This window comes from Corynebacterium sp. SA-MJD20WY100 (assembly GCF_039822565.1).
Classification (GTDB): domain Bacteria; phylum Actinomycetota; class Actinomycetes; order Mycobacteriales; family Mycobacteriaceae; genus Corynebacterium; species Corynebacterium phoceense_A.
Genome location: NZ_JBCJKS010000007.1, coordinates 1 through 57,671, shown reverse-complemented (window position 1 = coordinate 57,671; position 57,671 = coordinate 1). Strand labels below are relative to the sequence as shown.

Sequence of the window (57,671 nt, the reverse complement as noted above, 5' to 3'; positions counted from 1 at the left end):
CCACGCCCCAGCCTGCCTATGCCCCCACCCCGCCCCTCTTCCTCCTCGCCGGCTTCCGCTCCGCTTTGACGGCCGCCCGCTTCGGCCTTGGTGTCATCCTGGGCGGGCCCGTCCACACCCAGGAGGCCGCGGCGAAGGCCTACCGCGAGAACTTCGCGCCCGGCGTTCTCGACGCGCCGCACGTGATCTCCTCGCTCAATATCGCGGTGGCTGATACGGAAGACGATGCCCGCGCGCTTCTCCTTCCTGAGGCCGTCGCGAAATCCCTCTCTCTATCTACAGGTGAGTTCCCGCCCCTCGACCCGCGCCCCGATCTCAACGCGCTCACAGCCCAGCAACGCCGCCGCGTCACCGAAGCCCAAGCCCACGACGTCTTCGGCACCCCACGCGTCGTCCGCGACCGCCTCCATGCCATTGCACAGACCCTCGGCGTCGACGAATTCCTCGTCACCGGCGACATGCCTGACCGTCTCGCCCGCGCCCGCAGTGAGGAACTCCTCGCACAGCTCTAACCCCGCATAGACCAGCCTCGGGCACGTCTTTTCTTGTCCCGTTTGCTCTCCCCGTGAACCTCATTCAGGACATAGGGACAAGGAAACTCCACAGGCAGGCGTTTGCATCCTGCGGAGGTCCGGCGTTCTCCAGCGACTGTCTTTTCTTGTCCCGTCTGTCCGCCCCGCGCCCCTCATGCCGGAAGCACGGACGAGAAAACTTCTGCCCTGCGCGAGGTGGGATTGTCCGCTACTCTGTGGGCAACAAGGAATGAAGGGGGAGAGTTCCATGGGGGATCTCATTGCGACCGGTGCGAGTCCGCGGGAATTGAGAGCGGCAGCGCGGAAGAATCACGTCATCAAAATCTGTCACGGCTTGTACGTCACCAGGCGGCCGACGGCACACGAGCTCTGGGCTATCGTGAGCACTCGGTGGCCGAGGGCGGCGCTGACCGGAGAGACTGCGGTGCAGGTCTTCTTGGGTGAAGAGCTCACCTTTCCGCTGGAGATCGCTGTGCCTAGTTCCATGCCGCGGTCTATGTGGTGGAACGTTCGTCGGCGCAAAGGTGCAGCCGTGGTGGACGTGAACGGCCTGAGCGTCGTGTGCCCTGCGCAGGTCATTGAACACCTTGCCGACGATGAGCGGGCGGTGCAGCTCCTTGAACACAGGTATTCGGGTAGGAACGGCAAAGAATTCCTCGATACCGAGCTTCAGGACGTCCCCAAACTTCCGCACCGTACGCGAAGGTTGCTTGTGCAGGCTGCGATCGGGGCTGATTCCGTACCCGAACGCACCGTGGCTCGGGCATTGAAAGCGAAAGGATTCCATGTCGAGTCTAATTTCATCATCGGGCCCTACCGTTGGGACATTGTCCTCCCGAAGGAGAGGATTGCGGTGGAGATTGACGGCTATGAGTTTCATATCGACAAGAAGCCTTTTGTGCGCGACCGGTGGAAGAACAATGACGCCGTTCTACGTGGCTGGCTTACGCTGCGCTACAGCGGGATGTGCGTTACTCACCATCCGAGTTATGTCATTGAGCAGATAGCCACTGCCCGTAAACCGAATCTATCCTCGGCTTGGCATTCGTTTGTGGGGCGTTGGCACCGGCTCTGGAACACAATTACGCATTTCGATCCATGGGATGCGCCGCCGGTTCATTAGCTAGGCGGACGACAAAAGCTCCGAACCCTGAGGTTCGGAGCTTTTAGACTTTGGGGTGGCTGACGGGGCTCGAACCCGCGACACCCAGGATCACAACCTGGTGCTCTACCAGCTGAACTACAGCCACCATCGCTACTCAAAAGCAGCAATGAGTAGCCTAACCCACAGACGCTAAATTACAAAAACGCCTGGTAAGCGGCTACAGACTCTTCCTGCGCGGCGAGCGCCTCATCGGAATCCGGGCCCTCGTCCGGAACGAAGACGCTGCGGCGGTAGTAGTCGAGCTCGCGGATGGACTCGATGATGTCGGCCAGTGCGCGGTGGGCCATGCCCTTCTCCGGCTGGTGGTAGTACGCCTTAGGGAACCAGCGGCGGGAGAGCTCCTTGATAGTGGAGACATCGATCATGCGGTAGTGCAGCGCCGCGTCGAGGCGCGGCATGTACGCGCGAATGAAGGAACGGTCTGTGGCGATGGAGTTGCCGGCCAGGGGAGCGGGGTGCTCTGGATCGCAGTGCTCTGCGATGAGCGCCAGCACGGCATCCTCCGCCTCGCGCACCGTCACCTGCGAGGCGCGAATCTCGTCGAGCAGCCCATTGGAGGAGTGCATATTGGTGACGAAGTCATCCATCTCGGCCAGTTCTTCCTCGGTGGCGTGGACGACGAGGTCCAAGCCTTCGCCCACCACGTTGAGGTTGCCGTCGGTGATGATGGCGGCGACTTCCACGATGACGTGGCGCGAGGTATCCAGGCCAGTCATCTCGAGGTCAATCCACACGAGGCGGTCATGCTTGGGGGCGATGTCAGCTTGAGTCATGGCAACCATTGTAGCCCCCGTGTCTTACCCCCAAAGCGGGGCGTTGTGTTCAACGTTTTCGACGCAGCCTGAGTCCAAACGTGCTGCATATCACAACTAATCGCATATTGCGGAGTGAAACATGTAAGAGAAAATTCGTTATCTAGCTCAGTTTTTCTTAACTGTTGGTGCATTATCGTTATCAACTCATCGCCCTTCTCTGGATGAGGACTCACTTGAATAGGAGCCCGCAATGTCAGCGTTTTTAGACTCACTCAATTCAATTATTTGGTCGCCAGCACTCGTCTTCCTTTGCTTGGGGGCTGGCATTTACTTCACCCTCGTCACGAAATTCCTGCAGATCCGGTGTATCCCGGACATGCTGCGCCAGCTCGTCCACGGCGAGAAATCCGAAAACGGTGTCTCATCATTCCAGTCGTTGATGATCTCGCTGGCTGGGCGCGTCGGCGTGGGCAATATCGCGGGCGTGGCCACGGCTATCGCCTTCGGCGGCCCAGGCGCGGTGTTTTGGATGTGGGCGGTGGCGCTGCTCGGCTCGGCGACGTCCTTCGTGGAATGTACGCTCGCGCAGATTTATAAGGAACAGGACCGCGATACTGGCGAGTACCGCGGTGGTCCGGCGTACTACATCGAAAAGGCGTACAGCCACACCAAGGCTGCTCCATTCATGCTCATCTATGGCGTCGTGTTCGCGATCTCGATGATTCTCGCCACCAGCTACTTCCTGCCGGGAATCCAGGCCAACGGCGTGGCGGCAGCGGTCAACAATGCGTGGGGCATCGACTTCACGTGGTCTGCGGTGGTCCTTGCCAGCATCCTCGCCATCATCATCATCGGTGGCGTGAAGCGCATTGCCAACTTCGCCTCCGTTGTCGTGCCGTTTATGGCGGCGGCGTACATTATCATCGCCGTGGTCATCCTGTTCATGAACTTCTCCGACATCCCGCACGTCTTCGGGCTGATCTTCCGCTCCGCATTCAACATGGAAGCTGGCTTCTCCGGCATGCTCGGCGTGGCGATTATGTGGGGTGTTAAGCGCGGTATTTACTCCAACGAAGCCGGCCAGGGCACCGGCCCGCAGTCCGCCGCCGCAGCTGAGGTTTCCCACCCGGCGAAGCAAGGTTTCGTCCAGGCCTTTGCGGTCTACATCGACACGCTCTTCGTGTGCTCCGCGACCGCGTTCATCATCATCTCGACCGACATGTACAAGGTCTTCGAGGGCGAATCCGAGGACGGCCCGGTGCGCTACGCAGGCTCGTTGGCAGAGGGCATTCCCGTCGGCCCTGGCTTCGTGCAGGAGGGCATGAGCTCTGCCTTCCACGGCGTGGGCCCGACCTTCGTCGCCATCGCTATCGCATTCTTCGCCTTTACAACGGTGCTTGCGTACTACTACATGGCAGAGACCAACCTGACCTACTTCAATCGCTGGGTGAAGAACCGCACCGCCCGCCGCGCGCTCGTGTGGCTGTTGCGCGTGCTCATCATCGTCTCGGTGGTCATCGGTGCATCCACGACGCCGGGCGCGGCCTGGGCGCTGGGCGACATCGGAGTCGGCGCTACCGCGTGGCTGAACATCGTGGCCATTCTCTTCCTGCAGGTCCCGGCCCTCAAGGCTCTCAAGGACTACAGCGCGCAGAAGAAGCAGGGGCTCGATCCGCAGTTCGATCCGGAGGCGCTGGGCATCAAGAATGCGGGCTTCTGGACCGAGCGCAAGGCCGCGCGCGAAGGGTTCGCAGCGGACGTGCGCGCCACCGAGCGCACGGCCCCCGAAAACGTCTAGCTTGCCGATGCCCCCGTTCTACTCCCCGCCGCGCCCCCAGCGCCGCGGGGAGTAGTCGTCCTTAAGCCATTTTCGCGTAGAAACTGCCGATGACCGGCGCGGCGATAGGCGTGGGCACGACCTGGCCGGCCAGGTTCATGAGCTTCGACAACGGGCCGGGGACCACGCGGCGCTGGTTGCGCGCCATGGCCTTCAACGTTTCGGCCGAGCAGGACTCGTACGTGGTCCACAGGAAGTCCGGCACGACCTTGTCCACGATGGACTGCTCTTCCTCGGGAACGACGGCGTCGCGCACGGGTCCCGGCGCCAGCAGCGTGCAGGTCACGCCGGTGTCCTTGAGCTCGTAGTGCAGTGCTTCTGTAAACGCGTTGACGCCGGCCTTGGTAAACACGTACGTCGCGTTGTTGGGAATGGAGACGTTGCCGGCCGCCGAGCCGACGTTGCAGATGGCACCGCGGCGGCGCGGCAGCATCTGCTCGAGCGCTGCGCGGGTGAGCCGGTGGACGGCTGTGCCGTTGAGCGCGAACTGCTTGGTCTCGTAGTCCCAGTCCTGGTCCATGAACTTGCCGAAGCTCGCGATGCCCGCGGAGTTGATAAGGATGGTGACCTCGAGCTCGCCCATGCGGGCAATGAGGCGGTCGACATCGGCGGCATCGGAAAGATCGGCGGCAAACGCCTCAGACTCCACACCGAAGCCGCGCAGCTCGGCTGCGATGGATTCCAGTACGGCCTCGCGGCGCGCGACGAGGATCGTGTTGTAGCCCATCGAGGCCAGGTCCGTGGCCATTGCCTTGCCGATGCCCTGGGAGGCGCCGGTTACCACCGCGTACGAGGTGGGGGAAGGGGCAGGCAGGCCGTGTGCGCGGGTCATGAGGGTCCTTTCAACAGATCAATTACGTTGGGCACCAGCGTAGCGTGTCGCCCGGACACGAGGCGGCAAGTGCGGCGAGTAAAGTTCAGGGTGGAAATCAGGGTAAATCCGGATGTGCACGGCTTCTACTTCGAGTTGAATAAAAAGTGTCAGACAACACTAGGCAGGACAGCTAGCAAGGAGACCACCATGAACAACCGGCTTACTCGTTCGATGACCGACCGCTATGTCGCAGGCGTTTGCGGCGGCATCGCGGAGACCTACAACGTTGACCCCGCTGTGGTTCGCATCATCTTCATCGTGCTGACCCTCATGGGGTTCTCCGGAGTGTTGGCCTACGCCCTCATGTGGTGGGTAATCCCCGAGGGCCCGGCCATCTAGTTACTGCTCTCTCGCTACTGCAGCGGTCCGAACCCCATAAAGCCGCGCCAGGTGTCCCATTCGTCCTGGAGCGCCGCGCGCAGGCTTTCGGGGTGGGCCTCGCCGTCGATGAGAGAGGCGTCGATGGTGCGGATGCCGTTGTCAAAGAACAGGGCCGCGTGTCCCGCCGCGCCGTAGCGCAGGACGGGCACGAGATTGAGTCCGTCGAAGGACAGGCGCGCGTTAGGGCGCACGTCGAGTCCGGCGATGGCCGCGAGCGTCGGTGCCAGATCAAGGGGCGAGACGAGCTCGGCGCAGTCGCCATCCTCGGCAACGCCAGGCCAGTGCAACGACATCGTCGTGTGGTCGCCTGTGAGCGTCACGGCTGCCAGCACGCACTGTGGGTTCGTGTCGAGCAGGTCTATGAGAATCGCGGGGTCGGGTTCTTCCAACAAGAGGAATGTGGGCCCAGCGTGTTGCGCGGTGGGATCCTCGGTGACGGTCCAGCCAGCCTCGGCGAATACGTCGGTGATTCGCTTCGTCGCTTCTCGCTGCGGATATTGCCCGGTCAGTGCGGCTCGGCGGTTAGCCGGATACGCCGGGGCGGGGTTGTAGCAACGGCTAAAGGCTTGGCCGGGGGCATCGGTAAGTGGGGCGGCGAAGGTGGCGAGGACAATAAGGCTAGGCGAGGGCATATACCCATGTTGCCACTGGGCCGTGCTCCGTGCGGGCGGTGACCTCGACGCGGGAGCACGCCCAGATGTGGTTGGTGCTCGACCACATCGATGGGGAGCTTGGCGGTGCACAAGATGCAGTCACGCTGCAGGGGCTGGGCTCGGAGTTGGCCGAGCAACTGCGCAAACACAACGACAAAGAGGAAGAGAACCTCTTCACGCAGGCAGACAAGATTGTGAACTCGGGCCAAGCCGGTGTGGTCGAGTCGTTGCTCGACACGCACGTGATGCCCACGGGTTGGACGGCGCAGGGGCTGGGCTAGACGCAGAAGGCCACAAGCGGCTCTGCGGCAGCTCCCCTAAGCGGGGTAAAACTAAGGCAGTACTTTATCGTTCAAGCAGGTGTGAGCTTCTACTATGAAGCATATGACCATGCCCGTTTTGGATAAGTCCCTGCCCGCCGAGGATGTTCGCACGCAGCTCGTAGAGCGCGTGAAGTACGCTTCGGACGCTTCTCACTACTACAACATGCCGGAGGTCGTCGTCGTCGCGAAAGACGCGGCCGAGGTCGCCGCGGTGTTCAAAGCCGCCGCGCGCGATGCTAAGCCGGTGACGCTGCGCTCCGGCGGCACATCCCTGGCCGGTCAGGCCTCGGGTGACGGCATTCTGGTCGATACCCGCCGCCACTTCAAAGACATCGAGGTCCTCGACCAAGGCAAGCGCGTGCGCGTGCAGCCGGGCGCGACAGTCCGCCAAGTCAATGCGCGCCTGCAGCTGTGGGGCTACAAGCTTGGACCGGACCCGGCCTCGAGCTCGGCTGCGACCATCGGCGGCGTCGTCGCGAATAACTCGTCCGGCATGGCGTGTGGCACCGAATTCAACACGTACCGCACGCTCGAATCCATGACGTTCATATTGCCGTCCGGCACGATGATCAACACTGCGGACAAGGACGCCAACGCGCAGTTCAAGGCCCAGGAGCCGGAGCTCGTGGAGACTCTGGAGCGCCTGCGCCGCCGGGTCAACGACAACCCGGAGTCCGTGGACATCATCCGCCGCCACTTCGGGCTGAAGAACACGATGGGCTACGGCCTGAACTCCTTCCTCGACTTCGACGAGCCGGTCAAGCTCTTCGAGCACCTGCTCATCGGCTCCGAGGGAACCCTCGCCTTCGTCGCGGAGGCTGTCTTCCGCACCGTGCCGATTTCGAAGTTCGCCACCACCACGGTTGCGGTCTTCGACGACCTGGATTCCGCGACGCGCGCACTGCCGGATCTGCTGGATTCTGGCGCTGCGACGCTGGAGCTCATGGACTCCTCGTCCATCCGCGTGGGCCAGGAATTGAAGGGCGTGCCTGCGGCAATCACGGGCTTCGACGTGGACAAGCAGGCCGCGCTGCTCATCGAGTATCACGCCAACGAGGAAGAGGAACTACGCTGCCTCCAGGACAAGGGCTCGGCGCTCCTGCGTGAGCTGCCGCTGCGCGCACCAGCGGAGTTCTCCCAGGACCGCGTGGACCGCGCGGTGGCGTGGGCCTTCCGCAACGGCCTCTATGCCTCCGTCGCCGGCGCTCGTAAGTCCGGCACCACCGCACTCCTCGAGGACGTCGTGGTGCCAGTTCCGGATCTTGCGCCGACGTGTGAGTCCCTCCAGGAGCTGTTCAAAAAGTACGGCTACGACGACGCCGTCATCTTCGGCCACGCCAAGGACGGCAATATCCACTTCCTGCTCACGGACCGTTTCGAAGGCGACGAGGCACTGGGCCGCTACAACAACTTCAACGAGGGCATGGTCGACCTCATCCTCGCCGCCGGCGGCAACCTCAAGGCCGAGCACGGCACCGGCCGCGCCATGGCGCCCTATGTGCGCCGCCAGTACGGCGACGAGCTCTACGACGTACACCTGGAGCTCAAGCGCGCCGCCGACCCGCGCGGCACCATGAACCCGGGCGTCATCATCGACGATGACCCGGAGGCCCATATCCGCAACATCAAGCTCAACCACGAAGTCGAAATCGACATCGACCGCTGTGTCGAGTGCGGCTACTGCGAGCCGGTCTGTCCGTCGCGCAACCTCACCATGACTCCGCGCCAGCGCATCGTCGTGCGCCGCGCCATGGCCAAGGCCCGCGCCGAAGGCCGCGAAGAGGATGCCAACGAGCTCGCCGAGGCCTACGAGTACCAGGGCATCGACACCTGTGCGGTCGACTCCATGTGCGTTACCGCCTGCCCCGTGGGCATCGACACCGGCAAGTTCGTGAAGAAGCTGCGCTCCCAGCGCACCGGCGCCAAGCAAGAAGTTACCCGTGCCGCGTGGGCTGGGGCGGCGAAGGCGTGGCCGGCGGTGCCCACGGTGGCATCGGCGGCTTTGACCGGCGTCAACGTCCTGCCTACTGGCCTGGTACAAAAGGTCACCGATGTCGCACGTGCCTTGGTGGGCGAGGACATCATGCCCGAGTACCAGCCGGAGCTGGGCAAGGGCGGCAAGCTGCGCTCGCGTCTGGGTGAGCACGTCGGCGCGCCGGGCGAGCCTATCGCCGTCTACGTCCCAGCCTGCGTCAACACCATGTTCGGCCCGTCTGGCTCGGGCGTCGGCGCTACTGATGCCTTCGTGGCCCTCGCCGAGCGCGCCGGCGTGAGCCTCCGCGTGCCCAAGGACATCGACGCGCTCTGCTGTGGCACTCCGTGGACCTCGAAGGGCATGAAGAAGGGCCACGAGATCATGGAAAAGCGCGTCCAAGCCTCCCTCATGGCCGCCACGGATCACGGCCGCCTGCCCGTGCTTTCCGATGCCTCCTCCTGCTCCGAAGGCTTCAAGGCCATGGCCGAAGCCGCGGGCCTGACCGTCATCGATGCCGTGGCTTTCACGGTGGAACACATCCTGCCCACCCTTGAGGTCAAGCACAAGGTCTCCTCGATTACGCTGCACCCGACGTGCTCCTCGAAGCACCTCGACATCATCGGTGATCTCGAGACCGTCGCCAAGGCCGCCGCCCGCGAGGTCCACATCCCCGCGGATTGGAACTGCTGTGGCTACGCCGGCGACCGCGGCATGCTCCACCCGGAGCTCACCGCCTCGGCGACGCGCGAGGAGGCGAAGGAGGTCGCGGAGATCGACTCCGCGCACCACGCCTCGCTCAACCGCACCTGCGAGCTCGGTCTGTCGCGTGCGACTGGACACGAGTACCAGCATGTGCTGGAGCTGCTGGAAGTCGCGAGCCGGTAGTTCCTAGTCGCTACTTGGCCCATTGAGGTTGGCCATAGCCGCAGGTTGCGCTTTTCTCCGCGAAGAGCGCGACCTGCGGCTATGGCCTTCTTGGAAGGGCCATTTACCGTGCGATGTGTAGTCATGCCGTACGTGCTGCGCATTGTCCACGTCACGGATGCCTCTCCCCGCTGGGGCACACCTTTCGCCCAGACTATCTATCGGGATGGGGAGTTTCCCGATGCCCGCGCCGCCGCCCGCGATGATCGCGACCTTAGCCTTGGTGTCCCACTGAAATGTCATTGCGTACTTCTTCTACTGAAGGGTTCTCCTTCCAATGTGGAACTCCTGACGTGCGGGCGGGGAGGAGTGGGCGATGTGATGGGGGAGAGAACTTCGCAGAATTCGCACACTTCGGCGCGATGTCGGTTATAGTCATGCACATAGTTAGTAATTTGCATCACATTGAAAGAAGTTCGTCTCTACCGTCACGTCATTGACTCTGAATGTAAGGAGCCAGCCATGGCAACACCGACATCCGAAGGCACGCCGCGCGCCGAGGACCGTTCCCAGAAGAAGGCCGCGCAACGACAATCGGGCGGCTGGCTCGATAAGTTCCTCAACGGCGTGGAGGCAGTGGGCAACAAGCTGCCCGAGCCGTTTACTATCTTCCTCATTCTCTACGTCATCACGGCGGTAGCCTCGTCTATCCTCGCGTGGAACGGCACGAAGGTCATGGTGCCGGGCAGCGATGAGGAACTGGCCATCAAGGGCCTGTTTACGGGCGAAGGCATGGCGTGGTTCACCACGACGCTGGGCGAGAACTACATTGGTTTCCCGCCGCTGCTCACGGTGCTGCCCATCCTGCTGGCGGTCGGCGTGGCGGAGCGCTCCGGAATGCTCTCCGCGCTCATTCGCAAGCTCTTCGGCTCGGCGCATCCCACGCTGCTGCCGTACGCGGTCGGCGTCATCGGTGTTACTGCGTCCGTCATGGCGGATGCCGCGTTCGTCGTCGTGCCGCCGCTCGCCGCGATGGTCTTTAAGGCGGCGGGCCGCCACCCGGTCGCGGGGCTCATCGGCGGCTTCGCGGCCGTCGGCGCGGGCTACTCCACGGCACTCGTGCCCACGAGTTTGGATGCCCTCTTCGCCGGAATCACCAACGCCGTCATGCAGACGCTGCCGAATTTTGAGTTCGCGGACGTCAATGCGGTGAGTAACTACTTCTTCAACATCACGAGCTCGATTGTCCTCGGTATCGTGGCCGGCTTCATCATCGACAAGGTCATTGAGAAGCGCATGTGGCAGCAGGAGGTCCCTACCGAGGAGCACATCAACCCGGAGGAGGCCGCCAAGCGCGGCGACCGCGACGAAAACGGCGAAGAGCTCAGTGCCGAACTGTCCAAGCAGGAAATGCGTGGCCTCATCTTCTCGGTCCTCGCGGCCGTCGTCATCACCGCGGTTATCCTCTTCGCTGCGCTCATCCCGGACTCCCCGTGGCGCAACGAGACGGGCGGTTACTTGCCCAAGTCGCCGCTTCTGAGCTCCATTGTCTTCATCGTCTTCCTCTGCTTCCTTGTCATGGGCATCGTCTACGGCCGCATCGTGGGCACGGTGAAGAACGTCAAGGACGTCGTGGACATGATGATTGGCTCGCTCAAGGACATGCTGTCCTTCCTCGTCCTCGCGTTCATCCTTGGCCAGTTCGTCGCACTCTTCGCATGGACCGGCATCGGTACCTTCACGGCGGTCCATGGCGCGGCCTTCCTCGAATCCATCGGGCTCACCGGCTTCCCGGCGGTCCTCGCGTTCATTGTGCTGGCCTCGCTGCTCAACCTGCTTATCATCTCAGGTTCGTCCATGTGGACGCTCATGGCCTCCGTCTTCGTCCCGATGTTCGCGCTGCTGGGCTATGAGCCAGCGTTCATTCAGGCCGCGTTCCGCGTGGGTGACTCCGCGACGCAGATCATCACCCCGCTTAACCCGTACATGATTGTTATGCTGGGCCTTCTCCAGCGCTACGAACCGAAGGCGGGCCTGGGCACGCTGATGTCGCGTCTTATTCCTTTCGTCATCCCGTTCTTCACGGCATGGGCCATCCTGCTCGCCATCTGGTTCTACGCGGACCTGCCGCTGGGGCCGGGCAACGGAATTATGATCGAGGGATAATGCATGGCTGATTCACCTGAAGAACATCCCACCCCGCCGTCGACGGCGTACCTCGACGCGATGCATCGTCAGCTCGAGGGCGATATCGAGCGCGTCATTGAGGCCGCCGTCGCCCCCACCGCACCCACTGCAGCGTGGGAGCTCATTGCGAGCTGCGCAGACGAACTCACGGACACCCTCAACCACATCGTGGCGGATCTTCACGCACATCCGGAGACCGCCTTCGAGGAATACCGCAGCTGCGCCTTGCTCGCGGACATTATCGAAGAACGCGGCTTCACCGTCACGCGCGGTGCCTACGGCGTGGAGACCGCCTTTGAGGCGTCCTGGCAAAGCCCCGATTTCGACGAAAGTAAGCACCCCACCGTCGCTATCCTCGCCGAGTACGACGCCTTGCCTGGCATCGGTCATGCGTGCGGCCACAACATCATTGCGGCCGCGGGCGTGGGCGCGTTCCTCGCGCTCACCGCGGCGCTGCAGCGGATGGAGACGGTGCCCGCGGGGCGCATCGTCGTGCTGGGGACCCCGGCCGAAGAGGGCCATACGGGCAAGGAATACATGATTCGCGGCGGCGCCTTTGACGGCGTCGATTGCGCGATGATGGTCCACGGCTTCGGCTACGACATCGCCTCACACGTGTGGCTGGGACGTCGCAGCGCCACCATCACGTTTGAGGGCGTGCCCGCGCACGCCTCCGCAAGCCCATTCATGGGGCGCAACGCGCTCGATGCTGCAACACTCGCATACCAGGGCCTCGGACTTTTGCGCCAACAGATGCCGCCGGGGGATAGGCTCCACGCGATTATCGAGGACGGCGGCGATTCACCCAACGTCATCCCGCGGCATGCCTCGCTCAACCTCTACGTGCGCTCGGGTGAGGTGGAAACCCTCCTCGATTTGTCCCGCCGCGTCGACGACATCATGCAGGGTGCCGCACTCATGTCCGGCTGCGGCTACCGCGTCGAGTGGGACCTCAATCCCATGTCACTGCCGGTGCGCAACAACGAGGCCCTCGCACAGCGGTGGGCGCGCACGCAGTCCCTGCGCGGCCGTGTTGCCTTGCCTGCCGGCGTCGTTCCGGAGACCCTCGCTGCGTCCACGGACTTTGGCAACGTCTCGCACCTTGTGCCCGGTATCCACCCCGTTATCAAGGTCTCGCCCGACGATGTCGCCCTGCATACCGAAGCCTTCCGCGAATGGGCTATCAGCGACAACGCCCGCACCGCCGCTGCCGATGCCGCCGTGGGGCTCGCCCAGACTGCCTTCGACGTTCTCGCCGATCCCGAGCTTCTCGATGCCACCCGCGCCGAGTTCGCCGCCGCCGGTGGCGCTAAGTCGGTGGAGCAATTGTTGAGTGGGGAGCATCAGATTTAGTCGTTGTTGCACGTGCCGCCTCTTTGAGGCGGCTTTCGTGTTTTTCGTGGTGGCCACATGCCCGCCTTGGGCCCTTGGCCTGCATTTTGAATGAAAAGACCTAGTTTCTATTGACCTATAGAAAGCTCCACTCTAGAGTACCTGTCATGCGATAGAAATAAATATATCGCAAACCGGATATGAAAGAAGGGCACGTACATGACGACGACGATTGCAGCTCCCATCCCCGCCTCGGCGTTTTCTGTAGATTCTGCGGCGCATATCGGGACATTGTTCCTCAGCGAGCAGGACATGGTGGCCGCGGGTGTGACGGATATGGCGGCCTGTGTGGAGACGATGGAAGAAGTCTTCCGCTGCCTCGGCGAAGGTGATTTCCGCATGGCGGGAGCCAACGGTGCCTCGCACGGCGCGATGGTCTCCTTTCCCGAAGCACCGGTGCACGAGGGGATGCCCGCAGACGGCCCGGATCGCCGCTTTATGGCGATGCCGGCGTACATTGGCGGTCGCTTTCGCGCGACGGGCGTGAAGTGGTATGGCTCGAACGTGGAGAACCGCGTGGTGGGTCTGCCGCGCTCCATCCACACGTTCATTCTCAACGACACGGTGACCGGCGCGCCCAAGGCGATGATGAGCGCAAACCTAATTTCCGCGTATCGCACAGGTGCGGTGCCGGGTGTGGGCGCCAAGTATTTTGCGCGACCGGACGCGAAGGTCGCCGGCGTGGTCGGCCCGGGCGTGATGGGCAAGACTGCCGTGGCATCCTTTGCGGCGGTATGCCCGCTTCTCGATACGGTGAAGATCAAGGGCCGCGGTCAGGCATCGCTTGAAAGCTTTGTGGAGTGGGTACGTCGCGAGGTGCCGCAGATTAAGAACATTGTCATCGTTGATACCGAAGAACAAGCAGTGCGAGGTTCGGATCTCGTCACCGTGACGACCACAGCGCCAGCAGGCTCGGAGAACTACCCGTTCCTCAAACACGAATGGCTCAAGCCCGGGGCTTTTGTGGCGCTGCCAGCGATGACGAACATGGACGATGAGTTCTTGGCCAGCGACGGCGTGCGCTTGCTTGTCGATTACCGCGGCCTCTACGAAGCATGGCAGGAAGAATACGCCCCCGATGCTTTCGAGACCGTCGGCATTATCGGCAATAAGTTCCTACAGATGGAAAAGTCCGGTGCATTGCCGGACGGTAAGGTGGAGGACATCGCAGACGTCGTGCGCGAGGTCGCCGCGGGAAAGTCCGTGGGTCGGACTCACGACGAAGATATCATCATCATGTCCGTGGGCGGAATGCCCGTCGAAGACGTGGCTTGGGCGCAGGAGTGCTACGACCGGGCGCGGGAGAGGGGCATCGGCAGCATGCTCACCTTCTGGGACGAGCCGGCGCTGGCGTAGGAAGGGTACGACGATGAGCAATGTGATTCGCGACGTTGACTACGCGGTTGTCGGCCTGGGATCCGTGGGATCGATGGCCCTCTGGCAACTCGCTGGCGCGGCCCCGGAGGGGACATCGATCCTCGGTCTGGAGCAGTTCGGTCGGTTGCATCCGTTCGGCTCCTATGCTGGCGAATCGCGCCTGTACCGCATGGCGCTCAAGGAAGGGGATAAGTACATCGAACTGGCTCGCGCCGCGCGGCCGTTGTGGCTGGAGCTCAACGAGCTCTCCGGCCGTGACGTGTTCGTGCCAGCCGGCGCCTTGAGCATCGGCGCGGCCGATAGCTCGGAAATCGCGGCTACTCTCGCCGCCATCGACAAGCACGATCTGGACTACGAAATGCTCTCGGGCGAGGAACTTCGCGAGCGCTACCCGCAGTTCGACTACCTGCCGGACGACGTCGGCATCGTCGACCCCAACGGCGGCGGAATTCGCCCCGAGCTGGCGGTGGCGACTGCGCAAAAGCAGGCGGAGAAACTCGGTGCAGAAATCATGGATAACACGCCGGTGTTGAGCCTTGATTACACAGCAAAGGGCGTGATTATAGAAACGGAGGCGGGGCTTATTGTGGCCAAGCGCGTTATCTGCACCGCCGGTTCGTGGACTGGACAGCTTGTGGAGGAGACCGCACGTCTCATCAACGTCCGGCGTGTCTTCCTCACGTGGTTCGCCCCGGAACACATCGATTCCTTTACTCCCACCAGCCTGCCTGTCTTCCTGCGTGACATGCGCGATCCGGACGGCACGCTACATCACACCTTCGGTGCGCCCAGCTTGGACGGCTACAGCGTCAAGGTCACCAACGGGTCGATGGGCCCCGATTACGATAGCGTTGCCGACTTGGACCTTACGGTTCCGCAGGACTATTTGTCCGAGGCCAGCGCAGACGTACGCTCGTCCATACCGGGCTTCTTCGAGGGCGTGCCGCGCGCCTCTGTGCACCACGACGGCTTCACTGCCGACAACACACCGATCATCGACACGTTTGGCGCCGTGACCGTCGCCGCTGGGATGAGCGGACGTGGGATGAAGTTCGCCCCCATCTACGGCCAGTTGTGTGCTCAGCTGGCGCTCGGCCAGACTCCGCCGCTGTATAACGCGGAAGAGTTTTCCATCGCGGCGCACACTCACGCCGTGCCAGCATAAACCACCACGCGGGTCCACACGGGCCCGCGTTACTTCTTTCTAAGGAAGCCTCTTATGTCTATTACACTCTCGCGCCCAAGGGTCGAGTCACCCAATACTGAATTACACGCAGGCAGCCTCGGTACCGGTTCCATCGTATTCATGGTGGTCGCTGCTGCCGCCCCACTCACTGTCATCGCCGGCGCGCTTCCGCTGGGGATCGCTCTCGGCAACGGTCCGGGGTACCCTGCCATGTACGCCGTCTCCGCCATTCTCTTAGGCCTCTTCTCCGTCGGGCTGACGACGATGTCCAAACACCTCGCCGAGCCCGGTGCCTTCTACTCCTATGTCGAAGCCGCCTTCGGCCGCAAACCCGGAATCGGTACCGCGTACCTTGCCCTGCTGACGTACACCACGATTCAGCTCTCGGTCTACGGCTACCTCGGGGCGTCGCTGGCCGCGCTGTGCGCGCCAATTATCGCGCTGCCCTGGTGGATCTACACCCTCGCGATGGTCGCCGTGGTGGGCTTTCTGGGCTATCGCCGCATTGAGCTGTCGTCCAAAGCGCTAGGTGTTCTGCTCATCTCCGAGATCGCCATCGTCGTCCTCATCGACGTCTTCGTGGTGGGGCGCGGCGCAGCCGCTCAGAGCCTAAACCTCGAGTCCTTCACGCCGGACGCCATCGGCTCCGGCGCTCCGGGCATCGGACTCATGCTCGCCCTTGCTGGCTTCATCGGATTCGAAGCTACCACCGTATTCCGCGCAGAGGCCAAGGATCCAGACCGCGTGATCCCGCGCGCCACGTATATCTCCGTCGCTATCATCGGAATCTTCTACACCGTCTCCGCATGGGCCATCGTCCAAGCGTGGGGAACCGATGCCGTCGTGGCCGCCGCGTCCGAGGATCCCGAAGGCCTCGTTATGGCCACCGCCGTGCACTACCTCGGTCCCTGGGCCGGACACGTGGTTCAGGTCCTCCTCATTACCAGTCTCTTCGCCGCGGTTCTGAGCTTCCACAACGTGCTTGCACGCTACCAACATGCCATTTCACACAAGCGCGGCCTGCCGCGTCAGCTGCGCCGCGTGCACGACACGTACGAATCCCCACACCTGTCGTCTCTGGTGCAGTCTCTTACTGCCAGCGTCCTCGTCCTCGCATGTGCCCTGGTTGGACTCGACCCAGTGCTCCAAGTCTTTACGTGGTTCTCTGGCGTAGCGACATTCAGCATTGTCGTTCTCATGCTGCTCACCAGCGCAGCTATCATCGCGTTCTTCCGTGGGCGCCAGGATCTGAATTTGAACCTCTGGCAGAGCACCATTGCCCCGCAGCTGTCCGCCGTGGGACTTGCCGTGGCGCTCTACCTCGTTGCCTCCAACCTCTCGGTCTTGGTCGATAGCACCCTCATCGCTGGCATCATCCTTGCCGGTGTGCCCGCACTCTTCGTAGCGGGGTGGTGCTTTGGCACGGTAATTCCCGAGCATGACCGTGCTGAGCAGCACGCGTAGCGTGATTCATTAAAAGTCAAAGTCTAGAATGTCCCCGTGAGCCATGGGCTCCGGGGACATTCTTCGCCGCTGGCAGCAAATCTGCATCGAGTTTTGAGGGAAAGAGAAAATGCGAGACTGCGCTCGATTCTTCAAACCCCAGTGAAGCTCACTGTCATTAGTTACGCCCGACGTATGCGTTCTGTTCTCATGGTGGTTCTCACCGCAGCTTCCTCGGTCATTGCCCTTTCTTCCCCAATTGCGACTGCTCAATCGTCCGATATGACGCAACAGGAACGCGACCAGTGGAGCACCGATCCGCTGGGCGCCGTGCTGTGGACCGGCATTAAGGGGAGTTCGAATGCGCTCCGCGGCGACCCGGTCGCGATGTCGGTGGCGTCGGTATATTCGATGGGCTCGCCGAGCGACGTGTACCCGGGTGCCTTCGGCAAGGTGGACCAGTGCGCGAAGTTCTTTACCTCGTCCAGTCCACTGGGCGGCGTGCGTTTTACTGCTGCAGGGCTGTGCATCATGACGAATCCGTCGCTGCGTGCGGAGCTTGCGGAGCAACCGGGGATTCCGCTGTTTTAATCCCAGCATCACGCTCGTAGCGGTGGCGCATTCCGGTGGTAACCTGGCGCCAATGTCGAACACTTTGTTTAGCTCTTGGACCATTCGCGACCTGGAACTGAAGAACCGTGTGGTCCTGCCGCCCATGTGCCAATACGCGGTAGACGCCGAAGATGGCGTGGTGGGGCAGTGGCACCGCGTGCATTATGGTGCGCGTGCTGCTGGTGGTTTCGGGCTGGTCATCGCGGAGGCCACTGCCGTCGTGCCAGAGGGCCGCATTTCCCCGCGTGATGCTGGTATCTGGAACGACGAACAGGTCGCCGCGTGGTCGCAGGTCACGGACATCATCCATGCGATGGGTGCTAAGGCCGGTATTCAATTGGGTCACGCTGGCCGCAAGGCCTCGACATATCCCATGTTGCCGGAGCAGCCGAACGGCACGGTGCCAGAAAGCGAGAGCGGCTGGGAGCCGGTCGCGCCGTCCGCTATCTCTTTCGGTGAGGGATTCGCCGTGCCTCGCGAGCTGACGACCGAGGAGGTCGCGGCCATTCCGCAGGCATTTGCCGCAGCCGCGCGCCGAGCTGTGGATGCGGGCTTTGACGCCTTGGAAATTCACGGCGCGCACGGCTACCTCATTCACCAGTTTCTCGATCCTATCTCGAATCAGCGCACTGATCGTTATGGCGAGAACCGCCAGCTGTTGGCACTCGAGGTCATCGAGGCGATCCGCGCCGCGGTTCCCGAGGAGACCCCGCTCATCATGCGCGTCTCCGCCACGGACTGGCTTGAAGACGACGCTCATTCCTGGCGCGTGGCTGACACGGTGGAACTTGCCCGTGCCGCCAAGGAACGCGGCGTGGACGTCATGCACGTCTCCACGGGCGGCAATGTCATAACGGATATTCCGACGGGCCCCGGCTACCAGGCGCCTTTCGCACGTATGGTCCGCGAGGAGGCAGACATCCCGACCATCGCGGTGGGCATGATTACCGATCCCCGCCTGGCTAGCTACCTGGTGAGCTCCGAGACTGCCGATGCCGTCGCTGTCGGCCGTGCTGCACTCTACAACCCCAGCTGGCCCCAGGCCGCCGCAAATTCTTTGGGTATCGACGTTGCGGCACCGTCCGTGGCGCGACCCAAGTACTACTTCCGCGGTACCTTCCGGTAATCGTGATGCGCCGCCGCCTACTCGTCGCGCTCGCATGCGTGGCGCTGGGCGGTTGTTCAACCAGTCCGTCGCCGAGCGTGTCGGAGTCGGCGTCCGCGCCTGAGCCGGTGCACTATGTCGCACTCGGGGATTCCTACGCCGCGATGGGTTCGCGCGCTGTCACGGATCCCGGCGACCCCTGTGCCGTCGCGGCGGATTCGTACCCTGTTCTCCTTGCGGACGCGCTGGGAGTGGAAGATTTCGTCAACGCGTCGTGCCAAGGCGCCGTGACCGCGGACGTGGGGGAGAAGACGGCGTTGGGGACGGCGGCATCGGAAGGCTCGCCGCAGGTGGCGGCGCTGGGGGAAGAGACGGACCTGGTGACGCTGAGCATCGGTGGCAACGATGTGAGCTTCATCGACATGACGCGGTGCTTCGAGAACGCGTGCCCGGCGGGGCTGCGCGAGAAGGTGGCGGGCGAGCTTGAAGAGCTGCCAGCGCGGCTGGACGATGTGTACGTGGCGATTGAACAACGAGCACCGGGTGCGCGCGTCGTCGCCACGGGGTACATGCCGTTGCTCAACGACGCATGTACGGACGTGCCCGACGCGGCGTGGCTCGCGGAGCAGATCAATCGCATCAACGGGGAAGTGCGCGCGGCCGCCGAGAGGCATGGCGCGACGTACGTGATGCCGGCGGGCGCGGGGGAGCACACTGGGTGCTCGGCGGAGCCGTGGGTGGATTTCACGGGCGAGGCCACGGGCTCGTACCCCATGCACCCCACGGCGGCGGGGCAGCAGGCGATGGCGGAGGCGGTGCGGGCAGAAATCGTGTGAGACAGCGCTCAGTGTAGTTAGAATGTGACGCATGACTACTCCTACGGATCTCGTCAATGTAGAAAGGCTGCTCAGCCCCGAGGAAATCGCGACGCGCGACCGCGTGCGTGCCTTCGTGGAGGCGCGGATTAAGCCCAACATCGCGCAGTGGTTTGAGGAGGCGATTGTTCCTACTGAGCTGTTCAAGGAGCTCGCGGAAGAGGGACTGTTCGGCATGCACCTGGACGGCTACGGCTGCCCGGGTAAGACGGCGGTGGAGTACGGGCTGGCAATGCAGGAGCTCGAGGCCGGCGACTCCGGCATTCGCACGGTGGGCTCGGTGCAGGGGTCGCTGGCGATGTCCGCGATTTATAAGCATGGCTCGGAGGAACAAAAGCAGCAGTGGTTGCCGCGTATGGCGCGGGGTGAGGTCATCGGTTGCTTCGGGCTCACGGAGCCGACCGCCGGTTCGGACCCGGCGAACATGCTCACCACGGCGCGCCGGGACGGTGATGAGTGGGTCATCGACGGCGCCAAGCGCTGGATTGGCCTGGCTAGCGTGGCCCAGGTTGCGATTATTTGGGCGAAGGTCGACGGCACGGTGCGCGGGTTCATCGTGCCCACAGATACGCGGGGCTTTACCGCGACGCCGATTACACAGAAGCTGTCCATGCGCGCGTCCATCCAGTGCGACATTTCTTTGGACGGCGTGCGCGTGCCTGCCGATGCCCTCCTTCCGGAGAATCCCGGCCTCAAGGGCCCCTTCATGTGCCTCAACGAGGCACGCTTCGGAATTACCTTCGGCGCGTTGGGTGCTGCGCGGGATGCGCTCGAGGCCGCTTTAAGCTACGCGAAGGAGCGCAAGCAATTCGACAAGCCGCTCGCGGCGTTCCAGCTTACGCAGCAAAAGCTGGTGGACATGGCGTTGCGCTTGAACCAAGCGCAGCTGCTCGCACTGCACTTGGGGCGCGCGAAGGACGCGGGAACGCTCACCCCGCAGCAGATTTCCGCGGGCAAACTCACCAGCTGCCGTACCGCGATCGATATTTGCCGCACGGCGCGCACCATCTTCGGCGGCAACGGGATTACCGGTGACTACTCGCCGCTGCGGCACGCCAATAACCTGGAATCCGTTATGACCTACGAAGGCACGGAGGAAATCCACACGCTCATCTTGGGTCGGCAGCTTACCGGCGAGGCCGCGTTTAGTTAACGAGAGCTCGCGCGGCCTAAGCTTGGGCGTTATGCGCCACATCTCTTGGGCCTTGGCGGCCGTTGCCGCGATCGCAGGCTTATCTGCGTGCTCGGCCCACGCGTTCGTGCCGAAGGACCTGCACTACGTGGCCTTGGGGGATTCCTATGCGGCGATGCCCTCGCCGAAACTCTCCAGTAATCCCGCTTTTGGATATGCGTGGCGAGAAATCTCGGCTTCAGGTTCTTGGGTCCAAGAAAACGACGGTAACTCGTATGAGTCGCGCGAGAATTCGAAAATTTTCGGCAACTCATACGAGTTACAAACTCTAGACCAGCTTTCCGGCGACGTAGGTCTGGTATGTCTGCGGCATGCCTGGGCGGTAGGCCAAGTCGATGGCGCTGGTGCGTTGGAGGACGTGGAGGTCCGCAGCGGCGCCGGGGACCAGCGTGCCCTTGGCCGGGCGTCCCTGGGGGTCGAGACCGTCGCCGACGTCGTGGCGGCGCAGGGCCTTGGCACCGCCGGTCGTCGCGGCGGCAATGGCCTCGTCGAGCGTGAGGTGTTGCTGCAGAACCGCGGTGGCCACGCAGAAGTTCATCGACGAGGTATACGAGGTGCCTGGGTTGAGATTGGATGCGATGGCGATGGTCGCGCCCGCGTCGAGGAGACGGCGGCCCGGGGCGAGCGGCTGACGCGTGGACAAATCGCACGCGGGCAGGAGCGTCGCGACGGTATCGGAGTTCGCAAGGGCCGCGATGTCCGCGTCCGTAACGTAGTTGACGTGGTCGACGCTCGCCGCGCCAAGTTCGACGGCGAGCTGGACGCCCGGGCCGTCGCCCAGCTGGTTGCCGTGGACGCGTATGCCTAGGCCACGCGCCTGACCCGCTTCCAGAACGCGGCGGGACTGTGACTCGTTGAAGGCACCGCGCTCACAGAAGACGTCGATCCAACGCACGTACGGGGCCACGCCGTCGAGCATCGGGCCGACGACCTCGTCGAGGTACTCGTCGGCGTCCGCACCCGGCGGGACGAGGTGGGCACCCAAAAACGTGACGTCGTCGGCGAACTCGGCGGCAATCTGCGCGGATTCCACCTCCGAGGCCGTGTTGAGCCCGTAGCCGGTCTTCGTCTCAAAGGTCGTCGTGCCACCGGCGCGGCCGGCGGCGCTGCGGTCGCGGACGAGCGCGCGGAGCCGCTCTGCGCCAGCCGAGCGCGTGGCCTCCATGGTCACCGCGATGCCGCCGGCCTCATAGGACGAGCCAGCCAGGCGTGCCTCGAACTCCGCGCCGCGGTTGCCGTCGAAGACCATGTGCGTGTGCGAGTCGACCCAGCCGGGCAGGACGGCCCGGCCGCCGAGGTCGACCGTCTCCTCGCAGGCGGGGGCGTCGGAAGCTTGGCCTACCCAGATGATGATGCCGTCGGCGACGGCGAGGGCGGCATCGGCAAGCGTGCCAGCGGAAGAGACGGTGCGCAGTTCGCTGATTCCGGTAAAGAGCGTGGACATATTAATCGCGCGCCTTGAATTCCATGGGGATGCGCACGCCGCGCTCGTCTGCAACTTCCTTGGCGCGGGTGTAGCCGGCGTCGACGTGGCGGATAACGCCCATGCCCGGGTCGTTGGTAAGCACGGCGCGCAGCTTCGCGGCGGCGAGCTCCGTGCCGTCGGCGACGGAGACCTGGCCAGCGTGGATGGAGCGACCCATGCCCACGCCGCCGCCGTGGTGGATGGACACCCAGGTCGCGCCGGAGGACACGGCCGTCATGGCGTTGAGCAGCGGCCAGTCCGCGACGGCATCGGTGCCATCCAGCATGGCCTCGGTCTCGCGGTAGGGCGAGGCCACGGAGCCGGAGTCGAGGTGGTCGCGGCCGATGACGATGGGCGCGGAGATCTTGCCTTCCTTCACCAGGTCATTAAACAACAGGCCGGCCTTGTGGCGCTCGTTGTAGCCCAGCCAGCAAATACGGGCGGGCAGACCCTCGAACTCGACGTATTCCTCGGCAGCGTCGAGCCAATTGTGGAGGTGCTCGTTGTCCGGGAAGAGTTCCTTCAAAGCTTGGTCGGTGACCTTGATGTCCTCCGGATCGCCCGACAGCGCGGCCCAGCGGAACGGACCCAAGCCCTCGCAGAAGAGCGGACGGATGTAGGCGGGCACGAAGCCGGGGAACTCGAAGGCGCGCTGGTAGCCGGCGTGGCGGGCCTCGTCACGGATGGAGTTGCCGTAGTCGAAGACCTCGGCGCCCTCGTCCTGGAACTCGACCATGGCCTGAACCTGGGCGGCCATGGACTCGCGGGCCTTTTTCGTAAAGGTCGTCGGGTCGGCCTTGGCCTCTGCGTGCCAATCTTCGACGCGGATCTCCGTGGGTAGGTAGGAGAGCGGATCGTGCGCGGACGTCTGGTCCGTGACGATGTCGACGGTAAATTCGCCGGCGCGCTGGCGGCGCAGCATCTCCGGGAAGACGTCGGCGGCGTTGCCCACCAGGCCGACCGAGAGCGCACGCTTCTCTTCCTTCGCGGCGAGCACGAGCTTCAAGGCCTCGTCCAAGTCGGTCGTTACCTCGTCGAGGTAGCGCTTGGATTGGCGGCGCTTGAGGCGGGTTTCGTCCACATCGACGATGAGCACCGCGCCTCCATTGAGCGTGACCGAGAGCGGCTGGGCGCCGCCCATGCCGCCACAGCCGCCGGTGAGAGTCAGCGTGCCGGCGAGTGTGCCGCCAAAGCGCTTGCGCGCGACGGCGGCGAAGGTCTCGAAGGTGCCTTGGAGGATGCCCTGCGTGGCGATGTAAATCCAGGACCCGGCCGTCATCTGGCCGTACATCATGAGCCCCTCGTCTTCGAGCTTGCGGAAGTGTTCCCAGTTGGCCCAGTCGCCCACGAGGTTGGAGTTGGCGATGAGCACGCGCGGCGCCCATTCGTTGGTCTTCCAGATGCCCACGGGCTTGCCGGACTGGACGAGCAGGGTCTCATCGGATTCCAGGTCCTTGAGCGCGTCGACGATGGAGTCGAAAGCCTCCCACGAGCGTGCGGCGCGGCCGGTGCCGCCGTAGACCACGAGGTCCTCGGGGCGCTCCGCGACCTCAGGGTCCAGGTTGTTCATGAGCATGCGCAGCGGCGCCTCGGTCTGCCAAGACTTGGCGTTGAGCGTCGTGCCGCGCGGGGCGCGGACTTCACGGGGTGCAGACATGGGAGTTCCTTTCTTCGACAGGTAAGCTGCGCGTGGTTGCAGGGCCGGTTACCCGGGGCTGTCCCCTTCTACCGTGGCGCATGTCTCACAAAGGTAGCGTCTGTGATGTTGATGCACGAGGCGCTTGCAGGGTTGGGTGTCTGGGATACGAGACTCCCAGAGGGTCGCAAAAAAAAGGGCCCGCATGGGCCCTCCTGCTTAGCGCAGCTTTCCGATGCCGCCTTCTACCGCGTCCAGCAGCGTCCCTGCCTTGACCAGACGTACCGTCTCCTCGATCTCGGGGGAGAGGAAGCGGTCGGTGCCTGCACCCTGGACAGTCTCACGTAGTTTTTCGATGACCGCGCCGGTTCCCTTCGCGGGCGCGCCGTCGCGCATGTCGATGGCGCGGGCAGCAGTGAGGATCTCGATGGCCAGCACGCGCTGCAGTCCGTCGACGGACTTGCGCAGCTTGCGCGCGGCGGACCAGCCCATGGAGACGTGGTCTTCTTGCATGGCTGACGACGGGATGGAATCCGCCGAGGACGGGTTGGCCAGGCGCTTGAGTTCACTGACGATGCCGGCCTGGGCGTACTGCGCGATCATGTGGCCGGAGTCGACGCCTGGGTCGTCCGCGAGGAAGGCGTTGAGGCCGCGGTTGCGCGCGGGATCGAGGAAGCGGTCGGTGCGGCGCTCAGAAATGGAGGCGAGATCCGCTGTGACGATCGCGAGGAAGTCGAGCACGTAAGCGACCGGCGCCCCATGGAAGTTGCCGTTGGACACCACGCGGCCGTCCTTGGCGACGACGGGGTTATCCACGGCAGCGGCGAGCTCGTGGCCCGCGACGGTGGCGGCATGTTCGATGGTGTCGCGGAAGCCGCCGGCGACCTGCGGCGCGCAGCGCACGGAGTAGGCGTCCTGAACCTGGTTCTTCTTGAACTCTTCGAGTGCCGCGGCGAGGATCTCCGAGCCCTCGGCGACCTGCAGGATGTTTGCTGCCGCGGCCGCCTGGCCCGGATGCGGGCGCAGCTCCTGGAGGTCTTCGGCAAAGACGACGAGCGTGCCCAGCAGGCCCTCGACCGTCATCGCCGTCGCGATGTCCGCGGTCTTGGCGAGCTGGCGCAGATCGGTAATGGCCAGGCACAGCATGCCCAGCATGCCGTCCGTGCCGTTGATGAGCGCTAGGCCCTCCTTCTCGCGCAGGACGAGCGGCTCGATGCCTGCGGCCTTGAGGGCCTCGCCCGCGTCCTGGAGTTCGCCGTTCACGCGGACCTCGCCCTCGCCGAGTAGCGCCAGGGCGCAGTGGGCGAGTGGCGCCAAGTCGCCGGAGCAGCCCAGCGATCCGTACTCGCGCACGACCGGCACGATGCCTGCGTTCAGCACGTCCGCGTACGTCTGCGCGACGACGGGACGCACGCCGGTCCGCCCTGTACACAGCGTGGACAGACGCAGGAGCATGAGCGCGCGGATGACTTCTTCCTCGACCTCCGGTCCGGTGCCCGCGGCGTGAGAGCGCACGAGCGACAGCTGCAGCTGGGCTCGCATCGCCTCAGGGATGTGGCGACGCGCGAGCGCGCCGAATCCAGTGGAGATGCCGTAGACCGGCGTGGGATCCTGGGCGAGTTCCTCGACGCGCTCACGCGTCGCCTCGACTTCAGCAATCGCCTCGGAAGTGATTTCTACCTTCGCGCCGTAGCGGGCGACGGCGACGACCTCGTCGATGGTCAGTGCGCCGATGCCGACGGACACGGTCTGGGAAGTAGCAGCGTGGGACATATCTGGCTCCTTATCGCGGATTATGTGCGTGGACGCACCACCGGTGAATGCACTCCAGTGCACCCCGGCAGGGAATGGATGGATTTCTCGCGCGACAGCCAGACGCGTTGGCAGTAATGCTACACAACGGCTGGAGCGCGCGCTACGGATTAACCGGAGCGGTAAACCTTTGCTGCAATCGCTGCGGCAGCCGAGCGCAACTGCTCGATCGCCACGGCGCGCGTGGCGGCATCAATCCGCCCGCGCTGGAAGGTGACGGCGAGCGCGCCCGCAGGCCGGTTGACGTGATCGAGGATGGCTACGGCCACGGATTCCTGGCCGCGGGAGACCTCCTCGACCTCTTCGGCCCAGCCGCGCTCGCGAGTCTGGGTGAGCATGTCGTGGAACTGCCGGAAGGCTCTGGCGTCGCTGGAGGTGGAGTACGCGGCGCGCGCCTCGGCATCGGGAAGCTGGGCGAGCATTGCGCGGCCGGATGCGGTGCGGTGAGCTTGAAGGCGCACGCCCTTGTCGGTGACGAGCGAGACCGCACCAGGGGAGCGAACTTCCTGGAGATAGACAATCTCGGAGCCTGCCATGCGGGAGAGGTGTCCCGAGCCGTGCACGAGCGCGGCGATCTTCTCGAGCGGCTTCGTTGCTGCGCGCACGAGCGGCTGCTGTGTCGTATATGCCGAGGCCATTGCGTACGCCGCCATGCCCAATCCGTAGGTCTGATTTTCCGGAATGTGCACGACAAAGCCAGCGGCGACCATCTCATTGAGTAGGTGATACGTGCTCGAACGGGGTAAGTCGAGTTCACGACGAATGCGGCTCGCGGAAATGGGCACGTCGATGGTGGACAGCAGCTGCAGGATGTCGAGTGTGTGGCGGGCGGCGGGAACGCGGGAAGACGACATGGAAGGCAAGTCTAGCGGTGGAGTCTGAAATTTCAGACGATTAGATTTCGCTGGCGGTGCGCGCAGCGCACGCGCACTTTAAGCTGGGCACGATGTCAACCAAGGAGGCACCTTGTTTACTCCCGCTCCCGCATGGACCGGCCGCAACGACGGACCCGGACCGGAACACGCGCGCTGGCACTCGGTCATCAATACATCGACCGCCCCGGGGGCGGCGCTGCTCGGCTTTGCCACGGATGAGGGCGTGCGCCGCAACGGTGGGCGCGTGGGTGCCGCCGACGGACCCGAGGCGCTGCGGGCGGCACTGGGATCGCTCGCCGTGCACGATGAATTCCCACGCATCGATGCCGGCACTGTTGTCACTGAAGGCGAAGACCTTGAGGGCACGCAGACGGAAGTCTCTGACAAGGTCGAGGTGCTCGTGCGCGCCGGGCACCTGCCCATCGTGCTCGGTGGCGGGCACGAAACTTCGTTCGCGACGGGCAGGGGATTAGCCCGCGTGCGTCCGTCCGCGATTATCAACCTCGACGCACACTTCGACTTGCGCATCGCGGACCAACCCACGTCCGGCACACCGTTTCGGCAGTTAGCTGACGTCTATGGCGATGACTTCGACTACTCGGTACTGGGGATCTCGCGGCCGAATAATACGAAAGTTCTCTTCGATACCGCCCGCGATCTGGGCGTCAACGTCGTGCTCGACGAGGAACTTGCCGCTCTCAGTGCCCAGGACGCGGCTGCGCGCGCCGTGGAACTCGTCGCCGACGCCGAGTCGATTCACCTGTCCATTGACCTCGACGTGCTGCCTGCTGCCGTCGCCCCAGGCGTCTCCGCGCCAGCAGGGCTTGGCGTCCCGCTGCTGCATATCCATGCCATCGTCCGCGCACTCGCCGCGACGGGCAAGCTGGCGCTCGTCGACATCGCTGAGTTCAACCCCCGTTTCGACATCGATGGACGCACGGCTAAGGCGGCGGCGAGGCTGATTGATTCAATCGTCGTCGCGCATGCGGAAGCACGATCCTAAACGCGTAGTTCCGACTTCTTCGCTGTTATCGCGTCTGGTGCTCAAGCACCGCAACGGTCATGCCGAAGCTGCCTGCGCGCGGCGGCTCGTTCATCGCGGGGAGCGCGGCGGGCAGATCGTCGAAGCCGATGCGGGTGCCGACGGTGCCGGCGAGGTCGAGGTGGCCGGAGGCGACATCGGCAAGCATGGCAGCGTACTCGGATGTGGCCAGGCCGTGGGAGCCAAGCAGCTCAAGCTCGAGGGCGATGGCGCGACCGTACGGCAGCGAGGGATTGGCGTCCTCGCCGAGCAGGAGACCGACCTGGACGTGGCGGCCCTTGGGGCGCAGGGACTCGATGGCCGTCGTGGCAGTGATGCGAGCTCCCAGGGCGTCGATGGATACATGCGCGCCGCCGAGCTCGTGGATGCGCGCGACGGTGGTCTCGTCCGAGTAGAGGGGAGTGGCGCCGAGCTTTTCCGCGGCATCGAGTGCGGATTGATTGCGGTCGACGGCGATGACGCGGGCGCCGGCGGCGCGGGCGATCATGACGCAGGACAGCCCCACGCCGCCGCAGCCAATGACGGCGACGGTCTCGCCGGGCTGGACGCGACCTTGCACCGTGACGGCGTGATAGGCAGTGCCGAAGCGGCAGCCCAGTCCCGCGGCAATATCGAAGTCGAGCTCATCCGGTAGGTGCACGAGATTCGTCGCGGCGTTGGTGACGGCAACGTACTCGGCCCAGGATCCCTTAAGATCGAAACCCGGTTGTTGCTGGTTAGGGCAGACCTGCGTGTGGCCAGCGCGGCATTGCGCGCAGTCGCCGCAGGCAAAGATGAAAGGCGCCGTGACGCGGTCGCCCTTCTTAAAACCGGGGACGGCGGGGTCGATTTCTTCGATGACACCGGCGAACTCGTGGCCGGGGATGTGAGGGAGCGACACGGAGTCATCGTGGCCGGACCACGCGTGCCAGTCGCTACGACACACGCCGGTGGCCGCGACGCGGACGACGGCGCCGCCGGCGGGCAGGAGCGGATGGGGGACGTCTTCGATGGTGGGCGTGGAAGAGAACTCGGTGAAAGTAACGGCGCGCATGAGGCTAGTGTGTCAGAAACAAGGGATGAAGAGCCGATTTTTATCTCACCAACTGCTGGGAAGACGGTAGCGGGGTGAGATGTTTCGACATTTCGTACCTAGCAAGAGGCTTTCGTATGTCGCGCCGGGCGTACGGACCAAAGGCGATGGCTCTATGGGGGCAGTATTGAAAAGTTTCATAGAAGTGAATACTATGCAGTACCCTTACGTGCATGAACGCCGTACTCATCGCAGTTATCGTGATGCTCGTGCTCTCCGTGGCACGCGTGCACGTTGTCATCGCCCTGTTCCTGGGCGCCCTCACGGGTGGCCTCATGGCCGGCATGGGCCTCGACTCCACCCTTCTCGCTTTCCAAGACGGTTTGGGCGGTGGCGCGAAGATCGCGCTGAGTTACGCCCTGCTCGGCGCATTCGCCATGGGCGTGGCCGCCGCGGGCTTGCCGGAAAAGCTGGCGCAGACGCTCATCCGCAAGTTGAATGGCAACGCGGGGGAGCTTAACCCCAAGGCTGTGGCAACGACGAAGTGGATCATCATCCTCGTCATGGTTGCGATGGCGATTATGAGCCAGAACCTCATCCCGGTCCACATCGCGTTCATTCCGCTTATCGTTCCGCCGCTGCTGGGCGTGATGAGCAAGCTGCAGATCGACCGTCGTCTTATCACGTGCTGCCTCACCTTCGGTCTGGTCACCACGTACATGTTCGTGCCGGTAGGCTTCGGTTCCATCTTCTTGAATGACATCCTGCTGTTCAATATCGGTGAGGCGGGCCTGGATACGACCGGTATGAACATCATGAAGGTGATGGGCATCCCGGCGCTCGGCATGTTTATCGGCTTGCTCATCGCGGTGTTTATCAGCTACCGCAAGCCGCGCACGTACCTCGACGCACCCATTGCGCAGGAGAAGGATAAGGAAGAGATTTCCGCCTACAAGCTGTGGGTTTCCGTCGTTGCCATCATCGCCACGTTTAGCGTGCAGATCGTCATGCAGCTCATGGACTTCGAGTCGGATGGCCTCATGGTCGGCGCACTTGTGGGCCTGGGCATCTTGCTGCTCTCCGGTGCGGTGAGCTGGCGCAACGCGGACGATGTCTTCACCAACGGCATGAAGATGATGGCGCTTATCGGCTTCATTATGATCACCGCCCAAGGTTTCGCGTCCGTCATGACGGAAACGGGGCAGGTCGAGTCGCTCGTGACCACCACGGCCGAGCTCTTTGGCGATAACAAGCTGCTGGCCGCGGCGGCCATGCTTCTAGTCGGCCTCATTGTGACGATGGGCATCGGCTCGTCCTTCTCCACGCTGCCCATCATCACGGTCATCTACGTGCCGCTGTGTATGACGCTAGGCTTTAGCCCTGCGGCGACGGTTGCCATCGTCGGTACCGCAGGCGCGCTGGGCGACGCGGGCTCGCCGGCGTCCGACTCGACGCTCGGCCCCACGATGGGCCTGGGTGCCGACGGCCAGCACGACCACATTCGGGATTCGGTCATCCCGACGTTCCTGCACTTTAATATTCCGCTGCTCATCGCCGGTTGGGTTGCCGCGATGATCCTGTAGTCAGCTACGATCGGTCGAATGACTAGCATTTTCGACCAACCCCTCATCTTCGATGGCGGCCTGGGCACACACCTGGAGGCTCGTGGAAACGATATCTCCGGTGATCTGTGGTCGGCCGCCATTGTGCGTGACAAGCCAGAGGAGGTGCGGGCCGCGCACGAGGACTTCTTCCGTGCTGGCGCGCAGGTCGCGACGAGCTGTTCCTATCAAGTCACGTTCGAGGCCTTGGGTGAGGAGGCCGAGACCCTCTTGCGGCGCAGCGTGGAGCTGGCGCGCCAGGCGGCGGGGGACCGGCTGGTGGCGGCATCGGTAGGCCCCTATGGTGCAGGCCCGGGTGCGGGGACGGACTACGACGGCGCATACGGCATCGGCAAGCAGGAACTCAAGGAGTGGCACCGCCGCCGCTTTGAGGTGCTTGCCAGCACCGACGCGGACTTCCTGCTTGCAGAAACCATCCCCAACCTGGACGAAGTCGCCGCCCTGCTGGAGCTTGCCGATGCCACCTCAAAGCCCTTTGCACTCTCCCTCACCGGGGTCCTCGCTGCAGACCCGAATGCCGTGGAACAAGCCATCCAACTGATGCGCGAGGCGAAGAACGTGGGCGCGGTGGGCGTGAACTGCGTGGGCGCGGATGTCGCCGAGCGCGTCGTGGGGCAGCTCAAAGAACTGGGAATCCCGGTTCTGGCCTACCCGAATAGCGGTGAGGTCTGGGACCACATCGCGCGCACGTGGCGGCGGGAATCCGATGCGATTCCCGGGCTCGTTGAGGCCGCTCCGGCGCTGCGCGCGGCCGGTGCGACACTTATGGGTGGGTGCTGCCGGACGACGCCGGAGCAGATCGCTCAGCTCGCTTTCGCATAGCCCAGTGGACGAGGTAGCACAGTCCCACGAATGGGATCCCAAAGTAGAGGGCGGCCACCTGGGACGGATCGAAGGCCACCGCGACGAGTGAGATGGCGAGGATGAGCAACGTCGCGATAGGCAGCGCGGGATAGAACGGCGTGCGGTAGACCAAGTCCTCGAGCTTGCTGCCAGAAGCTAGGTACTGCGAGCGATTGCGCATCTGCGCCACGACGATGACCATCCATACCGCGACAACGGCAAAGCCCGCGATGGATACGAGCGCGAGATAGACCGCGCCGGGCGAGACCACCGAGGACACGAGCGCCGCCAGGCCCGCGATGAGGGAGACGGTGATCGCGAACAGCGGTACGCCGCGGGTGGTGGTTTTCCCGAAAATGGTGGGCAGCTGCTTCATTTTCGCCATGGAGTAGAGCAAGCGCGAGCACGCGTACAGACCCGAATTCCCGGCAGAGAGCAGCGCCACGATGATGACGCCAGCCATGATGTCATCCGCATACGGGATTCCAACCTGCTCAAAGACGAGAACGAATGGGCTGTTTTCGACCGACTCATCACCGCCGATGTCCTGTAGCTGCTCCCACGGGATAAGCGCTGCGATCACAATGATGGCGCCTACGAAGAACACAAGCAGCCGGAAGAGCGTCGTATGCAGTGCCTTGGGAATGGAACGATTCGGATCTTTGGCCTCGCCAGCGGCAATCGCGATGAGCTCGGTACCGGAGAATGCATAGAACACCGCGAGAATAGTAATAATGACACCGCCGAATCCGGTAGGGAAGTAGCCGTCCGGAGTATGGAAGTTGTGGAAGAGCGGCGCCGGTTCATCCCCGTTGCCGAAGCCGAGGATGGCGGCCGCGCCCGCCACGATGAGCACGACGACCGCGATGACCTTCACCAACGAGAACCAGAATTCCGCCTCGCCAAATCCGCGTACCGAAAACGCATTGATGCCAAATAACACTGCAGCGAAGACGAGCGACCACACCCACACGTCGACTTGCGGGAACCACCGCTGCATGAGCAGACCTGAGGCCGTGAGCTCCGAGCCCAGCGCCGCTACCCAGCACAGCCAGTACAGCCATGCTGTGGTGAACCCGGCCGCTGGACTGATCGCCTTGTACGCGTAGACATGGAACCCGCCGGCTTCTGGATACTGCACAGCGAGTTCTCCCATGCACGCCATGACCATAAACGCCACGGCCGCGCCCACGAGGTAGGCGAGCACCGTGCCCAGGGGGCCCGCCTGTGTAATCGTGTACCCAGAGCTGATGAAGAGCCCTGAACCGATAACACCGCCCAGTGCCAGCATGACCATGTGGCGGACCTCCAACTCACGGCGCACGCCGTGAACGGTCTCGCCCGTGGTGTGCGTAGTTGAATCCGGAGTGACGACGGTGTCCGTAGTGTGCATAGCCGTTAAGCCTATGCGGCGATGACACCACCGCTTAATCGCGACGAGCATCGGACGTGACCAGCGCCCTTGCCGCGTGATCCCAGCCCTTGGTACCGACGGCTTTTATCGTGGGATCGGCGCTGTAGCGAGGTGAATTTAAAGTAGAGCCAGGTTACGTCGACACGTGCGATGTTAGCGTGGAGACACCACGTGTTCCCGGCTCCGAAAGGCACCCATGTCCCACATCAACAATCTGCTGGCTGACAATGCCATCGAGTTAAGCGGCCACGCCTCGACGTGGCGTGAAGCCATGGAACTTGCCGGCGGTCTGCTGGACAAGACGGGCGCGACAACGCCGGAGTACACCGCAGCGATGATGAAGCGGGTGGAAGACAGCGGCCCGTACATCGTGCTCGCGCCGGGCTTCGCCTTTGCCCACTCGCGCACCTCGCCCGCCGTAAAACGCATCGCGATGGCGTGGGTACGCCTCGACGAACCCGTCGAGTTTGGCCACCACGCCAACGACCCCGTCCGCTTCGTCGTTGCGCTTGCCGCTCTCGATGACACCGCGCACTTGAGTGTGACCCAGGAACTCGGCGAGCTGCTGGGGCACTCGCGTGAGCAGCTCGGCTCGGTGACCTCCGTCGACGAATTACGCGTTGTCCTCACTGGGAAGAATCCAGCGAAGCGGCGTGGATTTAAGCTGCCGTTTAGGCGTTAGTTGAAACTCTGGAAGGATTGATTTGCGTCAATCCCGTGTTGATGGAAAAAGAAGGGCCGGGATACCAAACCTGTGTCGATATCCTGGCTGTCAGTGCGTTGTCGAAGCTTGTGCGCGTTCCGTTGACGGTTGGGGTGCCACCCATGAACGACGGGTTGACTGTGATGCCGGGAGATGGCTCGAGCAACGCAGGAACGAGACGATGATTGAAATTCTCGAAGGGCTTGTAGATGTCTTCAAACGTGTACATCTGGAACTGTCCTGGGTGCTTGTCGATGTCGAGCAGTTAATCCTCGGTCCAGAGCTTGATGGACCGGCCATCGAACCCAAAGCGGTATGCCGAGAGATGATCAGTGAAGTCCTGACCTTTGAGGGGCTTTAGCGCTTTCGAAATACGTTGGAGTGACGCAAAAGCGCGAAGTTTTGCGACCGCTCGGAATGCCACGATGTCGCAGAAAGAAAAGAACAGGGGCCGGTGGTCATTGACTTCGGGTACAAGAATCTTATTGCGGGCCCAGCGGCGGAGCTGATCGACGGTCGCGCCAGAGAGATAGCTTGCCATGTACGTGTCGTACGCCATTCCTCCTTTCACATCGTTGGTGTGTATCTGAAGTATCTCATGCGTGCGGAGTTTTCTTAAGGTCGAGGGGGCAGCGCGCGAGGCAGTTGCAATTAGCCAGCGCTCACGCAGAGCAACACCACCTCGGCGCGCGTGACTGGGTCGCTGAGATCGATGTGGCAGAGCTCCTCGATTTTGGCGATGCGCGCGCGGATGGTGTGGCGATGGACGCCGAGCTCGGTCGCGGCGGTGCCGAGGTGGGCATCGGCAAGCGCGTAGACGCGCAACGTCCGGGCGAGGTCCGCGTGGTGGATGTCGTCGTAGTCGTGGAGTGTGCCGAACAGCTCGGTGCGGCGCTGCGTGAGCGCGTCCTGGACCGCGGTGGAGTGCAGCCACTGGGGACCTTCCTCATTGAGGACGCTCCATTGGCCGAGTGGCTGTGCGTTGGCGTACGTGATAAGCCGCGTGAGCAGGTCCGCGCCGAGGTCTTGCCAGGGCAGCGGCTCAGACAGCGCGAAGCGCAGGTGGCTGGTGGCGCGGCCGAAGAGCTGACGGGGCTCGATGGGGGCATCGGAAGCAAAAGCCAGGACGGCGGCGCCGGGAAGGGCAAGCGCGAAGTACTCCGTGCCGGTGCGCTCGGCGTGCTCGAGCGCCTTGTGCAGGCGGTTGGCCGAGTCACTCGTGAGGCAAAGGAGCTGGACGGAGCGGTCGGGGGAGAGGGTGCCGAAGGCCTCGGCGAGTGGTGCGGCGGGCGAGGAATCGAGCGTGGTGGCGAGCGCTAGTGCACCCAACGTGCGGTGCGTGCGCGCATCCGTGTGGTGGAGGAGCACGCCTGTAAGACCCGCGAGGTGGCGGATGAGCGCGCGGGAATAGGAGTTGAACTTGGTCTCGCTGTTCACGGCGAGGGCGAAGCGCTGCTGATGGGGCGTGACGAGCTGGTTGGTGATGGTGGCGACGGACGTGCCGTCTTTGCGCTTAACTGTGCGCGCGCCGGAGGTCGTGGCGACGGTGGCGGTGGCCACGTCCACGGCGGCGGGCAGCGCGTCCAGTTCGCCGCGCCGAGGGCGGTACGTCGACACGGCGGCGCCGTGGGAATCCGCGATCGCGACGGCGGCGCCGAGCTCCTTGCCCGCCTGGGCGATGAGCGCGTCGAGCCCTTGTGCCGCGGCCTGGTTGAGCCTTTCCTGCTGGCGGTGGAGCGCGAACTGCTGGTTGTGCTCGATGCGGGTGAGCTCCGTGGTCACGGCGTTGATGATGGAGGTAAACGCCGTGGCGCGGGGAACTTCGAAGAGCGCGAGCCCCTGGGCCTGCGCCGCGGTGATGAGCTCCGGGGGTACCTCGCTAAAGGTGAGGCCGGTGCCAAAGCCGATGCCCTGGACACCAGCGTGGGCCAGCGCCTGCGTGTACAGAAAGAACTCAGAGGGGGTGGACTCGAAGGCTAACCCCAAAGTGAGGACTATGGCACCGCGCGCCGTGAATTCCGTGGGGTCTTTGAGCTCCGTTGCCTGGATGGTGGAAAAGCTCGCTGGCCCTTCGACGATCGGTCGCAGATGCAGCTTGTGTTGGTTATACAGCCAGGTAAACGTGATATCGCTCATGGAAACGACCTTGGAAGACGCGGCGTGGAACGCCTTTGCGGAGAAAATGCACTATCCACTCTAAACAATTTTCAGCGAGAAATTCGCCCATTGGGCCATCGTGGAGACGAGGTGCTCGGCTTCACACTATGACCATCCCATTATTCAGATCTCCATTGTGGAAGGATTTCCAATGCAGGAACTTGATTACCGCCTCGAGCAGACCCGCAAGCTTGGCCAGCCGATCCCCGGCCCCGTGAGCACCGAGCTGGACGCGCGCCGCAAGGCTGCTCTGCCGGCCGGCATGGTGCCGTCCTTGCCGGGCTACGTCGTTGACGCTGACGGTGGCATCCTCGCCGATGCCGATGGCAACCAGTTCATCGACCTGGCTTCCGGTATCGCCGTAACCTCCGTCGGCGCCTCCAACCCGGCCGTCGTCAAGGCCGTCCAGGACGCCGTTGCTCACTTCACCCACACCTCCTTCTCCGTCTCCCCGTACGAGAGCTACGTGGCCGTCGCCGAGAAGCTCAACGAGCTTACTCCGGGTGACCACGAGAAGCGCACCGTGCTGCTCAACTCCGGCGCTGAGGCCGTGGAGAATGCCGTGAAGATCGCCCGCAACTACACAGGAAAGACCGGCGTGGTTGTCATGGACCGCGCCTTCCACGGCCGCACCAACCTCACCATGGGCATGACCGCTAAGCAGGCCCCGTACAAGTCCGGTTTCGGCCCGTTCGCTCCGGAAATTTACCGCGCGCCGATGTCCTACCCGCTGCGTGACGGTCTCACCGGTGAGGAAGCTGCGAAGCGCACCATCACCATGCTCGAGCAGGAGATCGGCGCCCACAACCTGGCCTGTGTCATCGTCGAACCCATCCAGGGTGAGGGCGGCTTTGTCGTCCCGGCCGACGGCTTCCTTCCGGCCGTCGTTAAGTGGTGCAACGACAATGACGTCGTCTTCATCGCTGACGAGATCCAGGCTGGCATGCTGCGTACCGGCGATTGGTTCGCCTGCGACTACGAGGGCGTTGTCCCGGACCTCGTCACCATCGCCAAGGGCGTGGCCGGCGGCATGCCGCTGTCCGCTGTCACCGGCCGCGCAGAGATCATGGACGCCCCGCAGCCGGGCGGCCTGGGCGGTACCTACGGCGGCAACCCGGTGGCTTGCGCCGCAGCTCTTGCCGCGATCAAGGAATACGAGGAGAAGGACTTCGGCGCCCGCGCGAAGAACCTCGAGTCCATCGCCCGCGAGGAGCTCGGGCCCATCCTGGACGACGAGCGCGTCGCCGAGTTCCGCGGCCGTGGTGCCATGCTTGCCCTCGAGTTTGTTACTGCCGATGGCCAGCCGGATTCCGAGCTCGTCCACAAGATTGCGGACGGTGCCAAGGACGAGGGCGTCCTGCTGCTCACCTGCGGTCTGGACCACAACGTCATCCGCTTCCTGCCGTCCCTGGCCATCCCCGAGCACCTGTGGCGCGAGGCCCTCCAGGTCGTCGTCAAGAAGTTCAACGAGTACAAGTAAGGACACTCGATGGCTGACTTTGATTACTCGCAGGTCAAGGACCTGATCGACAGCCTGCCCACGGGCCTGTGGCTCGACGAGGCTAATGTCGCCGCCAGCGATGGCGCGACCTTCCCGGTGCAGGATCCGGCCACGGAGGAAGTCCTCGCCCAGGTCGCCGACGGCACTTCCGCAGACTGGATGCGCGCGCTGGAGCTTGCCGATGCCGCCAAGGGCGACTGGGCAGCCTTCGCTCCCCGCGAGCGCTCCGTCATCCTTACCGAGATTTTCAACGAGGTCACGCGCCGCAAGGAGGATTTTGCGCGCGTCATGACGCTGGAGATGGGCAAGCCCTACCGCGAGTCTCTGGGCGAGGTGGCCTACGGTGCCGAGTACATCCGCTGGTTTGCTGAGGAAGCCGTCCGTATTCCGGGCCGCTACTCGCAGGCGCCCGCGGGCAATGGCACCATCACCGTCTCCCACACCCCGGTGGGCCCGGTGCTGGCGATTACCCCGTGGAACTTCCCGCTGGCGATGGCCACTCGCAAGGTCGCCCCGGCTCTGGCTGCTGGCTGCCCGGTCATCGTCAAGCCGGCCGCGGAGACCCCGCTTACCATGCTGCTCTTCGGCCAGGTCATTGCGGAGGTCTTCGAACGTCACGACGTTCCCGCCGGCGTGTTCTCCATGATCACGACGACGAAGTCCGCGGATCTCTCCAGCGAGCTCATGGCGGATGCCCGCCTGCGGAAGGTGACCTTTACCGGTTCGACTGGTGTGGGCAAGATCCTCGTCCGCCAGTCCGCGGATAATCTCCAGCGCACCTCGATGGAGCTGGGCGGCAACGCCCCGTTCCTCATCAATGATGACGCCGACCTCGACCTGGTGCTCGACTGCGCCATGGCCGCCAAGATGCGTAACGGCGGCGAGGCCTGCATCGCCGCCAACCGCTTCATCGTCCACGAAGCCATCGCTGAGGAGTTTACGCAGCGCCTCACGGAGAAGATGTCTGCTGTGACCATGGGCCACGGCCTTGACGAGTCTACGACGCTGGGCCCGATCATCACCGCCAAGCAGCGCGATACCATCTCCGCGCTCGTCGACGGTGCGGTCGCCGCCGGCGCCACCGTCACCACCGGTGGCACAGCTCCGGAGGACTCTGGCTTCTTCTATCCGGCCACGGTGCTCACCAACATCCCGGACGATGCTGAGATCCTCCGTACGGAGATCTTCGGCCCCGTCGCGACGGTGACGACCTTCTCGACCCTCGAAGAGGGCGTGGACAAGGCCAACGACACCGAGTTCGGTCTCGCCGCTTACGGCTTTACCGAAAACGTCCACACTGCCGACTACCTTGCGCACGCGCTCGAGGCTGGAATGGTGGGCATTAACCGCGGCGCCATCTCCGACGCTGCCGCCCCCTTCGGCGGCATCAAGGAATCCGGCTTCGGCCGCGAAGGCGGCGCCGAGGGCATCATGGAGTACATCTCCATGCGCTATATTGCGAAGCCGTAACTGTTCAGTGGTCCACGGATAAGGCGCCTGCTCCGATGGGAGCAGGCGCCTTTCGCTATGCATGGAGGAGTTAGAGGCGACCATTCAGTGGGGCGGGACGCGTGCGAGTTTGCCGTCACTGTGGGACTACGGCTGCCGTGTCGATGCGCACATCGCGTAGTCGGCCGTGGATTTCTAGCTTTGGTTTTGTAGCACTTTGGTGCCTTGTGGAGGCTTTGAAACGCCACAAAACCAAAGCTACGGTTCCTAGAACGTAGTCGCCTTGAGGTTTCTGGCTTTTGTGAGCTTGTGTCCGGTCAATGAAGTAGCGGAGACTCCGCGTGCGAACGAACGAATCCTCACGGCTGGGCAAGAGCGATTGTTGAGAAGGCTGAAGTTTCCGTACGGCGGCTCGTGGCGAGCCCTATATATACGGAAGCCGCCCCGCTGGATGGACCAGCAGGGCGGCGGCGGAAGAGCGTGTGGGATTAAGCCCAGCCACTCGGCACAATGCCCAGAATGGACACGATGGAGTAGATAAACGCGGCGAAATACACGACGATGATGGTGCCTTCGATAAGCGGGTTGGCGAGCCAGCCCACGTTCCAGCCTGGCTCGCGGTCGCCCTTCTTACGGGACGCGTGGAGCAGCATCACAGGGATAATCGACATGATGGCACCTGCAAAGCCGCCGGCGTAGGACAGAGCGGCGACGAAGCCACCCAGGCCGAGCAACGAGATGACGAGCGGCGGGACGGTGGTGAGCGCCACGGCGATGCCACGCTGGCCGTTGGTGCCTTCCCAGTGGAAGATGTCGAGAATATTGCGCATCGTGGTGAAGCCGATGGCGAGGAACGACGTGAGCATCGCGGCGAGTGCAAAGATATTCGCGAGGTAGTACGCGGAGGTGCCGAGGGCTTCGCCCCAGGCGATGGTGACAACCTCAGTGACATCCATGCCGAGCAGGCCGAGCGCGGCGAAGGGGACGAGCGCCAACGTGAAGCCTGTGACGACCATGCCGACGACGAGGGCGCGGGCGGTCATCTGCGGCTTGGCCGGATCCATGCCCTGGACGAGCTCCGGAACGACGTACTGCGCGAGGAAGGAGAAGACCGCGAGGTTGAGGATCGGGACGATGAAGTAGGGGTGGAAAACGATGAGGTTGGAGGCCTCGATGCCCGGGCCGAAGATGGTCCAACCGCAGAGAATGGCGATGATGAGCGCCATGCCGATGGTGATAGCTCCCTCGGCGGCGCCGGTCGCGTGGAGGCCGCGGTACATGACCCACGAGCCGAAGGCGAAGAAGATGAGGGTGCCCAGGGTTGGGGAGATGCCAAAGATGTTGGAAATGAGGTCGCCGGAGCCAGAGGCATAAGCGATGAGCGCGCCGATGCCGTTGACGATAATGGCGATGAAGACGAGCCAACGACCCCACTGACCAAGGTAGTGCTCAGCGAGGCCGGAGACCTGCAGCGGCTTGCGCGTGCGCATGGCGGCCTCGGCGACGTAGAGCATAGAAATGGTCGTAAGCGTACCTGCGATGAGGAGGGCGACAAGGAGCGCGAGGAAGCCGCCGTTGCGTGCGGCGTAAGGAATAGACAGGATGCCCGCACCGATGTTGGTGCCGAAAATGAGGGCAATGCCCTGTGCGAAAGATAAGGCAGGTTTGCCGCCCGGTGTGGGGGTGTCGTGCGCCGTAGTGAGTATTTCCGGCGTGGTACCGCTGCTATCCGCGGATCGGACGTTCGTACTCATGAGAGCTCCTCGTTCATCGTGAACCAATCAGTATGAGCCAGACGATAGAGCAAAAAGAACTGTCGCCTGCGCCATTATGCCACTACTATAAACCTGTCGTACGATTTAAATAAATCGCTGTCGGGACTCTTCTTTGTTTCGAGCGATATTTCACCCGCAAAAGCGCATAAAAGCTCCCCTTCCTGCAGTTTTGCCTGCAGTCCGGGGTTTCGAGTGTAGGTGTGGGCACCTGAACGGGGTCGTTTGGGGTGGGAGCCAGGGGTGGAGTGCTCGGCTAGTTTTCGGTTAGTCCTCGACGTAGTAGAGCTGCTTGTTGACGAACTCGTCCATGCCCAGCGGGCCCAGCTCGCGGCCGAAGCCAGAACGCTTCACGCCACCGAAGGGCAGTTCGGGGCCCTCGCCGGCCGGGGTGTTGACGTTGGCCATGCCCACCTGGAGGCGACGGGAGACAGCCTTAGCGCGTTCTGGGTCCGGGGAGAAGACGGTGCCGCCCAGGCCGAACTGCGTGTTATTGGCGAGCTCGAGGGCTTCCTCATCAGATTCGACCTTGTAGACGGTGGCGACGGGGCCGAAGAACTCCTCGTAGTAGATGTCGGAGCCCACCGGGATATCGGTGATGACGGCGGGGGAGAGGTACGCACCCTTCTCGGCGAGCTCGCCGCCAGCGCGCAGCTGCGCACCCGCAGCCACGGCGCGTTGCAGCTGGTCGTGGAGCTTCTCTGCGGCGTCGCGGGAGGACATGGCCGAGTAGGTGTTCTCGCCCTCGTTGTCTGGCGTTGTCGCGCGGGCGGCATCGGCAAGCTCGGTAAGCGCGGCGACGAAGTCGTCGTAGATGTCGGCCATGACGATCATGCGCTTGTTGGAGTTGCACGCCTGGCCGGTGTTGTACATGCGGGTGCCCCAGGCCAGTTCCGCGGCGGCCTTGACGTCGTCGGTGTCGAGGAGGACGTAGGGATCCGAGCCGCCGAGCTCGAGGACGGCCTTCTTGAGGTGCTCGCCGGCCTGCGCGCCGACGATGGAACCGGCGCGCTCGGAGCCGGTGAGCGAGACGCCCTGGACGCGCGGATCCGCGATGATGGTGGAGACTTGGTCGTGGGAGGCGAAGATATTGGTGTAGACGCCCGCCGGGATGCCCGCGTCGTCCATGATCTTCTGGACAGCGAGCGCGGAGCGCGGGCAGATTTCTGCGTCCTTGAGGAGGATAGTGTTGCCGAGGACGAGGTTGGGGCCCACGAAGCGGGCGATCTGGTAGTAGGGAAAGTTCCACGGCATGATGCCGAGCAGCGGGCCGATGGGCATGCGGCGGATGACCGCGGTGCCAGTGCTGTTGGTGGGGATGGGCTGGTCCTTGGTGAACTCCGCGCCGTGCTCGGCGTAGTACTTGACGATGTTGCCTGCGAGCTCGGCCTCATCTGCACCCTCGGACAGCGGCTTGCCCATCTCCTTTGCGGCGATGGCGGCGAGCTCGTCCTTGCGCTCGATGAAGAGATCGCCCGCCTTGGCGACGAGTTCCGCGCGTTCGGCGATGGGGCGCTCGCTCCATTCCGCATAAGCCTGCGCGGAGTTATCGAGCGCGGTAGCGACCTCGTCATTGGTGACCGTGGGGAAAGTCTCCACGACCTCATCGGTCACGGGGTTCTGGACGCGGTACTGGGGGGACACTGGGGACTCCTTAGTAATCGTGGGGTGTGCGGGATATGGAGTTATAAGTCTGTAGGTAGCGTGTGGAGCGCGATACTACACAGCGTCTGCAGGTTCCGGCATAGGAATCTGATCATCGTGGGTGGACGTGATGGGCTTGAGCGTGCGTCCCTTGAAGAAATCAGGGTGGCGAACGCGAGTGAAGAACATGAGCACGGCGCCCAGGAGCAGGATGCCCATGCCGAGGACGAAGACGGTGCCCACGCCCAGGATGGAGGAACCGGAGCCGTAGTCCGGGTTGAGCGAGTCATAGGCCGTCACGAAGAACATGATGAGCAGGAATCCTCCTCCTACCAGCGGGAAGAGGAAGCGGAAGATGATGTTATGCGCGGTATCGAAGAGCTCGTGGCGGAAGTACCAGATGCAGGCGACGGCCGTAATCCCGTAGTAGAAGCAGATCATGAGACCGAGCGCGGCGATGGTATCCCACAGGGCGTTCTCCGAGAGGATGCGCGTGACGGTGTAGAACCCGCCAGCGGCGATCGCCGAGGCAATCGTCGCGGTGGACGGCGTGCGGAAGCGGCGGCTAATCGCGGAGAACATCGGCGGCAGAGCCTTGTAGTAGCCCATCGCGAGCAGCGTGCGCGCCGGGCCCACCATCGTGGACTGGAGCGAGGCGAAGGAACTCGAGAGGACTGCGACATAGATAAGGAGTGCCGCAGATCCAAGGACCGGGAAGGACAGGGCCGCGAAGATGGACTCCTGATTGTCTGGGTTGCCCGCGCCGAGGCCTTCTTCGCCGGTGCCTGCCCAGGTGATGACGGCGAGCGCGGTGAGAATGTAGAGGACAATGATGATGAGCACCGTGATGGTTGCCGCGCGGCCCGGGGTCTTCTCCGGGTCTTTCGTTTCCTCGTTCATGGTCAGGGTGACGTCCCAGCCCCAGAACATGAAGATGGACAGCGAGATGCCCGCGGCGACGAGCGAGAAGCTGCCAATCTCAGCTGGGTTGAACCAGGACAAGGAGATGGGCATGAAGTCGAAGCCGCCGTTGTTGTACGCGTGCACGATAGCCACGATGTCGAAAATGACGATGGCGAGGATCTGCACGGCCACGAGGATGTACTGCAGTTTCTGGGTGGAGTCGAGTCCGCGGTAGGACACGTACGCGGCAATCGCGATGAAGACCATCGTCGTGGGGATATTGATCCACAGGTTGTGCGTCCATTCGGCGATGGCCTCGTTGCCTGTGACCTGTGCGAGGAGCAAGTAGAAGAAGTCTACGGCGACGGCGGCGAGGTTGGACAGGACGAGGATGGTGGCCGTGATGAGGCCCCAGCCACCCATCCAGCCGACCCAGGGGCCGAAGGCTTTGGTCGCCCACGTAAACGAGGTGCCAGAATCCGGAACCGCATTGTTGAGCTCGCGGTAGGCAAAGGCGACGAGCAGCATGGGGATAAAGCCCAGTAGCAGGACGGCGGGGACGTACTGGCCGACCGCGGAGATGGTGGGACCCAGACCCGAGGTGAGCGTGTACGTCGGCGCGATACAGCTAATGCCGATGACGACGGCGCCGAGGAGGCCAACCTTGCCAGCGGCAAGGCCCTTCGTCGACACGATGTTATCGCCCTGGCCGGGCACGGGCTCGACGACAGGAGTGTTGTGGAGAGCGGTCATCAGTTTTCACCGTCCTTGATGGGTGCAGTGCCTTCGCCCACACGCATATAGCCTGCGGGGACGACGAGCATGGGAATAGGAACGGAGCGCAGCATGCGGGCGGCCGTACCACCCAGGAAGAGGCGGCCGGGCGCGGCGAGGCGAGACGAGCCGACGATGGCGATTTCCCCGTCTTCCCAGGAGAGCTTCTCCATGGCGTCTTCGACGTTGCGGCCGGCGGCGACCTCCGTCGTGGCGTGGCCCGAGGCGACCATTTCTTCTGCGATGTCCGAGAGGACGCGGTCGGCGTAGGCCGCCACGGCGGCGGGGACGTCGTTGCCCAGGGCCACGAGCTCGGACTCGCCAGGAATGACGAGGGAGACAAGTCGCAGCGGAATCTCGCGGCGACGTGCGCGGTCGAGGCCGATGGCAATGACGTCCGACGTGCCCGGACGCGGACCAAACATGGTGGTCACGCGGGTGAGCGGTCCCGGATGTGCGTAGCCACGGGGGGCCAGCGCGATGGGCACGGTGCTCGAGTGAAGCAGGGAGTTGACGGCCGCACCCATGTGATAGCGGCCGAGGAGTCCGCCCTTGCGGGCGCCGACGACGATGACGTCGCAGTGAAGATCCTCGGCGGCCTGGTTGAGGGCCTCAGCTTCGGACGCGCCAGGCACAATCCGCGCGGTGGCGGGAATGTGGGACGGGACCTCGTCGAGCGCCTCCTGGAGCCACCCGGCAATTTGTTCTTCCACGATGGAACCGTAGCCGCGGTCGTGCGGATAGACTCCGGAGAAGGAATTGTGGACAGGGGCCACCATGACTATCTCTAGGCTGACGTTGCGGTCTTGGGCGAGCGCAATGCCGAGACGGAGCGCGTCTTTGCCGTAATCGGTGGCGACGTACGCGACGAGGATATGTCCGCCCACTGAGCGGCGGTCGAAGTCTGAAGCCGACATCTATCTACCCCCGCTCTGCGATCTTCTCGGCGACGAGCTCGCCCTGACGCACGGCGCCGTCGACGTGCTGGTAGCCCTCGGCTGCAATGTCGGAGCAGGCGTAGTAGATGGGGCCGGTCGGCTCGTTCTGGAGATGACCCCAACGCGACAGGCCCCCCAGGTCGTAGGAGGTGGCGTAGGCGCCACGCGTCCACTCTTCGGCTGCCATGTCGGACAGGTAGAAGGCGATGGGCTCCTTGGTCTTCGGGCCGAGGTAGGCGGCCATGGCCTCGAGGATCTTTTCCTTGCGCTCTTCTTCCGGCAAGTGCCACATCTGCTCGGCGTAGATATCGGAGACGAAGCCGACGAGGGTACCGTACGGCTCTTCCTCGCCGTCCTTTCCCGTCGCGAAGTTGGCGCCGTAATTGGTGTTGTCGTAGATCTCCTGGACCAGGCGGCCGCCACCGAAGCCGGTGCCGGAGAGGCCCTCTTCACGCCAGAATGGAGTGTCGTAGACGGCGTGAACCTTGATCACGAGGCCCATGGAGATGTGCTGGTGGACGATCTGCTGGTCACGCGGCAGCGGCGGGACGAAGGAGATGCGATTGTAGAGGTTTGGCGGAACCGCCAGGACGGCGTAGCGCGCCTTGACCGTCACCTTGTCCGAGTAGGCGGTGACGGAGCCGGCTTCTCCGTTGTTAGGAACGCCGTTGCGCACGTCCGCGGCGACCTTGTTGAGCTCGTCCGCGGTGGTGGGGTCGACTTCGGTCCACTCGAGCTCACGCACCGGGGTGCCGAGGAAGACGTCGTCGCCCAGCTCCTGGGCCATGGTGAGGGAGACGGACTGCATGCCACCCACGACGCGGCGGTCGAGGATGAAGTCCTCGTCGACGAGGTTGCTGAACGAGCCTGCGGAGGCGGCCATGAGGACGGCCTGCAGGGTGGAGAATGCGTAGGACGGCTTGGTGAGCATGCCAGAGGCCACGTAGATGGAAACGTTGTCGATAGCCTCCTGATCATCGGACAGGCCCTCGAGCCACTTACGGAAGGAGATGGAGTCGAGCTCCTGTGCACGCGGGTGCTCCCACGGGTGGGCCGGGTCCATTTCTGCGGCGAGCTTGTCCATGATCTCGATGAGACGGTCCATTTCGGAGATGGTCTTCTCCGAGGCAGGGAAGGTGGTGCCCTCGTACTCGTGGCGGGTGCCGTCCGGAGCGACGTAGATGGACTTGCCTTCGCGGTAGCGCTGGAAGGTTTCCAGGCCCAGCTCGTCCACGAGCTCGGTGAGGCGGGTCTGGTCCGGGGAGATCCACTGGCCGCCTAGCTCGATGAAGTGCTCGACGCCCTCGGCGTCCTTGACCTTGCCGTTCCAAGTGCGGCCGCCGACGCGCTCGCGGGCCTCGAGGACCGCGACGGACAGTCCCTTCTTCTTCAGGGTGCGGGCGGCCATGAGACCTGCGGGGCCGGCGCCAATGACGACGACGTCGCGCTCAACAATCGGGTTGTCCTGGGGGTGGGGGAAGGCATGTGGTCTTAACTCCTGTCATTGAAAAATGCGAGCAGTCGCACGGATTTCCCGTACAACTGCTGTCTCCGTGTGGGAAACTTGAGGAAACACAACTGCAAAATGAACGCCATTCATTTTGTGTTGCGTGTCACTGTACAGCAAAAGATGTGATTTCGGATAGGGGTAAAAGCTGTGAATATGGGACGTGCCAAGGGGCGGCCGCCAACAGCGCTGGTCACGCGCGAAAAAATAGCAGATGCGTCACTCGAAATAATTTCGGAAGTGGGTTACGAGAAGCTCACGATGGCCCGGATTGCACGCCGTGTGGGGGTAGGGCCCAGCGCTCTTTACAACCATGTCTCGGGCAAGGAGGACTTACTTCTCCTCATCGAGGACACCCTCATGACTCGCGTCGATGACTCGGCTCTCGATGCCGCCTTGGCGGGGGAGACCGATCCCGCCACCGCCCTCACCACCTGGGCGCGCTCCTACCGCGACGTCTTCGCGGAGCACACCCCGCTCGTCGAGGTCATCGCTCGCACGCCCATCTCGGGCGCCCCGGGCACCATCGCCATGTACGAGAAGGTGGCCGAGCTCTTCTCCCGCGCCGGTGTTCCCGACGCGCAGATTCTCTCGCGCATCATTATGGTGGAGTCCTTCATCTACGGCTCCGTCTTCGATGTCCACGCGCCGCAGAATATCTTTGCTGTTTCCACCGAACTCGCGTCCGCAGCCCCGGTACTCACCAGGGCGCGTCGCGCCTGGGCAAAGGACCTCGGCATCGATCTCACGGCGCCCGATTCTCAGTCCAATCCTTTCGCCGACGACCCCTTTGCATTGGGCCTCGATAAACTCCTCGGCGATATCTGGAGTGCGAATTAGTTTGCGGTCCGCGCCGTCGCCGACGGCTCCACCAACGCCCCGTCTCCGTCATAGAGCCAACACACCGCCCCGTTTGAGCCCTAGCTAGCCGATTCGCCCTCCCCGCAGCGCCGCAGTTCCTTCCGCCTCCTGCAACGAGCACTCGATGAGTCCCGCATCCGCGTCAGGGAAGTGCGCCGCAGGCCACGGTGCAAAACACTGCAGCTGCGCCTTCGCTTGGTCGATGAACGCCGGGCGTGCGGGAGCGCACGGCAGTGAGGGCAACGGCGGCATCGGCAGCCTGCGTGAAGGGAGAGTGCATGTGAAAAGTATAAAACGCCGCACATGATCTAGCGTGGGGCCGACGACCCCTCTGCGAAAGGCACCCATGTCCCACATCAACAATCTGCTGGCTGACGATGCCATCGAGTTAAGCGGCCACGCCTCGACGAACCTGTCGAGTTCGGCCACCACGCCAACGACCCGGTTCGTTTCGTCGTTGCGCTTGCCGCGCTTGACGACACCGCGCACTTGAGTGTGACCCAGGAACTCGGCGAGCTGCTGGGGCACTCGCGTGAGCAGCTCAGCGAAGTGACCTCCATTGAGGAGCTGCGCGCGGTGCTGACCGGAAAGAATCCGGAGAAGTGGGGCTTCAAGCTGCCGTTTCGACGCTAGCTGTACTTAGTGCTGCGCGATGAGCGCCTGAGCTTGTACGGCGGTGGCATTCCTGCCCTGCGATGCTCCTCTTCGCGTGCGAGGTAGGCCTCACGGTCGAACTTTGGCTTGGCTGCGGCTTGCGGTGAATGTTCATTCCCATGGTGCCCCTCTCAGCTCGTGTCCTCTGCCGACACCATAAAGCGAGCTACCGACATGAGCGTGAGAGCTGGGAATCCTTATTCGAACCCGTAAAGCAGATCCAACATCCCCGGGTTGCGGTGGTTCGGTCCGCCGTTGTTGAGCTCGTTGCGGTCGAGCGCGTCGATCACGTTGAGTTTGTCAGTGGTCAATTCGAAAGCGAAGACCGAGATGTTCTCACGCAGGCGGTTGGCGTGCGTGGACTTCACGACTGCAGTCATGCCCTTGTCGATGTTCCAACGGAGGATGACCTGGGGAACGGTCTTGTGGTACTTGTCTGCGATGGCTTTGAGGGCAGCATCGGAAAGCAAATCCTGGTTGCATTGGGCCAGTGGCGACCACGCTTGGAGCACAGTGCCATGCTCGGCGGCGCGCTTCTGGTCTTCCTTCTGCTGGTCAAAGGGATTGATGCGGCGCTGGTTGACCGCGGGGACGGCGCCGCCGTGGCGGACCAGGGCTAAGTAGCAAAAACTACTTAACCCAAACATAGGGGAGCACGTGCACGAAAGGCCGCGTCCATATTCGGACGCGGCCGTGTATTGCGCTATGAGGCGTTAGTCGAGCTCGGCGAGCAACATGTCGAGCGTGGCGATGGAGCCCTTCTCGTGGAGTGAGTGCAGCACGCGGGCGAATTCCTTGGTGAACTCGGGGGAGTCGACGAGGTCGCCAAAGACCTCGCGGTCACGCAGGAAGGCAAGGATGTCTTCGTGGTTATGCGAGGCGGTCTCCTTCAGACGGTCGGCCATGCGGTCATTGATGGCAATCGGCTCGCCCTGTTCGTCGACGCCCTCGGCATAGCGAGCCCAGGACGCGACGATGGCTGCGGACAAGGTGACGGGCGCGTTGCCGGAGGCGAGGTTCTCGCGGACGACAGGCAGCAGCCACTTCGGGATGCGGTCCGAGGACTCAGCGCACAGGCGCGGGACGGTGTCCTTGACGGCGACGTTGCCGAAGCGAGCGATGAGTTCCTTGCGGTAGGCGTCGAGGTCGACGCCCGGCAGTGGGCGTAGGGATGGGGTGCCTTCGCGTTCCATGTAGGCCAGCAGGAAGTCGGCGAAGCGCTGATCAGCCATGACGTCGTGGACGAGACGGTGGCCAGCGAGGTAACCGAAGTAGCACAGGCCCTGGTGAGAGGCGTTGAGCAGGCGCAGCTTCATCAACTCGTACGGAACGACGTCCTCAACGACCTGGACGCCGACGTCCTCGTAGCGCGGGCGGCCATTGACGAAGTTCTCCTCGAGCACCCACTGGGTGAAGTCCTCGCACACGACTGGCCACTCGTCGACGTAGCCGTGCTTGGAGACGATGTCCTTGCGGTCGTCGTCGGTGGTCTCAGGGGTGATGCGGTCAACCATGGAGTTAGGGAAAGAAACGTGTGCTTCGATCCATTCGGCGAGCTGCGGGTCGATGGCGCCCGCGAAGGCGAGGAACATCTTGTGGGCCATCTCGCCGTTGCCCTGGATGTTATCGCAGGACATCACGGTAAACGGCGTGGTCCCTGCCTCGCGACGAGCCAGCAATCCGGCCGTGATAAGACCGTAGAACGTACGCAGGGCATCGGTCTTGCCAGTCTTGAGATCCTCAATGTCGGCGGCGACGTGCGGGTTGGTGAGATCGAACTCGCCCTTGACGTGGTCGAAGTTGTAACCGCCCTCCGTCACGGTGAGCGAGACAATCTTGATCTCAGAAGAAGCGAGAACCTCGACGGCGCGCGCGGGGTCATCGGGAGCGAAGACGTAATCAATGATGGATCCCACGACACGGGCGTTCTCGGAGCCGTCGGGAGCCTTTTCGGTGAGCGTGTAGAGGCAATCCTGGGAGTGCAGGGCGTCACGCATACGGGCATCGGAAGGCATAACGCCCATGCCCACGATGCCGAAGTCGAGCGCCTTGCCCTGGCGCATGAGCTTATCCAGGTAGAGCGCCTGGTGGGCGCGGTGGAAGCCGCCCACACCGAAGTGAATGATGCCCGGGGTGATCGCGGAGCGGTCATACTCCGGAACCGCGACGGAGGTAGTGGCGGCAATCTGAGCTAGAGCGTCGTTGGACAGATGAAGGGTGGACATGGAATTTTCCTTTGCGTGGAATTAGTGAGGTTTAGCGAGATTCGGTGAGCGGCTCAGATAGCTCGGGCGTGGTCTCAACTGTGCGAGGCACACCGTCGAAGCCCGGCTGCGTGCCGTAGAGTGAGCGATTCATGAGCATGGCGAGTGCAAACAAGCCGACGAAGATGAGGACGAGACCAGTGGCACCCACGAGCGGGTAGAAGATGGCAACGAGTGCGGGACCTGCGGCAACCGCGCCGCCGACGCCCAAGTTGTAGGCCGCCATGGCCGCGCCGGGACGCTCCGGATTGAGCGAGACTGCGATGGGGGACAACGGGACGAAGCCGGCGAGTGCGACACCGAAGAGCGCACCGCAGACAAGAGTCAGGGCGAAGCCGAGACCGTCGGGAAGCCCGAGGTCGACGCTGATCATGGGCACGAAGTAGACGAGCAACAGCGTGACACCACAGGAGATGCAGCCGGCCCACTTAACGGTGCGTGCCCAGCCGGCTTTATCGCCGACGCGACCGTAGAGGAGGTTGAACGGTAGGTTGACCGCGTAAATGACGGTGGTGAGGATAAGGAACCAACCAAGCGGCCAGTCGAGGCGCTCCGTGAAGTACGCGGGGAAGAAGACCGCCATCGCATATGTAGGGATGGAGTTGATCGTGCGGATGTAGGCGACAAATCGTGCGCGGCGGTCGTGGAGGAGATGTTTGAAGGATGCCGAGAGGGTCTCGGCGACATCGTCTGCATTGGCCACGAGCGGTGCACGACCAATGCGTTCTTTGACGCCGATAAAGGCGCAGGCCGCTCCGATGAGGACTAGGGTGAGCGAGACCCAGAGGGTTTGGTAGAAGTCCAGGTTGAATACGGACATCGAGATCGTCGCGGTCAGTGCACCAAGCGTGGGCAGACCTGCGGAGAAGCCGACATAGAACCAGCCCGTGCCCGTACCGAGCTTTTCAGCAGGGGAGACAGCTGTAATCCAGACCAAGAAACCGTAGGCGAAAAGCGGGTAGCCAAAGCCGCGCAGGCCGTAGGAGATGAAGATGAGCGCAGTGTTGCTGGTGGTCAGAGCGAGCAACAGGAAGATGAGCTCGAACACGACCCAGATTCCGGCACCGAGCATCATCACCTTGCGCGGGCCCCAGAGATCCGAAAGCGCAGCAGCGAAGAACGCGGCGATGGCAACAGCCACGCCGTAAATGGTGACGAGTGTGCCAGCCGTCGAAACAGTGAAGCCGTGCTCCGAGGATAAGAAAGGCTCAAGGATATTCGTTTCGACGCCGTCGCCAATCATGAAGATGGCGAGACCGATGAAACCCCAGAGCAGTGGACGGGGGATCCCCAGCTTGTCTGCGAGGGATGTCTCTTGGACTTTAGATTCCATAGAGAACTCCATTTCGTGTCAGCACTCCATTCGCCTTCGACGCAGAATGTCCGTTGTGAGGTGTTTGGAGCATGAAAACTTGTGTGAGCTACGTTTCATAAAATAACACCCTCGTGTTAGAAGTCAACAAATCCTGTTAGAAAATGTGAAATACTGTTAAACTTTTCATCATTCAGGGGTGGATAGCGGCCATAGTGTGGTAAATCTGTTAAAAAGTCACGTAATGAAACACCGAAAGTGTGAAAACTTCGGTGTGGACCGTGAGAATGCCCGTTGATTGTGTGAAAAGGCCACGCTAGGAAGGACTGATGCGATGTTGTCGCAATCTGAAATGCGCTGGGGTGTGGAGTCCCGCCGTTCAGAGATCCTGGAGAAAGTCCGCCTCGAGCGTCAGGTGCGCACCGAGGACCTTGCTGAGTTCTTCGGCGTGAGCGTCATGACCATCCACCGGGATCTGGACTTCCTGGCGGGAATTGGCAAGGTGGAGAAGTTCCGCGGCGGCGCTCGCGCCAATGACGGCGGCTTCGGGGAGCGCGATGTCTCCGTGCGCCGTGCAACGAACACCGCAATCAAGCGCGCACTTGCCGGCGAAGTGGGTACCCTTATCCGCCATGGGGACGTTGTCGCGCTTGACGACTCGACCACGGTCGAGGCGTGTCTCGGCGACGTTATCGGGGCCGGTGCCGCGGGTATCATCACGCATTCCCTGCTGTTGATGGCCCAAATCAGTAAGTCGGCACCCCATATTGCGCTGACTGGAGTAGGCGGGCGTTACGTTGCCGCCACGGATTCGTTCCTGGGCTCTGCCACATGCCGCGCCGTGGACAAGCTCTTCGCTTCGATCTCGGTTGTCTCTACCACGTGCATTACTGCGGGCGCCATCTATCACCCAGATGAAGATGCCGCTATTACCAAGGCGTCGTTTACCAAGTTAGGGGAGCGCCGCGTCCTGGTAACGGACTCATCCAAGTTCGACAACGTCGGCATGCACTTCGTGGCAAACCTCAAAGACTTCGATGACATCATTATCGACTCCAATCTCACCGAAGAACAGCGCGCGATGTTGGAGGACTCCGGCGCTAGCCTGCACCTCGTCGACACTGCAGAACCTGAACCTACCCACCCGACTCCGCCAGTTCTCAAGTAGCTTGGTCCACTGGAAACACCACTAGAAAAGGCACCACCATGACATATGTCCTCGGAATCGACTCGTCTACGCAATCGTGCAAAGCTCTGCTCGTCGACGCCCATACCGGTCGCGTAGTGGACGAGGGACGCAGCACCCATCCTTCCGGAACCCAGGTCGATCCCCAGGCATGGATAAAAGCCATGGAGCATGCCACTGCCGGGTTGCTTGAGCATGCCGATGCCGTCTCAGTCGCCGGCCAGCAACACGGCATGGTGGCCTTGGACAAGGCCGGGGAGGTGGTGCGCCCCGCGATGCTGTGGAACGACACGTCCTCGGCGCCGCAGGCCGAAGCCCTCGTCCAGGAACTCGGCGGCCCGGCTGAAAGCGCGAGCCTCACCGGCTCCGTCCTAGTTGCTTCGTTTACCGGAACCAAGCTGCGGTGGCTGCGTGACAATGAGCCGGACAACGCCGCGCGCGTCGCCTCCGTCGCCCTGCCGCACGACTACCTGACTTGGCACCTAGGCGGGCGCAAGGAGCTGACCACCGACCACGGCGATGCCTCCGGCACCGGCTACTACTCCACGTGGCAGCGAAAATTCGTCCCCGACCTGGTGGAGCGCTACCTTGGCCACGCCGTAACTCTTCCGCGCATTGCAGCCCCGAATGAGATCGTCGGCACGACCGCGACCGGCGCCGCCATCGCTGCTGGCACCGGCGACAACATGGCCGCCGCGTTGGGGCTCAACCTTCAGCCTGGTGACGTGTGCGTGTCCATCGGTACATCCGGCGTTGCCAGTGCTGTGAGTGACCGCAGCGTCCACGATCCCTCGGGCCTCGTTACCGGCTTTGCCGATGCCACCGGCAACTTCCTGCCGCTGGCGTGCACGCTCAACGGCGCCAAGGTCCTCGACTTTGCCGCCATGCTCCTCGGCGTTGACCACTCGGGGCTTTCCGAGCTCGCCCTCGCCGGCGCGCCCGGCGCCCACGGCGTGACCCTCTTGCCCTACTTCGATGGCGAGCGCACCCCCAACCGCCCCTCAGCTACCGGCCTGTTTTCTGGCATTCGCACGTCCACGACGCGCGAGGACATCGCCCGCGCCGTCATCGAGGGCCTGCTGTGCTCTATGCTCGACGCCATCGAGGCCGTCGAGAACGCCATGGAATCACGTGCCCGCCGCGTCCTCATGATCGGCGGCGGCGCCCGCAGCGAGGCCATGCGCGTCATCGCGCCCCAGATCTTCGGCGTCGACGTCGCCGTGCCGGACCCCAGCGAGTACGTCGCCTTGGGCGCCGCCCGCCAGGCTGCCTGGGCGCTGAGCGGCGCCGACACCCCGCCTCAGTGGGTCACCGCCGGTACCACCACCTACACCGGCGACTACGATGCCGAGACTGTCGCGCGGTACAAGAAGATTCGAGATTTGACCGAGGAGTTCTAAACGAGTTGTTGGGAATTGCTTGATTCGGCTAATTCCGAACTGCGCCGAAGACGTATTTTTCCACTCGAAGCATGTCGAGCAAACTGATGCATTTCACACCGAGGAATTCTGCCGCATCCGGGATTTTGATTTTTGTAATTTTTCTCGGGCTAGATGTCTCATTAGTGAGAATAGTCATTGCATGTTCCCGTGCATGTGCAACGAGCCAGGGGTCTGCATTCGTTCGTCGGGCAAATTCGCGAAGTGCTGATTCTTCGAAAGCAGGGGTCCGACTCTCGGCCCACTGCATCGCATGTACGTAGTATGGCGTGGTGGTGGGCTGGACATTGATGATTGAAGCACGAGGAAAAATACGGTGGACCCACCGCGATGCGTCATCGTCTCGGCCGTCGATTTCGTCGAAGGCAGCACGGCACAGATGCAAGCGTTGCGCTTTCTGCAGCGCCTCGAGCGCATCCCAGTAGCCAGGAAACACGTCTCGGGGATAAGTTTTGATTCCGCTGATGATGATGTTCGAGTCAATGAGATAGCGAACCGACATTTACACTCCCTGCGGACGAAGACCGAGAGCATTCTCGAGGGAGTCGACTTTTTTGTAGCCAGTAAAACGCGCAGCATCGCGGTAGGATAGTGCGCCGCTTTCGTATGCTTCAGCAATTGCGGAAAGAAAGTTAGTCCCTAACTTTGCTCGAGCGTTGATATGCGGCGGTAAGCCACCAGTGTTCTTGCGGTCCTTGTCATTGTTGTAGTGAATGATTGCGTTCCATTCTCCGATGAGTGCACGTGCTTGCGTACGCTCGAGCACGCCTGTATCGGTAAGCCTCCACGCCATCATTTCAACGCTAACTCCGAACTTTGCAGCTAGCTCGCGCACAGCATCGAGAGCGACTGCATGGTCAGCTGGCATCAGCTTAATGAGCAGTTCCTGAGGTACAAGAAATTGTGCGGCGAAAGTATTGCACCAGCGCTCTACCGAATTGTGTTCTTCGGAGGAACTTACCCCTTGCTTTCCCAACAACACATGGCCGAATTCGTGAGCAAGGCTAAAAAGATTGGCGGTGGCTGTTTCACGAGTATTGATAAAAATCAGCGCAAATCCTGCCTTGATTAGGGTGAATCCGCTGAACTCGGCAGAATCGAGACGCGCGTTAGTTCTGTTCCCAACATAGGAACTCTTCATTACAAGTACACCGCAGTCCTCAAGTGCGTCAGCGAGAACATTAATATGTGTTCGCGTTCCGACCGGTCTGCCTGGCTCCCATCCAACCGTCGCCCGCATTATGTCTGCGATTTCTCTCGGAGTGTTGTCGGTCGTGGCAGTGGCTACATCCTTAAAACTAGGGGCTCCATACTCTGCCACATTATCGATGTACCAATCGAGGCGTTCCTGACAAAGCGCGATTTGCTCTTCAAGCTCGGGGGAAACGTTTGTGATTCGGGAATTCTTGCGGGTTCGAAAATCGGGGAGATCCGGAGTCGTGTCGACAGGAGCTGGGAGGACCAGATATCCGAAAGGAATACCTGCTTTCTTAGCAAGTGCATCGGCCTGATTCAGCGTCGGCTGAGTCGTTCCATCAAGCCATTCCTCAATCTTTTGAAGAGCAGAGACCTCTGCGAGTTCTTCGAGAGACTTTTGGGTGCGCTGGATGGCCCATACGAGGACATCATGAGAGACAGGAACACGAACGGTTGTCATGTGCGCACCTCCTTGTATGAAGCGGCGGTTGATGTGCCTATTAGCTTAGCTAAAAGCGTCGATTCAGCGGTAGAGCAACTTTTACGTCGATCGCCGATTCATACACGTGGGTGTCTGCTGGCGGGTGCGAAGGCGGCGGAGCTCGTTGCGTCTACGCGTTGTCATAAGCGTTGACTTCCTTGAGGCTCAACCCGGAACCCGAAATCAAGCTCCCGAGGAGATTTCGTCTTCATCGTCGCTTTCAAGTCGCTTGAGGAGGCTGACCAATTCATCAGTTCTAAGCCGCTGTTCCTGTACAGCACGACCTCGAACGTCGAAATGTATTCCATCCTGTTCGAGGGCTTCAGCTGGGGTAAGAGTAGTTTCTTCGTCGAGCCAGCGGAAGCTATTTGAGACCTCCCCGGACGATCGCAACACACGGTAGGCGTTGGGAACAGGGTTCGCTGCAAGGAAGTTGCCTGTTGGCTGTGCTGCCGTGCCGATCGCAGCGGCGAGGTCGCCGTAGGACGTCCAACTTCCATAGGGAAGAATGGATAATACAGCGCGCAATCTCCGCCACGTAGGGGAAATGTTGGTGTCTCCGTCCTGTGAATCTGGCCCCGGCCACTCTCGGATGATGACATCAGCGAGCATATTGCCTCGTTCCTCGATCTCGTTCGGTCCCCAAGTTTCGTGTTGGGTAATTGATTGGCTGAGGCGTAATCCCGAACGCGACATTTCCTCCCGCTTCCAGCTGAAGGATTTGTTACTGAGCCGGGCGTTGTAACCAGTGAGCGTGAGATTTCCAAGTGTGTGGACGGTAGCGGTATAACGCTCAGCGTAGTTTTCGTCTTGCTCACGGAGCTGTGATTCCCAATCTGGAGATAGCGTTTGCGGCATGACATGTTCGATCGTGAGACTTGAGGTATCGATCGGTTCACGGGAGTTGAAAGTTTCTTCCAACCATTCCAAAAAGGTTCGACGCTGAGCCGCACGACCGACCTGGTAGTAGGAACTGTGCAGGATTGCCGTGCGGAGTGAGTCATCATCGATGAACTTGCGGTTTGTCGAGAGCCATCGTTGTACTTCAATATCTATCGGTTCCTCGGCTTTGACCGCCCCGACTAAAGAACGGAATGAGCGATTGAGACCACTTGTTGGGATCGCGCTGAGGAAGCGACGGACAACGTAGGACTCGATGATATGAAGCGCATCGGCGAGTTCATCGTCCGTGGCTTTTCCTTGGTCACGAACTTCCAGGAGCCTCAGCATGATGGGGTGAGTTACGCGCATTCCCCATTGATTGAGCCGCAGGAGGCGTTTCCGCACTTTCTCAGACCGTTCTGATTCAGGGCGCAAAATGAGGTCATAAAGGCGTGCACTTGCTACGAGACGATTGAGTTCGCTGAGGATGTCCTCTTCGGTCTGTAGCTGCGAAAGCTGTCGTTGCTGGACGAGGTAGGTGTCGGTGAGTTTAGTTTCTGGGTGCGATCGAGCTGTGTCGATCCAAAAGAGTTGCTCGATCTCTTCATTGCTTAGGATGTTTTGTAGCGGGCGCCAGTAGTGCTCGTACGCATATTCGCTCTTGTTTGGCAGCCGCATGAAAATGTAGTTTCTAAGTAGGTCGCCCTGGGTGAGCTTAAGCCCTGTGTTGTTTAGCGACTGGAATATTCTGTGCACGTTATCGTCTGGTCCGGTACTAATCGAGACTAGCGCCAACCCGTTAATGACAGCGTCGAGAAGACCAGCCAATGTAGTCTGCTCGTGCTTGTCGAGTAGATTCAGCTTTCCACGGAAGAACTTGTACGTTGACTCGATCTGCCCCGCTGAAGGTTCATGAGGTAAGCGTTCGATGACGGCGTTATAGGCATCCCGGTCAGACTGCGTCGGGACCAGCTTGATGTGGTCCTTGCCCTTTTTGTACTGATTGACGAGGTAAGAATTGTGAAGCTCTTCAGGTGAGGCTTCCTCGTCGCTGGTCTCGCCGAGTGAATCTCGAATTGCAGCAAGAAGTAGCGATAGTGTCGTGAGGCGCTGCTGTCCGTCAACAACAAGATATTGCGTCACCGTTCCTGCAACTTGCTGTGGCGGTGGAACAAGGACGACGGAACCGATGAAATGCGTTGTGGGCGTTCCATCGCTACGAATCTCGGCGAGCTCAAGGAGATCAGACCAGAGTTGCTTGAGCTGTTTGTCACCCCACTGGTAGGGGCGCTGATAAAGAGGAACGAGATATTGTTTGTTTCCTTCAAGTAGCTCTCGGAGCGTTGTTTCACCAGCAGCAACCATTTTGACTTCCTTGGAATTGGGGCTATGTGCTGCGGTAATGATAACAGCTTGTTGTTATATGGGCCTTAAATTTAGAACATGGATGTGTATTGCTGCAGCCGAGGTCGGTTTTCATCACAGCCTTTGGTTATGTGTGTATATTCAGAGCAAAGAGGGTGTCTGATGGTTTGTGTGTGGGAATCCATCCCGCATAAGGAGATAAGCCAGAATGACTACTGTGGCACGACGAGAC

General features: G+C 62.4%; 47 protein-coding genes, 1 tRNA gene and 1 pseudogene (1 of these 49 running past the window's edge). 26 read left to right on the top strand and 23 right to left on the bottom strand.

Features of this window, described 5'->3' with window-relative positions; translation table 11 throughout:
• Both ABJ196_RS05540 and ABJ196_RS05535 read left to right on the top strand, forming a co-directional pair.
• A protein-coding gene (locus ABJ196_RS05540; RefSeq protein WP_347305577.1) for an MsnO8 family LLM class oxidoreductase crosses the window boundary here: on the top strand, window positions 1–512 show its 3' portion. 415 nt of this gene lie to the left of the window's left edge; the window shows 512 of its 927 coding nt (coding positions 416–927); its start codon lies beyond the left edge, outside the window; its stop codon occupies window positions 510–512.
• Between the two features lie 268 nt (window positions 513–780).
• Window positions 781–1,656 (top strand): hypothetical protein, encoded by an 876-nt coding sequence (locus ABJ196_RS05535; protein ID WP_347305576.1) that lies wholly within the window; start codon window positions 781–783, stop codon window positions 1,654–1,656.
• 51 nt (window positions 1,657–1,707) lie between these two features.
• Here ABJ196_RS05535 and ABJ196_RS05530 read toward each other — a convergent pair.
• Both ABJ196_RS05530 and orn read right to left on the bottom strand, forming a co-directional pair.
• Window positions 1,708–1,783: transfer RNA gene (locus ABJ196_RS05530), tRNA-His, on the bottom strand.
• A 49-nt stretch (window positions 1,784–1,832) separates the two neighbouring features.
• Window positions 1,833–2,471: an oligoribonuclease gene (gene orn / locus ABJ196_RS05525; protein WP_257054180.1), complete on the bottom strand. Its 639-nt coding sequence runs from the start codon at window positions 2,469–2,471 to the stop codon at window positions 1,833–1,835.
• A 232-nt stretch (window positions 2,472–2,703) separates the two neighbouring features.
• Between orn and ABJ196_RS05520 the strand changes: the two genes are divergently transcribed.
• Window positions 2,704–4,251, top strand: a complete 1,548-nt coding sequence (locus tag ABJ196_RS05520; RefSeq protein WP_066491632.1) for an alanine/glycine:cation symporter family protein — start codon at window positions 2,704–2,706, stop codon at window positions 4,249–4,251.
• Between the two features lie 61 nt (window positions 4,252–4,312).
• Here the strand turns inward: ABJ196_RS05520 and cmrA are convergent, their stop codons facing one another.
• Window positions 4,313–5,122: a mycolate reductase gene (gene cmrA / locus ABJ196_RS05515; protein WP_347305575.1), complete on the bottom strand. Its 810-nt coding sequence runs from the start codon at window positions 5,120–5,122 to the stop codon at window positions 4,313–4,315.
• A 189-nt stretch (window positions 5,123–5,311) separates the two neighbouring features.
• Here cmrA and ABJ196_RS05510 point away from each other — a divergent pair, with 189 nt between their 5' ends.
• A complete protein-coding gene (locus ABJ196_RS05510) occupies window positions 5,312–5,503 on the top strand; it encodes a PspC domain-containing protein (RefSeq protein WP_347305574.1) in 192 nt (63 codons plus the stop codon).
• Between the two features lie 14 nt (window positions 5,504–5,517).
• On the opposite strand, the gene ABJ196_RS05505 is transcribed toward ABJ196_RS05510, so the two are convergent.
• Complete coding sequence (locus ABJ196_RS05505; protein WP_347305573.1) at window positions 5,518–6,177, bottom strand: hypothetical protein; 660 nt, start codon at window positions 6,175–6,177, stop codon at window positions 5,518–5,520.
• A gap of 38 nt (window positions 6,178–6,215) precedes the next feature.
• Here ABJ196_RS05505 and ABJ196_RS05500 point away from each other — a divergent pair, with 38 nt between their 5' ends.
• From ABJ196_RS05500 to ABJ196_RS05450, 11 genes are all read left to right on the top strand, one after another.
• Entirely contained in the window at window positions 6,216–6,479 is a 264-nt protein-coding gene (locus ABJ196_RS05500) for a hemerythrin domain-containing protein (RefSeq protein WP_347305572.1), read from the top strand.
• 103 nt (window positions 6,480–6,582) lie between these two features.
• Window positions 6,583–9,381, top strand: a complete 2,799-nt coding sequence (locus tag ABJ196_RS05495) for an FAD-binding and (Fe-S)-binding domain-containing protein (RefSeq protein WP_347305571.1) — start codon at window positions 6,583–6,585, stop codon at window positions 9,379–9,381.
• Window positions 9,382–9,882: 501 nt separating this feature from the next.
• Complete coding sequence (locus ABJ196_RS05490) at window positions 9,883–11,526, top strand: AbgT family transporter (protein WP_347305570.1); 1,644 nt, start codon at window positions 9,883–9,885, stop codon at window positions 11,524–11,526.
• 3 nt (window positions 11,527–11,529) lie between these two features.
• Window positions 11,530–12,900, top strand: a complete 1,371-nt coding sequence (locus ABJ196_RS05485; protein ID WP_347305569.1) for a M20 family metallopeptidase — start codon at window positions 11,530–11,532, stop codon at window positions 12,898–12,900.
• Window positions 12,901–13,098: 198 nt separating this feature from the next.
• Entirely contained in the window at window positions 13,099–14,295 is a 1,197-nt protein-coding gene (locus ABJ196_RS05480; protein WP_347305568.1) for a tyramine oxidase subunit B, read from the top strand.
• Between the two features lie 13 nt (window positions 14,296–14,308).
• The gene (gene solA / locus ABJ196_RS05475; protein WP_347305567.1) at window positions 14,309–15,481 is read left to right on the top strand and encodes an N-methyl-L-tryptophan oxidase; all 1,173 of its coding nucleotides are present in this window, start codon (window positions 14,309–14,311) and stop codon (window positions 15,479–15,481) included.
• A 54-nt stretch (window positions 15,482–15,535) separates the two neighbouring features.
• Window positions 15,536–16,966: an APC family permease gene (locus ABJ196_RS05470; protein ID WP_347305566.1), complete on the top strand. Its 1,431-nt coding sequence runs from the start codon at window positions 15,536–15,538 to the stop codon at window positions 16,964–16,966.
• 174 nt (window positions 16,967–17,140) lie between these two features.
• On the top strand, window positions 17,141–17,536 hold the full coding sequence (locus ABJ196_RS05465) for a hypothetical protein (protein ID WP_347305565.1): 396 nt from the start codon (window positions 17,141–17,143) through the stop codon (window positions 17,534–17,536).
• Window positions 17,537–17,588: 52 nt separating this feature from the next.
• A complete protein-coding gene (locus ABJ196_RS05460; RefSeq protein WP_347305564.1) occupies window positions 17,589–18,683 on the top strand; it encodes an NADH:flavin oxidoreductase/NADH oxidase in 1,095 nt (364 codons plus the stop codon).
• A 5-nt stretch (window positions 18,684–18,688) separates the two neighbouring features.
• Window positions 18,689–19,498 carry an SGNH/GDSL hydrolase family protein gene (locus tag ABJ196_RS05455; RefSeq protein WP_347305563.1) on the top strand — a complete coding sequence of 270 codons (810 nt, stop codon included), beginning with the start codon at window positions 18,689–18,691 and terminating at the stop codon, window positions 19,496–19,498.
• A gap of 31 nt (window positions 19,499–19,529) precedes the next feature.
• Complete coding sequence (locus ABJ196_RS05450) at window positions 19,530–20,690, top strand: acyl-CoA dehydrogenase family protein (protein ID WP_347305562.1); 1,161 nt, start codon at window positions 19,530–19,532, stop codon at window positions 20,688–20,690.
• Between the two features lie 307 nt (window positions 20,691–20,997).
• Here the strand turns inward: ABJ196_RS05450 and hutI are convergent, their stop codons facing one another.
• The 4 genes from hutI to ABJ196_RS05430 all read right to left on the bottom strand — a co-directional run bounded on the left by hutI (window position 20,998) and on the right by ABJ196_RS05430 (window position 26,496).
• Complete coding sequence (hutI, locus tag ABJ196_RS05445; protein ID WP_347305561.1) at window positions 20,998–22,173, bottom strand: imidazolonepropionase; 1,176 nt, start codon at window positions 22,171–22,173, stop codon at window positions 20,998–21,000.
• 1 nt (window position 22,174) lies between these two features.
• Window positions 22,175–23,851 carry a urocanate hydratase gene (hutU, locus tag ABJ196_RS05440; RefSeq protein WP_196131659.1) on the bottom strand — a complete coding sequence of 559 codons (1,677 nt, stop codon included), beginning with the start codon at window positions 23,849–23,851 and terminating at the stop codon, window positions 22,175–22,177.
• Window positions 23,852–24,049: 198 nt separating this feature from the next.
• A complete protein-coding gene (gene hutH / locus ABJ196_RS05435; RefSeq protein WP_347305560.1) occupies window positions 24,050–25,603 on the bottom strand; it encodes a histidine ammonia-lyase in 1,554 nt (517 codons plus the stop codon).
• Window positions 25,604–25,752: 149 nt separating this feature from the next.
• On the bottom strand, window positions 25,753–26,496 hold the full coding sequence (locus tag ABJ196_RS05430) for an IclR family transcriptional regulator (RefSeq protein WP_347305559.1): 744 nt from the start codon (window positions 26,494–26,496) through the stop codon (window positions 25,753–25,755).
• Between the two features lie 112 nt (window positions 26,497–26,608).
• Here ABJ196_RS05430 and hutG point away from each other — a divergent pair, with 112 nt between their 5' ends.
• Window positions 26,609–27,520 (top strand): formimidoylglutamase, encoded by a 912-nt coding sequence (gene hutG, locus ABJ196_RS05425; protein ID WP_347305558.1) that lies wholly within the window; start codon window positions 26,609–26,611, stop codon window positions 27,518–27,520.
• Window positions 27,521–27,545: 25 nt separating this feature from the next.
• Here the strand turns inward: hutG and ABJ196_RS05420 are convergent, their stop codons facing one another.
• Entirely contained in the window at window positions 27,546–28,592 is a 1,047-nt protein-coding gene (locus tag ABJ196_RS05420; protein WP_347305557.1) for a zinc-dependent alcohol dehydrogenase family protein, read from the bottom strand.
• 212 nt (window positions 28,593–28,804) lie between these two features.
• On the opposite strand from ABJ196_RS05420, the gene ABJ196_RS05415 reads away from it, so the two are divergent.
• A complete protein-coding gene (locus ABJ196_RS05415) occupies window positions 28,805–30,154 on the top strand; it encodes a Na+/H+ antiporter NhaC family protein (protein WP_347305556.1) in 1,350 nt (449 codons plus the stop codon).
• A gap of 18 nt (window positions 30,155–30,172) precedes the next feature.
• Window positions 30,173–31,015: a homocysteine S-methyltransferase gene (gene mmuM, locus ABJ196_RS05410; RefSeq protein ID WP_347305555.1), complete on the top strand. Its 843-nt coding sequence runs from the start codon at window positions 30,173–30,175 to the stop codon at window positions 31,013–31,015.
• Here mmuM and ABJ196_RS05405 read toward each other — a convergent pair.
• Window positions 30,957–32,429, bottom strand: coding sequence for an amino acid permease (locus ABJ196_RS05405; RefSeq protein WP_347305554.1), 1,473 nt, complete (start codon window positions 32,427–32,429; stop codon window positions 30,957–30,959). The genes mmuM and ABJ196_RS05405 overlap by 59 nt on opposite strands.
• A 217-nt stretch (window positions 32,430–32,646) precedes the next feature.
• Here ABJ196_RS05405 and ABJ196_RS05400 point away from each other — a divergent pair, with 217 nt between their 5' ends.
• The gene (locus tag ABJ196_RS05400; protein WP_347305553.1) at window positions 32,647–33,132 is read left to right on the top strand and encodes a PTS sugar transporter subunit IIA; all 486 of its coding nucleotides are present in this window, start codon (window positions 32,647–32,649) and stop codon (window positions 33,130–33,132) included.
• Window positions 33,133–33,334: 202 nt separating this feature from the next.
• On the top strand, window positions 33,335–33,514 hold the full coding sequence (locus ABJ196_RS05395; RefSeq protein WP_347305552.1) for a hypothetical protein: 180 nt from the start codon (window positions 33,335–33,337) through the stop codon (window positions 33,512–33,514).
• A 290-nt stretch (window positions 33,515–33,804) separates the two neighbouring features.
• On the opposite strand, the gene ABJ196_RS05390 is transcribed toward ABJ196_RS05395, so the two are convergent.
• Window positions 33,805–35,289, bottom strand: a complete 1,485-nt coding sequence (locus tag ABJ196_RS05390) for a PucR family transcriptional regulator (protein ID WP_347305551.1) — start codon at window positions 35,287–35,289, stop codon at window positions 33,805–33,807.
• Between the two features lie 172 nt (window positions 35,290–35,461).
• On the opposite strand from ABJ196_RS05390, the gene gabT reads away from it, so the two are divergent.
• Together gabT and ABJ196_RS05380 are read left to right on the top strand one after the other, a co-directional pair.
• Entirely contained in the window at window positions 35,462–36,790 is a 1,329-nt protein-coding gene (gabT, locus tag ABJ196_RS05385) for a 4-aminobutyrate--2-oxoglutarate transaminase (RefSeq protein ID WP_347305550.1), read from the top strand.
• 9 nt (window positions 36,791–36,799) lie between these two features.
• Window positions 36,800–38,281: an NAD-dependent succinate-semialdehyde dehydrogenase gene (locus ABJ196_RS05380; RefSeq protein ID WP_347305549.1), complete on the top strand. Its 1,482-nt coding sequence runs from the start codon at window positions 36,800–36,802 to the stop codon at window positions 38,279–38,281.
• 467 nt (window positions 38,282–38,748) lie between these two features.
• Here ABJ196_RS05380 and ABJ196_RS05375 read toward each other — a convergent pair whose 3' ends face one another.
• From ABJ196_RS05375 to ABJ196_RS05355, 5 genes are all read right to left on the bottom strand, one after another.
• Window positions 38,749–40,014: an amino acid permease gene (locus ABJ196_RS05375; RefSeq protein ID WP_347305548.1), complete on the bottom strand. Its 1,266-nt coding sequence runs from the start codon at window positions 40,012–40,014 to the stop codon at window positions 38,749–38,751.
• Between the two features lie 285 nt (window positions 40,015–40,299).
• Window positions 40,300–41,676, bottom strand: a complete 1,377-nt coding sequence (locus ABJ196_RS05370) for an NAD-dependent succinate-semialdehyde dehydrogenase (protein ID WP_347305547.1) — start codon at window positions 41,674–41,676, stop codon at window positions 40,300–40,302.
• 75 nt (window positions 41,677–41,751) lie between these two features.
• Window positions 41,752–43,332, bottom strand: coding sequence for an APC family permease (locus ABJ196_RS05365; protein ID WP_347305546.1), 1,581 nt, complete (start codon window positions 43,330–43,332; stop codon window positions 41,752–41,754).
• Entirely contained in the window at window positions 43,332–44,270 is a 939-nt protein-coding gene (locus tag ABJ196_RS05360) for a universal stress protein (RefSeq protein ID WP_347305545.1), read from the bottom strand. Before ABJ196_RS05360 ends, ABJ196_RS05365 begins: the two co-directional genes overlap by 1 nt.
• Window positions 44,271–44,274: 4 nt before the next feature.
• A complete protein-coding gene (locus ABJ196_RS05355; protein ID WP_347305616.1) occupies window positions 44,275–45,747 on the bottom strand; it encodes an NAD(P)/FAD-dependent oxidoreductase in 1,473 nt (490 codons plus the stop codon).
• A 207-nt stretch (window positions 45,748–45,954) separates the two neighbouring features.
• On the opposite strand from ABJ196_RS05355, the gene ABJ196_RS05350 reads away from it, so the two are divergent.
• Window positions 45,955–46,638 carry a TetR/AcrR family transcriptional regulator gene (locus ABJ196_RS05350; RefSeq protein ID WP_257071292.1) on the top strand — a complete coding sequence of 228 codons (684 nt, stop codon included), beginning with the start codon at window positions 45,955–45,957 and terminating at the stop codon, window positions 46,636–46,638.
• Window positions 46,639–46,801: 163 nt separating this feature from the next.
• On the opposite strand, the gene ABJ196_RS05345 is transcribed toward ABJ196_RS05350, so the two are convergent.
• Window positions 46,802–46,939, bottom strand: coding sequence for a hypothetical protein (locus tag ABJ196_RS05345; RefSeq protein WP_257071276.1), 138 nt, complete (start codon window positions 46,937–46,939; stop codon window positions 46,802–46,804).
• 131 nt (window positions 46,940–47,070) lie between these two features.
• On the opposite strand from ABJ196_RS05345, the pseudogene ABJ196_RS05340 reads away from it, so the two are divergent.
• A pseudogene (locus ABJ196_RS05340) lies at window positions 47,071–47,292 on the top strand (hypothetical protein); the annotation flags it as partial.
• A 218-nt stretch (window positions 47,293–47,510) separates the two neighbouring features.
• Here ABJ196_RS05340 and ABJ196_RS05335 read toward each other — a convergent pair.
• From ABJ196_RS05335 to ABJ196_RS05325, 3 genes are all read right to left on the bottom strand, one after another.
• On the bottom strand, window positions 47,511–47,960 hold the full coding sequence (locus tag ABJ196_RS05335) for an aldo/keto reductase (protein WP_347305544.1): 450 nt from the start codon (window positions 47,958–47,960) through the stop codon (window positions 47,511–47,513).
• A gap of 66 nt (window positions 47,961–48,026) precedes the next feature.
• Entirely contained in the window at window positions 48,027–49,538 is a 1,512-nt protein-coding gene (locus ABJ196_RS05330; protein ID WP_347305543.1) for a mannitol dehydrogenase family protein, read from the bottom strand.
• Window positions 49,539–49,569: 31 nt separating this feature from the next.
• Window positions 49,570–50,910 carry an RbtT/DalT/CsbX family MFS transporter gene (locus ABJ196_RS05325; protein ID WP_347305542.1) on the bottom strand — a complete coding sequence of 447 codons (1,341 nt, stop codon included), beginning with the start codon at window positions 50,908–50,910 and terminating at the stop codon, window positions 49,570–49,572.
• Window positions 50,911–51,223: 313 nt separating this feature from the next.
• On the opposite strand from ABJ196_RS05325, the gene ABJ196_RS05320 reads away from it, so the two are divergent.
• The gene (locus ABJ196_RS05320; protein WP_347305541.1) at window positions 51,224–52,057 is read left to right on the top strand and encodes a DeoR/GlpR family DNA-binding transcription regulator; all 834 of its coding nucleotides are present in this window, start codon (window positions 51,224–51,226) and stop codon (window positions 52,055–52,057) included.
• A 38-nt stretch (window positions 52,058–52,095) separates the two neighbouring features.
• Window positions 52,096–53,475: a xylulokinase gene (gene xylB / locus ABJ196_RS05315; protein WP_347305540.1), complete on the top strand. Its 1,380-nt coding sequence runs from the start codon at window positions 52,096–52,098 to the stop codon at window positions 53,473–53,475.
• Window positions 53,476–53,503: 28 nt separating this feature from the next.
• Here the strand turns inward: xylB and ABJ196_RS05310 are convergent, their stop codons facing one another.
• The 3 genes from ABJ196_RS05310 to ABJ196_RS05300 all read right to left on the bottom strand — a co-directional run bounded on the left by ABJ196_RS05310 (window position 53,504) and on the right by ABJ196_RS05300 (window position 57,439).
• Entirely contained in the window at window positions 53,504–54,016 is a 513-nt protein-coding gene (locus ABJ196_RS05310) for a DUF4411 family protein (protein ID WP_347305539.1), read from the bottom strand.
• Window positions 54,017–55,171: an ImmA/IrrE family metallo-endopeptidase gene (locus tag ABJ196_RS05305; protein WP_347305538.1), complete on the bottom strand. Its 1,155-nt coding sequence runs from the start codon at window positions 55,169–55,171 to the stop codon at window positions 54,017–54,019.
• A gap of 204 nt (window positions 55,172–55,375) precedes the next feature.
• Window positions 55,376–57,439 carry a DUF262 domain-containing protein gene (locus ABJ196_RS05300; protein WP_347305537.1) on the bottom strand — a complete coding sequence of 688 codons (2,064 nt, stop codon included), beginning with the start codon at window positions 57,437–57,439 and terminating at the stop codon, window positions 55,376–55,378.
• Window positions 57,440–57,671: the final 232 nt, after the last annotated feature.

Excerpts from the sequence above, each read along its gene's own strand:
- ABJ196_RS05320 (WP_347305541.1), top strand. The coding sequence starts at position 51,224 with ATGTTGTCGCAATCTGAAATGCGCTGGGGTGTGGAGTCCCGCCGTTCA.
- ABJ196_RS05460 (WP_347305564.1), top strand. The coding sequence starts at position 17,589 with ATGTCGAACACTTTGTTTAGCTCTTGGACCATTCGCGACCTGGAACTG.
- ABJ196_RS05455 (WP_347305563.1), top strand. The coding sequence starts at position 18,689 with ATGCGCCGCCGCCTACTCGTCGCGCTCGCATGCGTGGCGCTGGGCGGT.
- ABJ196_RS05505 (WP_347305573.1), bottom strand. The coding sequence starts at position 6,177 with ATGCCCTCGCCTAGCCTTATTGTCCTCGCCACCTTCGCCGCCCCACTT.
- hutI (WP_347305561.1), bottom strand. The coding sequence starts at position 22,173 with ATGTCCACGCTCTTTACCGGAATCAGCGAACTGCGCACCGTCTCTTCC.
- ABJ196_RS05400 (WP_347305553.1), top strand. The coding sequence starts at position 32,647 with ATGTCCCACATCAACAATCTGCTGGCTGACAATGCCATCGAGTTAAGC.
- gabT (WP_347305550.1), top strand. The coding sequence starts at position 35,462 with ATGCAGGAACTTGATTACCGCCTCGAGCAGACCCGCAAGCTTGGCCAG.
- cmrA (WP_347305575.1), bottom strand. The coding sequence starts at position 5,122 with ATGACCCGCGCACACGGCCTGCCTGCCCCTTCCCCCACCTCGTACGCG.
- ABJ196_RS05520 (WP_066491632.1), top strand. The coding sequence starts at position 2,704 with ATGTCAGCGTTTTTAGACTCACTCAATTCAATTATTTGGTCGCCAGCA.
- ABJ196_RS05300 (WP_347305537.1), bottom strand. The coding sequence starts at position 57,439 with ATGGTTGCTGCTGGTGAAACAACGCTCCGAGAGCTACTTGAAGGAAAC.
- ABJ196_RS05350 (WP_257071292.1), top strand. The coding sequence starts at position 45,955 with ATGGGACGTGCCAAGGGGCGGCCGCCAACAGCGCTGGTCACGCGCGAA.
- ABJ196_RS05330 (WP_347305543.1), bottom strand. The coding sequence starts at position 49,538 with ATGTCCACCCTTCATCTGTCCAACGACGCTCTAGCTCAGATTGCCGCC.
- ABJ196_RS05420 (WP_347305557.1), bottom strand. The coding sequence starts at position 28,592 with ATGCGCGCCGTTACTTTCACCGAGTTCTCTTCCACGCCCACCATCGAA.
- ABJ196_RS05535 (WP_347305576.1), top strand. The coding sequence starts at position 781 with ATGGGGGATCTCATTGCGACCGGTGCGAGTCCGCGGGAATTGAGAGCG.
- ABJ196_RS05495 (WP_347305571.1), top strand. The coding sequence starts at position 6,583 with ATGACCATGCCCGTTTTGGATAAGTCCCTGCCCGCCGAGGATGTTCGC.
- ABJ196_RS05405 (WP_347305554.1), bottom strand. The coding sequence starts at position 32,429 with ATGCACACTACGGACACCGTCGTCACTCCGGATTCAACTACGCACACC.
- ABJ196_RS05430 (WP_347305559.1), bottom strand. The coding sequence starts at position 26,496 with ATGTCGTCTTCCCGCGTTCCCGCCGCCCGCCACACACTCGACATCCTG.
- ABJ196_RS05325 (WP_347305542.1), bottom strand. The coding sequence starts at position 50,910 with ATGGAATCTAAAGTCCAAGAGACATCCCTCGCAGACAAGCTGGGGATC.
- ABJ196_RS05375 (WP_347305548.1), bottom strand. The coding sequence starts at position 40,014 with ATGAGTACGAACGTCCGATCCGCGGATAGCAGCGGTACCACGCCGGAA.
- ABJ196_RS05335 (WP_347305544.1), bottom strand. The coding sequence starts at position 47,960 with ATGTTTGGGTTAAGTAGTTTTTGCTACTTAGCCCTGGTCCGCCACGGC.
- ABJ196_RS05450 (WP_347305562.1), top strand. The coding sequence starts at position 19,530 with ATGACTACTCCTACGGATCTCGTCAATGTAGAAAGGCTGCTCAGCCCC.
- ABJ196_RS05365 (WP_347305546.1), bottom strand. The coding sequence starts at position 43,332 with ATGACCGCTCTCCACAACACTCCTGTCGTCGAGCCCGTGCCCGGCCAG.
- ABJ196_RS05490 (WP_347305570.1), top strand. The coding sequence starts at position 9,883 with ATGGCAACACCGACATCCGAAGGCACGCCGCGCGCCGAGGACCGTTCC.
- ABJ196_RS05345 (WP_257071276.1), bottom strand. The coding sequence starts at position 46,939 with ATGCACTCTCCCTTCACGCAGGCTGCCGATGCCGCCGTTGCCCTCACT.
- ABJ196_RS05395 (WP_347305552.1), top strand. The coding sequence starts at position 33,335 with ATGATTGAAATTCTCGAAGGGCTTGTAGATGTCTTCAAACGTGTACAT.
- ABJ196_RS05380 (WP_347305549.1), top strand. The coding sequence starts at position 36,800 with ATGGCTGACTTTGATTACTCGCAGGTCAAGGACCTGATCGACAGCCTG.
- ABJ196_RS05480 (WP_347305568.1), top strand. The coding sequence starts at position 13,099 with ATGACGACGACGATTGCAGCTCCCATCCCCGCCTCGGCGTTTTCTGTA.
- solA (WP_347305567.1), top strand. The coding sequence starts at position 14,309 with ATGAGCAATGTGATTCGCGACGTTGACTACGCGGTTGTCGGCCTGGGA.
- ABJ196_RS05305 (WP_347305538.1), bottom strand. The coding sequence starts at position 55,171 with ATGACAACCGTTCGTGTTCCTGTCTCTCATGATGTCCTCGTATGGGCC.
- ABJ196_RS05485 (WP_347305569.1), top strand. The coding sequence starts at position 11,530 with ATGGCTGATTCACCTGAAGAACATCCCACCCCGCCGTCGACGGCGTAC.
- ABJ196_RS05310 (WP_347305539.1), bottom strand. The coding sequence starts at position 54,016 with ATGTCGGTTCGCTATCTCATTGACTCGAACATCATCATCAGCGGAATC.
- ABJ196_RS05510 (WP_347305574.1), top strand. The coding sequence starts at position 5,312 with ATGAACAACCGGCTTACTCGTTCGATGACCGACCGCTATGTCGCAGGC.
- ABJ196_RS05470 (WP_347305566.1), top strand. The coding sequence starts at position 15,536 with ATGTCTATTACACTCTCGCGCCCAAGGGTCGAGTCACCCAATACTGAA.
- mmuM (WP_347305555.1), top strand. The coding sequence starts at position 30,173 with ATGACTAGCATTTTCGACCAACCCCTCATCTTCGATGGCGGCCTGGGC.
- hutU (WP_196131659.1), bottom strand. The coding sequence starts at position 23,851 with ATGTCTGCACCCCGTGAAGTCCGCGCCCCGCGCGGCACGACGCTCAAC.
- xylB (WP_347305540.1), top strand. The coding sequence starts at position 52,096 with ATGACATATGTCCTCGGAATCGACTCGTCTACGCAATCGTGCAAAGCT.
- hutH (WP_347305560.1), bottom strand. The coding sequence starts at position 25,603 with ATGTCCCACGCTGCTACTTCCCAGACCGTGTCCGTCGGCATCGGCGCA.
- orn (WP_257054180.1), bottom strand. The coding sequence starts at position 2,471 with ATGACTCAAGCTGACATCGCCCCCAAGCATGACCGCCTCGTGTGGATT.
- ABJ196_RS05465 (WP_347305565.1), top strand. The coding sequence starts at position 17,141 with ATGCGTTCTGTTCTCATGGTGGTTCTCACCGCAGCTTCCTCGGTCATT.
- ABJ196_RS05390 (WP_347305551.1), bottom strand. The coding sequence starts at position 35,289 with ATGAGCGATATCACGTTTACCTGGCTGTATAACCAACACAAGCTGCAT.
- ABJ196_RS05360 (WP_347305545.1), bottom strand. The coding sequence starts at position 44,270 with ATGTCGGCTTCAGACTTCGACCGCCGCTCAGTGGGCGGACATATCCTC.
- ABJ196_RS05415 (WP_347305556.1), top strand. The coding sequence starts at position 28,805 with ATGAACGCCGTACTCATCGCAGTTATCGTGATGCTCGTGCTCTCCGTG.